55 protein-coding genes and 4 tRNA genes (1 of these 59 running past the window's edge) are annotated in these 57671 nt (G+C 42.5%); 26 read left to right on the top strand and 33 right to left on the bottom strand.

The window, feature by feature from the left end:
* The 8 genes from ACE3PQ_RS08665 to ACE3PQ_RS08700 form a co-directional block, all read right to left on the bottom strand.
* Positions 1-121: site-2 protease family protein (locus tag ACE3PQ_RS08665; protein WP_374297058.1), on the bottom strand; the 121-nt coding region annotated here is incomplete at its 3' end.
* Complete coding sequence (ispC, locus tag ACE3PQ_RS08670) at positions 118-1326, bottom strand: 1-deoxy-D-xylulose-5-phosphate reductoisomerase (RefSeq protein WP_374296964.1); 1209 nt, start codon at positions 1324-1326, stop codon at positions 118-120. The genes ACE3PQ_RS08665 and ispC, both read right to left, overlap by 4 nt.
* A complete protein-coding gene (locus ACE3PQ_RS08675; RefSeq protein WP_374296966.1) occupies positions 1326-2159 on the bottom strand; it encodes a phosphatidate cytidylyltransferase in 834 nt (277 codons plus the stop codon). Before ACE3PQ_RS08675 ends, ispC begins: the two co-directional genes overlap by 1 nt.
* 3 nt (positions 2160-2162) lie before the next feature.
* A complete protein-coding gene (gene uppS / locus ACE3PQ_RS08680; protein ID WP_374297061.1) occupies positions 2163-2912 on the bottom strand; it encodes a polyprenyl diphosphate synthase in 750 nt (249 codons plus the stop codon).
* A 24-nt stretch (positions 2913-2936) separates the two neighbouring features.
* Complete coding sequence (gene frr / locus ACE3PQ_RS08685; RefSeq protein WP_374296968.1) at positions 2937-3491, bottom strand: ribosome recycling factor; 555 nt, start codon at positions 3489-3491, stop codon at positions 2937-2939.
* Between the two features lie 118 nt (positions 3492-3609).
* Positions 3610-4350 (bottom strand): UMP kinase, encoded by a 741-nt coding sequence (gene pyrH / locus ACE3PQ_RS08690; RefSeq protein WP_374296970.1) that lies wholly within the window; start codon positions 4348-4350, stop codon positions 3610-3612.
* 88 nt (positions 4351-4438) lie between these two features.
* Entirely contained in the window at positions 4439-5779 is a 1341-nt protein-coding gene (rimO, locus tag ACE3PQ_RS08695; protein WP_374296972.1) for a 30S ribosomal protein S12 methylthiotransferase RimO, read from the bottom strand.
* A gap of 248 nt (positions 5780-6027) precedes the next feature.
* On the bottom strand, positions 6028-6192 hold the full coding sequence (locus tag ACE3PQ_RS08700) for a hypothetical protein (protein ID WP_374296974.1): 165 nt from the start codon (positions 6190-6192) through the stop codon (positions 6028-6030).
* A 41-nt stretch (positions 6193-6233) separates the two neighbouring features.
* Here ACE3PQ_RS08700 and glnL point away from each other — a divergent pair, with 41 nt between their 5' ends.
* The 3 genes from glnL (at position 6234) to ACE3PQ_RS08715 (ending at position 9668) form a co-directional block, all read left to right on the top strand.
* Positions 6234-7334 carry a nitrogen regulation protein NR(II) gene (gene glnL, locus ACE3PQ_RS08705; protein WP_374296976.1) on the top strand — a complete coding sequence of 367 codons (1101 nt, stop codon included), beginning with the start codon at positions 6234-6236 and terminating at the stop codon, positions 7332-7334.
* 38 nt (positions 7335-7372) lie between these two features.
* Positions 7373-8839, top strand: coding sequence for a nitrogen regulation protein NR(I) (glnG, locus tag ACE3PQ_RS08710; protein ID WP_374297063.1), 1467 nt, complete (start codon positions 7373-7375; stop codon positions 8837-8839).
* 196 nt (positions 8840-9035) lie between these two features.
* A complete protein-coding gene (locus tag ACE3PQ_RS08715) occupies positions 9036-9668 on the top strand; it encodes an aminotransferase (protein WP_374296978.1) in 633 nt (210 codons plus the stop codon).
* A gap of 86 nt (positions 9669-9754) precedes the next feature.
* Here ACE3PQ_RS08715 and adeC read toward each other — a convergent pair whose 3' ends face one another.
* The 7 genes from adeC to ACE3PQ_RS08750 form a co-directional block, all read right to left on the bottom strand.
* Positions 9755-11218 (bottom strand): AdeC/AdeK/OprM family multidrug efflux complex outer membrane factor, encoded by a 1464-nt coding sequence (gene adeC / locus ACE3PQ_RS08720; protein ID WP_374296979.1) that lies wholly within the window; start codon positions 11216-11218, stop codon positions 9755-9757.
* Positions 11219-11222: 4 nt separating this feature from the next.
* Positions 11223-14399: an efflux RND transporter permease subunit gene (locus tag ACE3PQ_RS08725; RefSeq protein WP_374296981.1), complete on the bottom strand. Its 3177-nt coding sequence runs from the start codon at positions 14397-14399 to the stop codon at positions 11223-11225.
* A gap of 13 nt (positions 14400-14412) precedes the next feature.
* Positions 14413-15756 (bottom strand): efflux RND transporter periplasmic adaptor subunit, encoded by a 1344-nt coding sequence (locus ACE3PQ_RS08730; protein WP_374296983.1) that lies wholly within the window; start codon positions 15754-15756, stop codon positions 14413-14415.
* Positions 15757-15813: 57 nt separating this feature from the next.
* Entirely contained in the window at positions 15814-16371 is a 558-nt protein-coding gene (locus ACE3PQ_RS08735) for a phosphatase PAP2 family protein (protein ID WP_374297065.1), read from the bottom strand.
* Positions 16372-16702: 331 nt separating this feature from the next.
* Positions 16703-17689, bottom strand: a complete 987-nt coding sequence (locus ACE3PQ_RS08740) for a malate dehydrogenase (protein WP_374296985.1) — start codon at positions 17687-17689, stop codon at positions 16703-16705.
* A 347-nt stretch (positions 17690-18036) separates the two neighbouring features.
* On the bottom strand, positions 18037-18753 hold the full coding sequence (locus tag ACE3PQ_RS08745; RefSeq protein WP_374296987.1) for a ribonuclease I: 717 nt from the start codon (positions 18751-18753) through the stop codon (positions 18037-18039).
* A 9-nt stretch (positions 18754-18762) separates the two neighbouring features.
* Positions 18763-20763, bottom strand: a complete 2001-nt coding sequence (locus ACE3PQ_RS08750; protein WP_374296989.1) for a transglycosylase SLT domain-containing protein — start codon at positions 20761-20763, stop codon at positions 18763-18765.
* Positions 20764-21159: 396 nt separating this feature from the next.
* Here ACE3PQ_RS08750 and miaB point away from each other — a divergent pair, with 396 nt between their 5' ends.
* Genes miaB through ybeY form a run of 3 tightly spaced genes read left to right on the top strand, consistent with a single transcriptional unit; the run spans position 21160 to position 24287 of the window.
* Positions 21160-22647, top strand: coding sequence for a tRNA (N6-isopentenyl adenosine(37)-C2)-methylthiotransferase MiaB (gene miaB, locus ACE3PQ_RS08755; protein WP_374296991.1), 1488 nt, complete (start codon positions 21160-21162; stop codon positions 22645-22647).
* A 40-nt stretch (positions 22648-22687) separates the two neighbouring features.
* Positions 22688-23821, top strand: a complete 1134-nt coding sequence (locus ACE3PQ_RS08760) for a PhoH family protein (protein ID WP_374296993.1) — start codon at positions 22688-22690, stop codon at positions 23819-23821.
* Positions 23811-24287, top strand: coding sequence for an rRNA maturation RNase YbeY (ybeY, locus tag ACE3PQ_RS08765; RefSeq protein ID WP_374296995.1), 477 nt, complete (start codon positions 23811-23813; stop codon positions 24285-24287). Before ACE3PQ_RS08760 ends, ybeY begins: the two co-directional genes overlap by 11 nt.
* A gap of 78 nt (positions 24288-24365) precedes the next feature.
* Here the strand turns inward: ybeY and ACE3PQ_RS08770 are convergent, their stop codons facing one another.
* Positions 24366-26705 carry a Tex family protein gene (locus ACE3PQ_RS08770; RefSeq protein WP_374296996.1) on the bottom strand — a complete coding sequence of 780 codons (2340 nt, stop codon included), beginning with the start codon at positions 26703-26705 and terminating at the stop codon, positions 24366-24368.
* 537 nt (positions 26706-27242) lie between these two features.
* Here ACE3PQ_RS08770 and ompR point away from each other — a divergent pair.
* From ompR to ACE3PQ_RS08795, 5 genes are all read left to right on the top strand, one after another.
* Complete coding sequence (gene ompR, locus ACE3PQ_RS08775; RefSeq protein WP_241572066.1) at positions 27243-28004, top strand: two-component system response regulator OmpR; 762 nt, start codon at positions 27243-27245, stop codon at positions 28002-28004.
* 37 nt (positions 28005-28041) lie between these two features.
* Positions 28042-29448, top strand: coding sequence for an ATP-binding protein (locus tag ACE3PQ_RS08780; RefSeq protein WP_374296999.1), 1407 nt, complete (start codon positions 28042-28044; stop codon positions 29446-29448).
* A gap of 234 nt (positions 29449-29682) precedes the next feature.
* Entirely contained in the window at positions 29683-30183 is a 501-nt protein-coding gene (locus ACE3PQ_RS08785; RefSeq protein WP_374297001.1) for a YfiR family protein, read from the top strand.
* On the top strand, positions 30180-31436 hold the full coding sequence (locus tag ACE3PQ_RS08790; protein ID WP_374297002.1) for a diguanylate cyclase domain-containing protein: 1257 nt from the start codon (positions 30180-30182) through the stop codon (positions 31434-31436). Before ACE3PQ_RS08785 ends, ACE3PQ_RS08790 begins: the two co-directional genes overlap by 4 nt.
* Positions 31437-31526: 90 nt before the next feature.
* Positions 31527-31910, top strand: a complete 384-nt coding sequence (locus tag ACE3PQ_RS08795) for an OmpA family protein (protein ID WP_374297004.1) — start codon at positions 31527-31529, stop codon at positions 31908-31910.
* A gap of 131 nt (positions 31911-32041) precedes the next feature.
* Here the strand turns inward: ACE3PQ_RS08795 and ACE3PQ_RS08800 are convergent.
* The 9 genes from ACE3PQ_RS08800 to secA form a co-directional block, all read right to left on the bottom strand.
* Positions 32042-32118 (bottom strand) — tRNA-Pro (locus tag ACE3PQ_RS08800).
* 71 nt (positions 32119-32189) lie between these two features.
* Positions 32190-32265: transfer RNA gene (locus ACE3PQ_RS08805), tRNA-His, on the bottom strand.
* A 48-nt stretch (positions 32266-32313) separates the two neighbouring features.
* Positions 32314-32390, bottom strand: a tRNA-Arg gene (locus ACE3PQ_RS08810).
* Between the two features lie 56 nt (positions 32391-32446).
* Positions 32447-32523 (bottom strand) — tRNA-Pro (locus ACE3PQ_RS08815).
* A 128-nt stretch (positions 32524-32651) separates the two neighbouring features.
* A complete protein-coding gene (nadA, locus tag ACE3PQ_RS08820) occupies positions 32652-33713 on the bottom strand; it encodes a quinolinate synthase NadA (protein ID WP_374297006.1) in 1062 nt (353 codons plus the stop codon).
* 294 nt (positions 33714-34007) lie between these two features.
* Positions 34008-35228, bottom strand: a complete 1221-nt coding sequence (gene argJ / locus ACE3PQ_RS08825) for a bifunctional glutamate N-acetyltransferase/amino-acid acetyltransferase ArgJ (RefSeq protein WP_374297008.1) — start codon at positions 35226-35228, stop codon at positions 34008-34010.
* Between the two features lie 54 nt (positions 35229-35282).
* Positions 35283-35660 (bottom strand): hypothetical protein, encoded by a 378-nt coding sequence (locus ACE3PQ_RS08830; RefSeq protein ID WP_374297010.1) that lies wholly within the window; start codon positions 35658-35660, stop codon positions 35283-35285.
* Positions 35661-35678: 18 nt separating this feature from the next.
* Positions 35679-36236 (bottom strand): hypothetical protein, encoded by a 558-nt coding sequence (locus ACE3PQ_RS08835; RefSeq protein ID WP_374297012.1) that lies wholly within the window; start codon positions 36234-36236, stop codon positions 35679-35681.
* 264 nt (positions 36237-36500) lie between these two features.
* The gene (secA, locus tag ACE3PQ_RS08840) at positions 36501-39257 is read right to left on the bottom strand and encodes a preprotein translocase subunit SecA (RefSeq protein ID WP_374297014.1); all 2757 of its coding nucleotides are present in this window, start codon (positions 39255-39257) and stop codon (positions 36501-36503) included.
* Between the two features lie 460 nt (positions 39258-39717).
* Between secA and ACE3PQ_RS08845 the strand changes: the two genes are divergently transcribed.
* The gene (locus tag ACE3PQ_RS08845; RefSeq protein ID WP_374297016.1) at positions 39718-40359 is read left to right on the top strand and encodes a peroxiredoxin; all 642 of its coding nucleotides are present in this window, start codon (positions 39718-39720) and stop codon (positions 40357-40359) included.
* 83 nt (positions 40360-40442) lie between these two features.
* Here the strand turns inward: ACE3PQ_RS08845 and ACE3PQ_RS08850 are convergent, their stop codons facing one another.
* Positions 40443-40754, bottom strand: coding sequence for a rhodanese-like domain-containing protein (locus tag ACE3PQ_RS08850; RefSeq protein ID WP_374297017.1), 312 nt, complete (start codon positions 40752-40754; stop codon positions 40443-40445).
* An 89-nt stretch (positions 40755-40843) separates the two neighbouring features.
* Between ACE3PQ_RS08850 and ACE3PQ_RS08855 the strand changes: the two genes are divergently transcribed.
* Entirely contained in the window at positions 40844-41332 is a 489-nt protein-coding gene (locus ACE3PQ_RS08855; protein WP_241572039.1) for a YajQ family cyclic di-GMP-binding protein, read from the top strand.
* A gap of 62 nt (positions 41333-41394) precedes the next feature.
* The gene (locus ACE3PQ_RS08860; protein WP_374297020.1) at positions 41395-41895 is read left to right on the top strand and encodes a DUF4442 domain-containing protein; all 501 of its coding nucleotides are present in this window, start codon (positions 41395-41397) and stop codon (positions 41893-41895) included.
* Positions 41896-42263: 368 nt separating this feature from the next.
* On the opposite strand, the gene ACE3PQ_RS08865 is transcribed toward ACE3PQ_RS08860, so the two are convergent.
* Together ACE3PQ_RS08865 and trxC are read right to left on the bottom strand one after the other, a co-directional pair.
* Entirely contained in the window at positions 42264-42689 is a 426-nt protein-coding gene (locus tag ACE3PQ_RS08865; protein WP_374297022.1) for an acyl-CoA thioesterase, read from the bottom strand.
* A 97-nt stretch (positions 42690-42786) separates the two neighbouring features.
* Positions 42787-43215 (bottom strand): thioredoxin TrxC, encoded by a 429-nt coding sequence (gene trxC, locus ACE3PQ_RS08870; RefSeq protein WP_374297024.1) that lies wholly within the window; start codon positions 43213-43215, stop codon positions 42787-42789.
* Positions 43216-43337: 122 nt separating this feature from the next.
* Here trxC and phrB point away from each other — a divergent pair, with 122 nt between their 5' ends.
* Positions 43338-44750 (top strand): deoxyribodipyrimidine photo-lyase, encoded by a 1413-nt coding sequence (gene phrB, locus ACE3PQ_RS08875; RefSeq protein ID WP_374297026.1) that lies wholly within the window; start codon positions 43338-43340, stop codon positions 44748-44750.
* A 34-nt stretch (positions 44751-44784) separates the two neighbouring features.
* Here phrB and bioD read toward each other — a convergent pair whose 3' ends face one another.
* The 3 genes from bioD to bioA are packed head-to-tail and all read right to left on the bottom strand — an operon-like array spanning position 44785 to position 47943.
* Positions 44785-45450 (bottom strand): dethiobiotin synthase, encoded by a 666-nt coding sequence (gene bioD, locus ACE3PQ_RS08880; RefSeq protein ID WP_374297028.1) that lies wholly within the window; start codon positions 45448-45450, stop codon positions 44785-44787.
* 3 nt (positions 45451-45453) lie between these two features.
* Positions 45454-46620, bottom strand: a complete 1167-nt coding sequence (locus tag ACE3PQ_RS08885; RefSeq protein WP_374297030.1) for an 8-amino-7-oxononanoate synthase — start codon at positions 46618-46620, stop codon at positions 45454-45456.
* Positions 46621-46653: 33 nt separating this feature from the next.
* On the bottom strand, positions 46654-47943 hold the full coding sequence (gene bioA, locus ACE3PQ_RS08890; RefSeq protein WP_374297032.1) for an adenosylmethionine--8-amino-7-oxononanoate transaminase: 1290 nt from the start codon (positions 47941-47943) through the stop codon (positions 46654-46656).
* 193 nt (positions 47944-48136) lie between these two features.
* Between bioA and ybgC the strand changes: the two genes are divergently transcribed.
* From ybgC to pal, 6 genes are all read left to right on the top strand, one after another.
* Positions 48137-48601, top strand: a complete 465-nt coding sequence (gene ybgC / locus ACE3PQ_RS08895) for a tol-pal system-associated acyl-CoA thioesterase (RefSeq protein WP_374297034.1) — start codon at positions 48137-48139, stop codon at positions 48599-48601.
* A gap of 41 nt (positions 48602-48642) precedes the next feature.
* A complete protein-coding gene (gene tolQ, locus ACE3PQ_RS08900) occupies positions 48643-49356 on the top strand; it encodes a protein TolQ (protein WP_374297036.1) in 714 nt (237 codons plus the stop codon).
* 21 nt (positions 49357-49377) lie between these two features.
* A complete protein-coding gene (gene tolR, locus ACE3PQ_RS08905) occupies positions 49378-49824 on the top strand; it encodes a protein TolR (protein ID WP_374297067.1) in 447 nt (148 codons plus the stop codon).
* A gap of 56 nt (positions 49825-49880) precedes the next feature.
* The gene (gene tolA, locus ACE3PQ_RS08910) at positions 49881-51086 is read left to right on the top strand and encodes a cell envelope integrity protein TolA (RefSeq protein ID WP_374297038.1); all 1206 of its coding nucleotides are present in this window, start codon (positions 49881-49883) and stop codon (positions 51084-51086) included.
* A 263-nt stretch (positions 51087-51349) separates the two neighbouring features.
* Entirely contained in the window at positions 51350-52663 is a 1314-nt protein-coding gene (gene tolB / locus ACE3PQ_RS08915; RefSeq protein WP_374297040.1) for a Tol-Pal system beta propeller repeat protein TolB, read from the top strand.
* Between the two features lie 71 nt (positions 52664-52734).
* On the top strand, positions 52735-53307 hold the full coding sequence (gene pal, locus ACE3PQ_RS08920) for a peptidoglycan-associated lipoprotein Pal (RefSeq protein ID WP_374297042.1): 573 nt from the start codon (positions 52735-52737) through the stop codon (positions 53305-53307).
* A gap of 143 nt (positions 53308-53450) precedes the next feature.
* Here the strand turns inward: pal and ACE3PQ_RS08925 are convergent, their stop codons facing one another.
* Positions 53451-53627, bottom strand: a complete 177-nt coding sequence (locus ACE3PQ_RS08925; RefSeq protein WP_374297044.1) for an NF038105 family protein — start codon at positions 53625-53627, stop codon at positions 53451-53453.
* Positions 53628-53828: 201 nt separating this feature from the next.
* Between ACE3PQ_RS08925 and ACE3PQ_RS08930 the strand changes: the two genes are divergently transcribed.
* From ACE3PQ_RS08930 to ACE3PQ_RS08950, 5 genes are all read left to right on the top strand, one after another.
* On the top strand, positions 53829-54806 hold the full coding sequence (locus ACE3PQ_RS08930; protein WP_374297046.1) for a class 1 fructose-bisphosphatase: 978 nt from the start codon (positions 53829-53831) through the stop codon (positions 54804-54806).
* 98 nt (positions 54807-54904) lie between these two features.
* Positions 54905-55696 carry a TrmH family RNA methyltransferase gene (locus ACE3PQ_RS08935; protein WP_374297048.1) on the top strand — a complete coding sequence of 264 codons (792 nt, stop codon included), beginning with the start codon at positions 54905-54907 and terminating at the stop codon, positions 55694-55696.
* 195 nt (positions 55697-55891) lie between these two features.
* A complete protein-coding gene (locus tag ACE3PQ_RS08940; RefSeq protein ID WP_374297050.1) occupies positions 55892-56512 on the top strand; it encodes an RNA polymerase sigma factor in 621 nt (206 codons plus the stop codon).
* Between the two features lie 10 nt (positions 56513-56522).
* Positions 56523-56843 carry a hypothetical protein gene (locus tag ACE3PQ_RS08945; RefSeq protein WP_374297052.1) on the top strand — a complete coding sequence of 107 codons (321 nt, stop codon included), beginning with the start codon at positions 56523-56525 and terminating at the stop codon, positions 56841-56843.
* On the top strand, positions 56833-57231 hold the full coding sequence (locus ACE3PQ_RS08950; protein ID WP_374297054.1) for a restriction endonuclease: 399 nt from the start codon (positions 56833-56835) through the stop codon (positions 57229-57231). The genes ACE3PQ_RS08945 and ACE3PQ_RS08950 overlap by 11 nt, the downstream gene beginning before the upstream one ends.
* 122 nt (positions 57232-57353) lie before the next feature.
* Here the strand turns inward: ACE3PQ_RS08950 and gltS are convergent, their stop codons facing one another.
* Positions 57354-57671 carry the 3' end of a sodium/glutamate symporter gene (gene gltS / locus ACE3PQ_RS08955; RefSeq protein ID WP_374297056.1) on the bottom strand. It continues 918 nt past the right edge of the window, so the window shows 318 of its 1236 coding nt (coding positions 919-1236); its start codon lies off the right edge, out of view; the stop codon is at positions 57354-57356.

A 57671-nucleotide genomic window follows, 5' to 3' on the forward strand; every position in this document is an offset into this window, starting at 1 on the left:
TCGAGTACACCAAGACTTTGACACCAAGACGTCGAGCCACCCAGTAGTGACCAAACTCATGAATCGCAATCAAAGGTCCAAGTAGCATCAAGGCAGCAAAGATAATAAATAGAATACTCATAAAGGTACTCCATACTGTGCAACCCACTGCATTGAGCGTTCACGGACTTGGTGATCGACCTGTAAAATACTTTCAATATTATTGGCGGCTTGGGCTGATATTTGGTTGAGCAACTCTGCGACAAGTTTGGTAATTTGAGTAAATTGGATGCGTCCTTCTAAAAAGGCTTGTACTGCAACTTCATTGGCAGCATTCAGAATTGTCGGCGCTGTACCACCAACACGCATCGCTTCACGTGCCAAATTTAAGGCCTGGAATTTTTGGTGGTCTGGTGGATAAAAATCCAATTTTTGTACATCAAACAAATTTAAAGCCTGCACTGAAGACGAGATACGCTTTGGCCAAGCCAAAGCATGCGCAATCGGCGTACACATATCAGGATTGCCCATCTGCGCAAGGGTCGAACCATCAATATACTGTACCATTGAGTGAATAATACTTTGTGGATGAATTACCACTGTAACAAAATGTTCTGAAATTGAAAATAAATGACACGCTTCGATCAGCTCCAAACCTTTATTCATTAAGGTTGCTGAATCGACTGAAATCTTCTGCCCCATTGACCAATTTGGGTGTTTACACGCCTGAGCAGGTGTAACGTTTTCTAATTGTGATTGATCGAAATGTAAAAATGGTCCGCCAGATGCGGTAAGTAAAATTTGCGATACGCCAAGTTGTGGCTGTTTATTTTCATTTCGATGCGAAAAATACGACTCAGGCAAACATTGAAAAATCGCATTATGCTCAGAATCTACTGGAAGTAATAATGCCCCTGACTTTTTTGCCTCACTGAGCATTAAGTCACCAGACATCACCAAGGCTTCTTTATTGGCAAGTAAAACACGCTTGCCTGATTTGACCGCAGACAAAGTCGGCAACAAACCCGCCGCACCGACGATCGCAGCCATGACAATATCTACCTCAGAATTTGAGGCAATCTCAACTAAACCTTGTTCATCAAAAACCAATTCGGGGAATGGTTGTAGTTTTTTCTCAAGTGCAATTTTTTTAAATTGATCCAATTGCACAGATGGGATACCGACCACTTTGGGTTGATATTGTAGGCAAATATCAACGAGTTCAGCGATGCGGTGCTGTCCTGTCACCGCATACACCTGATAATCATCGCTATGTTCGGTTAAGATTTTTAAGGTACTTTGTCCAATCGAGCCAGTCGCCCCGAGTATCGCAACCGACTGCTTCATCAAACATCAATTCCCATAAATTTGAGCAAATACAAACCAGCTGCAAAGATCGGCGTTGCCGAGAGCAGAGAATCAATGCGATCAAGCACACCACCATGACCAGGGAAAATACGTCCTGAATCTTTCACCCCTGCACGACGTTTGATCATCGACTCGACCAAATCGCCCTGTACTGATGCCGCCACTGTGACCATTGATAAAAGCAGGAAAATAGTAAAAGCTGTGATGCTAAGCTCTAAATATACCGCTGATAAAGCAATCATGATCAACGCCGAAGTCGCCAATCCACCGAGCAACCCTTCTACTGACTTATTTGGACTCACATTCGGTGCGAGTTTGCGCATACCAAACTTACGTCCGACAAAATATGCGCCTGAATCAGCTCCCCAGACCAAGAGGAACACATACATCAACCACCACGGCGAAAACTGCCACAAAAAGAATATCGCCGTCACTGCAGCAAGTACAAATACAGCACCTACAATTAATAATGAAGAATTAAACCATGCATCATAGTTCGGATAACGACGCACCCAAACTATACTCACCGCCCAAATCAAAACAGATGCCAACCAAAATAAGATCCAAACATCTTCGAGATAGATCATGCTCAGCAGTGACACCACAGCAAGTACAATACCGTAGTACCATGCAGACACGGTCTTATGATTTTGTGTATCAACTTGGAGTGGCACGAGTTTCAACCACTCGTAGCCTGCGCCCAAAGCGGCTAAAGTCATAAGTCCAATCATTGGATATGCTGACGTACTTGCAAACATACACACCAGTACGACAACCAACAAAACCAATGCGGTGATGATCCGCTCTAACATATTTTAATTCTCAGTATGATATTGGATGGCTTGCACTTGCTCAGAGGTTTTACCAAAACGACGTTCACGCTGTGCAAAGTCTTTTAAAATTCGATCAAACTCTTCCACTGAAAAGTCAGGCCATAAAGTTTCTGTAAAAAATAGCTCTGCATAGGCAGTCTGCCATAATAAAAAATTAGATAACCGAAAGTCCCCGCCTGTACGGATCAACACATCTACAGGCGCAAGATCATTTAAGCAGGTTTGTTGATGGAAAGTGTGCTCATCAATCTCGTCAAGAGTGAGCTGATTCTGTTGCACTTGTTGCGCTAAGCTTTTTGCTGCCTGCACCATATCCCACATGCCACCATAGCTAATGGCGATGGTCAAGGTCATCGCAGTATATTGTGCTGTTTCTCGCTCTGCATCAAGCATTAGCTGTTGTAAGCGTGCGGAAAGCTTCGAACGATCACCAATAAAACGTAAGGCAATCTGATACTTTTCCATGCGAGGCTTTTGCTCAAGAATAGTATCTTCAAGCAACTGCATCAATAGCGCCACTTCTTGTGGTGGTCGATTCCAATTTTCGCTGGAAAATGCAAATACGGTTAAAGCCTGTACACCGATCTCACGACAATGCTCGACCAATGGATCGAGTTGATCTTTGCCAACACGATGACCATCACCTGTAGCGAGTTGATTGCGTTTCCCATAGCGATTATTGCCATCCATAATAATGGCAACATGCTTTGGCAGAGTGGACGCAGAAACCATCGGTTGTATCGTGACAGTCAAAACTTATACCTGCATCAATTCCGCTTCTTTATCGGCTAAGCGCTTATCCACCTCAGCAACGTATTTATCAGTGAGTTTCTGAATATCATCACTTGCACGGCGCTCGTCATCTTCAGAAATTTCTTTTTCTTTCAATAAATCTTTCACATCACCCAATACATCACGGCGAATATTACGAATCGCCACTTTGGCATTTTCTGCTTCAGAACGTGCAAGCTTTTGCATATCGCGGCGAGTTTCTTCAGTGAGTGCTGGTAGTGGTACACGAATCACATCGGCAGAGATCGGGTTTAAACCCAAATCACTTTCACGAATCGCCTTATCCACCGCAGACACCATATTTTTCTCAAACGGCTGTACAAGTAACGTTCGAGAGTCATCCAAACCGACACTCGCTACCTGATTCAACGGCACGTCAGAACCATAATACGGCACCATAACGCCATTGAGCATAGATGGATGGGCACGCCCCGTACGCACTTTGGCAAAGCCTTGCTCTAAGGATTCAAGGCTTTTTTGCATACGTGTTTCGCCATCTTTTTTAAGGTCATTAATCATATTGTATTCCGTATTAATCTTTCAAAATCGCATCATTATAAATGAATTTTTGCCGAAAAGTGTAGCCACACCATTCGGCAATCTCTTCAAACACACAAAGATCGCGTGATCTGTTCAACTATTTAAGCTGTGCTGAGTTGCTGACTCGTGTACCTTCGTTTTCACCCATGACCACAGAAAGCAATGCACCTGATTTATTCATATCAAAGACATGCAGTGGCACATCATGGTCACGACATAAGCAGATCGCCGTCAAGTCCATCACACCGAGTTTTTCATCAAGCACTTGATCAAACGTCAAACTATCGTATTTCACCGCATCATCATACTTGCTTGGATCTTTGTTATACACACCATCAACTTTGGTGGCTTTTAAAATCAGTTTTGATTCAATCTCAATCCCACGCAAGCACGCCGCGGTATCTGTAGTAAAGAATGGATTGCCTGTCCCTGCGACAAAAACACAGACTTCACCACTATTCAGATGACGAATTGCATCACGACTTGAATACGGTTCAACCACTGTTCCAATCTCAAGCGCAGACATCAGACGAGTTTTGATATTACGACGCACCAAAGCATCACGCATTGCCAAGCCATTCATAACGGTCGCAAGCATACCCATTTGATCACCTGTGACACGACCAACCAAGCCATCTTTTTGCAATTGGCTACCACGGTAGAGATTACCACCACCGACCACGATACCAACCTGCACACCAAGTCCAACCAAATGCGCAATGGATAATGACATTTGATCAAGTACGGTGGCATCAATACCCATCTCTTTGTTTCCTGACAAAGCCTCACCTGAAAGCTTTAGCAAAATACGGGTATAGCGTGGACTTTTTTCACTCATGATCGGGCTCCAAAATTTATGTGTATACTTTTCTAAAAATCAATTCAAACTTTAATTCATGTGCGATTCGATCAACGAGTGACGTCAATCAACTCACGATTTCAATCAGCTCGGCAAACAAGTCATATTCATCAGCATCAGTAATTTTCACTCGAATTAAATTGCCTGCCTTAATCGCATCACGATCAATATCTTCGACAAAAACATTACCATCAATCTCAGGCGCATCAGCATACGAGCGAGCCACTGCCACCGGATACTCAGCCTCCAGTTCATCGACTAAGACCGTCATGGTTTGACCAATACGTTGTTGTAATTTCTGTGATGAAATCTCTTGTTGAAATTGCATAAAGCGTTCAAAACGCGCTTGCTGAATATCTTCTGGCACATGATTTGGCAAATCGTTCGCTTTTGCACCCTCTACAGGTGAATATTTAAAACAGCCAACACGATCAAGTTGTGCTTCTTTCAGCCAATCGAGCAAATATTGAAAATCTTCTTCAGTTTCTCCAGGAAAACCCACCACAAAAGTCGAGCGAATCACCAGTTCAGGGCATTTTTCACGCCATGCTTTGATACGATCCAAAGTATTTTCACTATGTGCAGGGCGTTTCATCGCCTTTAATACACTCGGACTCGCATGTTGAAATGGAATATCTAAATACGGCAAGATTTTGCCTTGTGCCATTAGATCAATCGCTGCATCGACGTGTGGATACGGATAGACATAATGCAAACGCACCCAAATCCCAAGCTGACCGAGTGCTTCACACAGATCATAAAATTTGGTTTTGAGTGGCTGACCATCCCAAAAATCGAGCTTGTATTTGGTATCAACACCATAAGCAGAAGTATCTTGAGAAATGACCAACAACTCTTTGACGCCTGCACGCTTCAAGGCTTGCGCTTCTTGCATCACACTACTAATCGGACGTGATACCAAATCACCTCGCATACTTGGAATAATACAAAAGGTACAACGGTGATTACAGCCTTCGGATATTTTTAAATAGGCATAATGTTTCGGTGTCAGACGAATACCCTGCTCAGGGACAAGATCGACAAAAGGATTGTGTTTCGGCTGTTGGGGGACATATTGATGGACTGCATCCATCACATCTTGATACGCTGCCGCACCTGTGACTTTGAGTACACTTGGGTGCATCTCACGGATTTTTGCTTCGTCTTTACCCAAACAACCTGTGACGATCACTTTGCCATTTTCATTAATCGCCTCACCAATCGCATCTAAAGACTCTTGAACTGCCGACTCGATAAATCCACACGTATTCACAACTACGAGGTCTGCGCCATCATAATTCTGTGCCACTTCATAGCCTTCGGTCTTCAGCTGGGTCAAAATACGCTCAGAATCAACCAGTGCCTTAGGACAACCTAAAGATACAAAGCCTACTTTTGGGGATTTCATGACTAGACACTCCGAAACAATCGCTATATTGTAAGGTGTTTTGCCCAAGAAAAATAGTCAACACAATAACAATCAAACACAATCCAAAGTCTGCTTTTAACCCATTACACTCAACTCAGATGAAAGCACTATATATTTTCTTACACTAAAAATGATTTATTTTGGTGCAAAAATATAAATTTTAATGTTTCGCCCCACAATTGTGCATATAATCCATTTCACCCAGTCTTTTAATTCATTGAAATTGATCAGCAAATACCTTTTTCATGATCCAACATAAAGACTTGGGTGCCTTTAGCATCGCAACCGAAAGCTTTTAGTGCATGTTTTTGCAATTGTCCCACTGGATCAAAAAGCTTGGCTTGAAACTTGCTTAATACCCAATAACTTAGAAATTTAGCTTGATTTGGCAAGCCAGATTTTGCGCCATTTTAAAGCTTAGGCATATAAATATATGGACTTGCGCACCAATATAGACTACCGATCCATTGTCGATCATATGACCACTGCCGTATTGTTGCTCAATGCAGATTTGACAGTGCATTACATGAACTCAGCATGTGAAAGCTTGTTTGAGATGAGCTTTTTACGTGCATACGGCATGCGAGCAAAGCATTTAGTTGAACTGAGCGAAGACAGTCAATTTAGCCTTGAGGAAGTTCTGCAAAAGACTTTGGATACCGCTCAGCCTTATACTCACCGTGAAGCATTACTCAATATTTCTCTCAAAGATCGCTTTGTTGATTACACCGTATCTTTATTACCAAACAACAAAACTGGAACTTTATTGGTTGAGTTTCAACAGATTGATCGTTTACTACGTATTTCTAAAGAAGAACTCCATATTCAACAACATCAAATCGCACGACAGTTGATCCGTGGTGTGGCACATGAGATTAAAAATCCATTGGGTGGCATTCGAGGTGCAACACAGCTTCTTGCTCGTAATGTCAAAGATGCGCAGATCAAAGAATATACCGACATCATCATTGATGAAGTTGATCGACTTCGTAATCTCGCCGACACCATGCTTGGTTCAAGGCAAATGCCGAGTTACGAGCCTGTCAATATTCATGAGCCATTAGAACGTGTGCGCTCTCTCGTACTTAGTCAAACCAAAAATAAAATCAAAGTGCAACGTGACTACGACTTATCTTTGCCCGATGTGATCGCCGATCGAGATCAGCTTATTCAGGTAATTTTAAATATAAGTGTCAATGCCGTACAAGCCATGACTGAGAATGCCGAGTTTTTCCATGAAAATGATACTCCTCGGCTCACTTTCCGCACTCGAATTCAACGCCTCGTCACCATTCAAGGCGTGCACCATCGCAGTGCAGTTAGAGTCGATATTGAAGACAATGGTCCGGGCATTCCTGCCGATATTTTAGAATCGGTTTTTTATCCAATGGTTTCAGGTCGTGCCAACGGGACAGGACTTGGGCTCAGCATTGCGCAAAACATTATGCGACAACATCAAGGCATGATCGAATGCCACTCGGAAGCAGGGCAAACCATATTTAGCTTATATCTACCTTGGGAGAATAGAACATGACACAGCACAAGATTTGGGTGATCGATGACGACCGTGCCATGCGCTGGGTATTGGAAAAGACCTTCAAGGAAGAAGGCTTTGACGTCACAAGTTATGAAGAAGCACAATCTGCACTTGATCATTTAACTGATACACAACCTGATGTGATTCTCACAGATATCCGTATGCCAGGCATGGATGGATTAAACTTTCTATCTAAAGTTAAAAACTCATTCCCAGAGCTGCCTGTGATCATCATGACAGCACACTCTGACCTAGAGTCTGCTGTATCAAGCTATCAAACAGGTGCATTTGAATACTTACCAAAACCTTTTGATATTGATGAAGCATTGGCATTAGTCAATCGTGCAATTTTGCACATCACCAAGCTACAACAACAAGAAAGTGCCAAAGCACCAGTTGCCCCGCCATCGACTGAAATCATCGGTGAATCTCCTGCGATGCAAGAGGTGTTTCGTGCCATTGGTCGCCTATCGCAGTCTCACATTACCGTATTGATTAATGGTGAATCTGGCACAGGTAAAGAACTGGTTGCCCATGCACTGCATCGCCACTCCCCTCGCAGTAGCAAACCATTCATTGCCTTGAATATGGCAGCGATTCCCAAAGATTTGATCGAAACCGAATTATTTGGGCATGAAAAAGGTGCGTTTACAGGAGCGAATACTCAGCGTCAAGGTCGCTTTGAACAAGCCAATGGCGGTACGCTATTTTTAGATGAAATTGGCGATATGCCTTTTGACACACAAACACGTTTACTCCGTGTACTTGCCGATGGTGAGTTTTATCGGGTTGGCGGTCATATCCCTGTTAAGGTCAATGTACGTATCGTGGCGGCAACGCACCAAGACTTAGAGCGCTTGGTGCAAGCGGGAAAATTCCGTGAGGATTTATATCATCGCTTAAATGTGATTCGTATTCACATTCCAAAATTGGCACATCGTAGCGAAGACATTCCAAAACTTGCAGAACACTTCCTTGCACGTGCTGCCAAAGAACTTGCCGTTAGCCCTAAACTGCTCAAACCTGAAACCAAAGACTATCTCAAACAACTGCCATGGCCGGGTAACGTCCGCCAACTTGAAAATACCTGTCGCTGGCTCACCGTAATGATTACAGGTCGTGAAATTTACCCTGAAGATCTACCGACTGAGCTACGTCAGATTCCATTACGACCGTCTCACGGCGAAGCGGATCAATCCTCAGTTAACGAATCACCAAGTCATACAGCGCAAGCCACACAAGCAATCTTTAGCACAAACGCTATGCAAAACTTTGCTTGGGATGAATTGCTTGGGCAGTGGGCATTGGAAAAATTGCAAAATGGAGAGATGAAAATCCTCGAAGTGGCTGCACCAATGTTCGAAAAGACACTGATCTTAGCTGCGCTCAATCAAACTCGTGGTCGCAAACGCCATGCCGCAGAGCTACTCGGTTGGGGGCGCAATACCTTGACACGCAAAATGAAAGAGCTTGGCATGGATAGTAGTGATGATGAAGACTAATTCTACATCTTGGAGTAAAAGGCTCCTCCCCTTTTTAGGGGGAGGTTGGGTGGGGGTTAAATTTCACAACTCATTTAAAAAAGCTACTACACAACAAATTTATAAATTATCTAAAGTTGTCCTTTCATCACGAAATGATTAAGCTAAAACCACCTGATGCTTCTTTTTACAGTAAGTTCAAATCATGGTGGTTTTTATGCGACATTATATTTTTAAAATTTGTTTAGGGTTGAGCTTTGTACTTCTCACAGTGCCAGTGAGTTACGCTACGGTTGGCGGTAAATCATATATTGAACTTCTGGGCTATGAAGCCAAAGATCAAAAACTCTACCTACTCAAACATGATGAAGATGCCAGTGGCAGACTTCCTCAACTGTATTATTTTGATTTTAAGTCTGCTCAGCCTGAACAATTGATCGAAGTAAAATCCATCTATCCACGAACGAAGACTGGGGAAATTGATTATTTCTCAGATGGCACTGATGTACCTTTTGAACGTGAACTCAAAAAAATTACACGTCGATTAAAAAAGCTCTATCCAATCAATCCGAATATTTTCAAAATCAATGTAGAAAAACAAGAAACCGTACACGTTCCTGCTTGGGCTGAACCTGATAAAACCATGCCTGAATATCGCTATGACTACACTGTGGAAGATAGCCCATACAAAAGCACCTCGCAGCAGGCTGTAAGCTATGCGCCGAAATTGACGGTTAAGCAAGCTTTTCGGATTCCAAAGCAAGATCGTATTGTGGTCACTGTCGAGTATCTCGGCTTTCCTGATGAAACAATGTATACCGATGAAGATGCAATTATTTTGAGTAAATAAGTTCGTCATATGAAATAGAGCAATAAAAAAAGCGACTCTTAGGTCGCTTTTTTTAAATATATCAATAAGATATAAATTAAGCAGTATTAATTCACAGTGGTTTGCGTCGCATCTGCACTTGGCGCATCGACTTGAGTTGACGGTTGTGTTGTGGTCTCAGTCAAACCACCACCCAATGTTTTGTACAACTCGATTTGGCTATTGATATTTAATTGACGGAGTGCCAACAAACCTTGTTCTGCTGCATAAGCATTACGCTGCGCATCCAATACAGTTAAATAATTATCCAAACCTGCACGATAGCGAGCTTGTGACAATTGATAAGTCTTATTGGTTGCTTCAACTAAACGACGCTGTGCTGCAATACGATCTTCAATATTTGCACGTGTTGCCAACACATCATTCACTTCACGGAACGCAGTCTGTACAGTAGATTCATAGTCAGACAGTGCAATCTTTTGATCGACTTCAGAGATTTTGATATTGGCACGTCGAGTACCATAGTCAAAGATTGGCAAGTCAATACTTGGACCAACACTCCAAACAAATGAACCTGATTTAAACAAATCGCTTAAATCTGTAGAGGCGTATCCTGCAGATCCAGTCAAGCTAATCGTTGGGAATAATCTTGCCTTTGCCGCACCAATATTGGCACCAGCTGCACGCAGTTGATATTCCGCAGACTTAATGTCAGGACGATTTACCAATAGATCACTTGGCAAACCAGCACTGAGCACCTGATTATCTGTAATTCGCACTACAGCGCTTTCAGGTAATAGACCGTCTGGTACAGTTTGCCCCACAAGCAGGTTTAAAGCATTTTTCTGCTGCGCAACTTCTGTCTTATAACCCGCCACATCGCCACGAGCCGTTTCTACAGAAATTTGCGATTGACGCAGTGGAATCTCACTGTCTAAACCCACATCAAAACGACGCTTATTTAGTTTATAAGACTCTTGTTGTGCCTTTAAAGTTTGTTCTGCAAGCTTTAAGTTTTGCTCTGCAAATGAAATCGCTGCCCATGCTTGTGCAACTTGACCCACTAATGCAACTTGCGTTGCATCACGTGCAGTTTGTGTTGCAAAGTAGCTTTCCAGCGCAGCGTCTTTCAGACTTGCAACACGTCCCCAAAAGTCAAGCTCGTATGCTGTCACACCAAGCCCTGCACTGTAAGTTGTGTATGGGTCTGGCGCCGTTGCCGTTTCTTGACGGGTCACGCTACCACTCGCACCCACTTTTGGCAGTTGGTTGTTGCGAGTGATTTGATATTGATATTGTGTCTTTTCAATATTCAGTGCAGCTGTGCGTAAGTCACGGTTGTTTTCTAAAGCAAGTGCGATCACTTGCTCAAGACGTTCATCCGCAAAATATTCACGATAACCTTGTGATGCAATCGACTGTGATCCATCTTGAGCGAGTGCCGTATATTCCGCAGGAATATTTGGCTCTGCTGCAGGAACAGCAGGCTTCATGCTTTGACATGCAGTCAGTGATACCGCCAACACAGTCAATGCAAAACCACGTCCTACCATTTTATTCATCGTTGTCATGACATTATTCCTGTGTTGTTGTCGTTGCAGGTTTTGCTTTGCTCTTAAATAGACTACGCACGATCACATAGAATACTGGAATAAAGAATACGCCTAAGAAAGTCGAAGTCAATACACCACCGAGTACACCAAAACCAACTGAATGCTGACTGTTTGCACCTGCACCGCTAGAGAGTGCCAATGGCAATACACCAAAACCAAATGACAAGGTTGTCATGATGATTGGACGCAAACGCATTTTCGCCGCATGTAGAGTAGCTTCAATTAACTCTTCGCCTTGCTCTTGAAGTTCCTTCGCAAATTCAACAATCAAAATGGCATTCTTCGCAGACAAGCCAATCACCGCAATCATCGCCACTTGGAAGTAGATGTTGTTAGATAAGTTTGGATCGCCTTTGATCATCATACCAAGTAGGGTCAAACCAACTGTACCCAAAATACCGAGTGGTACAACCAAGAGTACAGAGAATGGTACAGACCAGCTTTCATACAACGCTGCCAAACAGAAGAAGACGATCAATAATGATAATGCGTATAGCAATGGACCTTGACTACCCGCCTCTTGCTCTTCTAACGACAGACCAGTCCACTCCAAAGCATAGCCATCCATACCCATTTCAGGGAGTTTATCGACCATTTCTTGCATTGCTTGCATTGCCACACCAGAGCTTACACCAGGCGCCGCACTACCTTGAATATTTACAGATGATACGCCGTTATAACGCTCAAGACGTGGCGAACCATAAGCCCACTCACCCGTTGCAAACGCAGAGAATGCAATCATATCGCCTTGATCATTACGGACATACCATTGGTTTAAATCTTCAGGCATCATACGAGATGCGGACTCACCTTGCACGTAGACACGCTTGACACGACCACGATCGATAAAGTCATTGATATATGAGCCACTCCACGCAATACCCATCGTACTATTGATGTCAGCAAAGCTCACTCCCAATGCACCTGCTTGCGCTTGATCAATATTGATCTTGTATTGTGGCGTATCTTCCTGACCATTCGGACGCACACCAGTCAAGCGCTTATCTTGCGCAGCCATACCCAGCAATGCATTTCGTGCATTCATTAACTCTTCATGACTTTGACCATTCAGTGCAGTCAATTGCATGTTAAATCCTGAGGCAATACCAAGCTCAGGCATTGATGGCAACTGAATCGGCATGACATAAGATGCTTCAGGAATGGTCATATTCAGTGCCATTGCACGACCAATAATCGCACCAATTTTAGATTCTTCAGAGGTACGATCTTCCCAATCTTTCAATCGGATAAAGCCAATACCTGCATTTTGTGCTACCCCTGTAAAAGAGAAGCCTGCAACAGTAAAGATTGACTGCACATGATCTTTTTCTTGACCAAGATAGTAGTCTTCCATTTTAGTGTTGACTTCGATAGTACGATCAAGTGAGGCATTTGGTGGCAACTGCACCAAGCTAATAATCACGCCTTGATCTTCATCAGGCAAGAAGCCTGTTGGTAAGTTTTTATAACTCACAAACAATAAGGCACATACCACAACAAAACCAATGATTGGCACAATCAAACGCTTGGTCAAGAAAGCAACTGCTTTTTGATAACGCAATGACAAACGATCAAACCAATTATTAAAACCACGGAAGAAACGTGCAAAAACGTTATTACTTGGTTTTTTATTCGGATCATGCTGTTTGAGCATGGTTGCACAAAGTGCAGGTGTGAACGTCAATGCAACGATCAACGACAATGCCATCGCAGTCACCAAGGTCAATGCAAACTGACGGTAAATCACACCCGTAGAACCTGCAAAGAATGACATTGGAATAAATACCGCTGCCAGCACAGTGGTAGTACCAATCAATGCGCCAGTAATCTGCCCCATCGACTTTTCAGTCGCAGCCACAGGATCACTATGATCTTCGGTCATGACACGCTCGACGTTTTCCACCACGATGATCGCATCATCGACCAACAGACCAATTGCCAGTACCATGGCGAACATGGTCAAAGTATTGATACTAAAGCCAAAGAGATTAATCACGGCAAAAGTACCTAGAACCACGACAGGTACAGCAAGCGTTGGAATGATGGTTGCACGCCAGTTCTGCAAGAACAAGAACATCACGATAAATACCAAGACCACCGCTTCGATCAAAGTATGTACCACACTCTCAATCGACAATTTCACAAACGGCGTGGTATCAAACGCAATATCATCCTTAAGACCACTTGGATAGTTCACACGAAGCTCTGTCAGCTTTTCCTCAACAGCTTCAGCCGTATCGAGCGCATTTGCACCTGTCGCCAAGGTGATCGCAATACCGCCTGCAGGCTTACCATTGTAGCGAGAGTCAAACATATAACTGTCTGAACCTAGCTCAACACGTGCCACATCTTTGATACGCACTTGCGCACCATTGCTGGCATTTTTCAAAAAGATATTTTCAAATTCTTCAGGGGTTTGAAGTAGACTTTGCGCCGTGACCGTTGCATTAATTGCTTGTCCATCAACCGCAGGCGCACCGCCCAATTGACCGACCGCAACTTGTGCATTCTGTGCTTTGATCGCAGCCGCAACATCAGATGGATTAAGCTGAAAACTTGCTAGTTTGGCTGGATCAAGCCAAATCCGCATCGCATACGAGCCACCAAATACTTGAATACTACCTACACCTTGCACACGGCTAAGCGGATCAGACAAGTTAGAATTCACATAATCTTCAATATCTGAATCCGTCATTGAGCCATCAGGTGAATAGAATGCAATCACCTGCAAGAAGCTACCACCACCTTTACTGACCGTTACACCCTGACGCTGTACATCTGCAGGAAGTAAAGCTGTTGCAGATTGCAATTTGTTCTGTACTTGAACTTGTGCAATATCAGGATCTACACCCTGTTCAAAATTCACCTCAATAGTCGCTTGACCATTGTTGGCACTATTTGATGACATATAGCGCAAACCATCCAAACCATTCATTTGCTTTTCAATAATTTGCGTCACTGTATTTTCAACTGTAGATGCTGACGCACCTGGATAAGTTGCTGTAATTGTCACAGTAGGCGCTGCGATCGTTGGATACTGTGCAATCGGCATGCCTGTTAAGGTCATGATACCTGCCAGCATAATGATCAGCGCAATCACCCATGCAAAGATGGGGCGATGAATAAAAAACTTAGCCATTTATGACCACCCCTTATGTATTTGAAGTAGCTGGTTGTTCAGTTTGTGCATTTTGCTTGGCTGGTGTCGCTGCTTCACCTTGTGGCTGAGATTTAGGCTGTGTCTGTGAATTAGGCTGTGCATCAGGCTTTTGAGCTGCACCTGTTGCTGCACCAGACGCCTGACCTGCGCCTGCTTGCGCTGGATTCGCATTATCTGCTTTTGGCTGATACGGCGATGGTTTTACATCTTGCCCTTCTTTGACCTTCGCCACACCTTCAACAATGATTTTGTCACCCGTTGTTAAACCTTTGGTCACAACCCATTGCTGATCTTTCATACCAACGGTTTCAATGGTGCGTGTTTCAACCTTATTTTTAGCATTCACAACCATGACTTGTGCAGACCCAGTTGGTGTGCGTGATACCGCAACCTGAGGGACAAGATACGCATTCGGTACAATACCCTGCACCACTTGCGCGGTCGCAAACATACCTGGTAAAAGCAGCTGATTTGGATTCGAGAAGACTGCACGAAGTGTTACAGAGCCTGTCTTAGGGTCAACACTCGCATCTGAAAATGCCAAGTTACCTTCGATCGGATACATGCTTCCATCTTCAAGCTTGAGTTTCACTTTGGTGTTATTGCTTTGATCAAGGACACCATTTTTCATGCCTTGACGCAAACGCAATAGCTCAGCACTTGATTGACTGATATCGACATAGATCGGATCAAGCTGTTGGATCGTCACTAGTGGATCAGCTTGGCTTGCGGAAACCAACGCACCTGCTGTCACAGAAGAACGACCCGTTTGACCAGAGATCGGCGCACGTACTGTTGAATAGCCCAAGTTGATTTGTGCATTTTTCAATGTCGCACGAGCGGCTTCCAAATCTGCTTCTGCTAATCGCACTTGCGCAACGATGTCATCATATTCTTGCTTAGATACCGCATTGCTTCCAACAAGTTGACGATAACGCCCTTCCGTTGTACGAAGCGCATTTAAGTTTGCCTGTGCACGACGCTCAGCCGCTTTAAAATTATCGACGCTCGCACGATTGGTACGATCATCAATCTCATAGAGCGCCTGACCACGACGAACATAGCTACCCTCTGTAAACAAACGCTTCAAGATCACACCACTGGCTTGTGGGCGAACTTCAGAGATTTGATATGCCGAAGTACGACCTGTCATTTCCACCACATTTTCAACACTCTGTGGTTGTGCGACAATCACACCGACTTGTGTTGGAGGCATTTGCTGAGCACCAGCACCTTGTGCGGCTTGTTCAGAATCTTTACTACAACCAACCAAGGCCAGTGTTACGGCTAAGGTACATGCACTGAGCACAGGCGCCCAATTTTTTGCCGTTCTCATTTATTCACCTCTAAACTAATAAAACCAATAATAAACAAATCAATTTATACGCTTCATTCATACAAATTGTTGTTTCATACAAAATTTGTTGATCAACCACGCAGAGCAAAACATCATCAAAACTGCAATGATCCACCCTGCCAATACATCTGTTGGATAATGTGCATTAATATAGACCCTAGACCATCCCATCAACACTGCCCAAAGCACAGCGATCCCCAACATCCAATATTTCATATTTCGATTCGAACCCAGCACAACGACTAACATCACCGCAATCATCGCTGCATAGGCACTATGCGCACTCGGAAAAGCACTACCATAGGTTTCCACCAAAGCCTCATCAACGACAAAAGGTCTTGGTCGTGCAAATAGCCATTTCATCAACCATGTGACGGACACCGTAGAGGCAAAGCCGAATACTAAAATAAAAGCCTGCTTCGTCTTGTGTTGCACCAAAGAATAGATCAATAACAAAAATGCAATCACTGCAGTCCCATATAGACTACCAACATACGCAAGTAGAACAGCACCACGCTCCAGAATACTTACATCATACTGCTGAACACATGCGATAAGATATTGATCAAAAGCATTATGCGGATCAAAAAACACCAACAATATTAGTGCAAATAAAAACAAAATAAGAGATATAAAAATCAATAACATATACAATCTACTTGTATTTTATTGCACAAATTTTACAGACAGATGTCCCATGTCCATATCGACCTTACGCAAAGTGTACTGATCAGTACACTTTTTTTCAAGTATTCCCTTTCCAATATAACAAATAAATCTGACTAATTTTGTATATTTTATATTTTTTGCGAAATATTTTTTCTGTGTTGTAGACAAAAAAATAGAGCGCTTTTTCAGCACTCTATCTTTATCTGATGTTGAACCGACCATTTTCAGTGCAACATCACTCATCCATTCATACGGATTATTTCACCATGTCAGCAACTGCTGCACGCTCTTCTTCAAGCTCATTCAATGTGAAGTTGATACGCTCACGGCTGAATTCGTCGATTTCTAGACCTTGAACGATTTTGTATTCGCCATTTTCAGTGGTCACAGGGAAACCGAACATCACGCCTTCAGGGATACCATATGATCCGTCAGAAGGAATACCCATGGTTACCCATTTACCGTTGGTGCCAAGCGCCCAATCACGCATGTGATCGATTGCAGCATTCGCAGCAGACGCAGCAGAAGACAAACCGCGTGCTTCAATGATCGCCGCACCACGCTTACCAACTGTAGGCAAGAATACGTCTTTGTTCCAAACCGCATCGTTGATTTTGTCTTTCAAGCTTTCGCCATTCACATGTGCAAAACGGTAGTCTGCATACATGGTTGGAGAGTGGTTACCCCAAACCGTCATGTTTTCGATGTCAGCAACCGCAACACCTGCTTTTTGCGCAACTTGCGTCAAAGCACGGTTGTGGTCAAGACGAAGCATTGCAGTGAAGTTCTTCGCTGGAAGATCTGGTGCAGATTTCATTGCGATATACGCATTTGTATTTGCAGGGTTACCTACAACCAATACTTTCACGTCACGGCTAGCAACTTCATTCAAAGCTTGGCCTTGACCGATGAAGATTTCACCGTTGACTTTAAGAAGATCAGCACGTTCCATACCAGGACCACGTGGACGAGAACCAACTAACAACGCATAGTCTGCATCTTTGAATGCAACTTTAGGATCGTCAGTACCAACCATGCCCGCCAACAATGGGAATGCACAGTCATCAAGCTCCATCATCACGCCTTTAAGCGCTTGTTGAGCTTTCTCAACTGGGATTTCAAGCAATTGTAAAATAACAGGTTGATCTTTACCTAGCATCTCACCGCTTGCGATACGGAATAATAAGCTATAACCAATTTGACCAGCTGCGCCTGTAACGGCAACACGAACTGCTTGCTTCATGTAATTATCTCCAATTGAGAGGTTCGTTCACACGGATTAAGAATTGACCGTATTGAGTATGGTCGTTTCTTGTTAATCTGAAATTTTATAAACGGGCGAGATTGTACTCTATCCACAGTGCTCTTGCATCTAAAAGACAATGATTTTCAACAAAAGTTGTAATAAAAAATCATAACGCCTAATTATTTTTATCGAAAAGTATTTAGCAAACTCATTGAGTCAATGTTTGTCACGTCAATGATCAGCAATCCGTATTGCACGTATCCCCGATAAATCACACTTAAATTAATTACACTTAAAGCCACCACAGGATTAAATTTCTAACGAGTAATCAGGACTTTGAACAATTAATAAGAACCTTTGATAAGCACCTGTGAAGGGCAAGTCGAGCTTTGTTGGATATGACATGCCTGATACTGACCATTCGAGCGATAGCACACTTTGACATCGGTCAATAGAGTTGCTTGACTGGCATCGCCTCTACAATCTAGCTTCAAGTTTGATGCATTCAAACCCGAATTCATTTGATAAAACTGATTTTCAACCTTTGAACGACTCACTCGAATCGTAGTTGGCGAGGTCACTTCAGAAGGAATTTTTAACTGTTCAGCAAATGCGACCACTTTTCGGAAATACTGGCTCGAATTCATGGATACACAACCACCGACAGATCGCCACAAACGTGCCTGTGATGCTTCATCGGGTATCAAGCGCATAAGCACACGCTTTTGAATCGGTGACAAATTCACAGCACTTGATGTTTGGCAACGACTGACATCCACTCCCTCTGGGAACAAGCCCAAGACGGTCAACGCATATCCTTCTAAACATTGTCGAGTCCGCTTTTGTAGAGGGTCAATCTTGCAAACTGCTGGAGAAAGTTCGATATGCAACACATAGTTTTTAGGCGCTGCATGTGCATTCGATGTAATCAACGCTATGGCAATAAATAAACATGCCTCACTCAGCCTCAACCATACACGCCACTGCAGACTGAAAGCATTCAGCAGTTGCTTATTTTGACTGTTATGGCATTGCATAGCATTCATCACATACATAGACATTACACCACATTAATACTGCTGTGGTATTGGGTACATCAGCCGATTAATCGACTGATTACCCTGCCCTAAGACCACGCCATAGTGCATCGCATTTTCCATGACATGCTTGACGTAATCCCGTGTTTCTAAGATTGGTACAGACTCCGCATACTGATCTGCATCAAGATTTTGAATACTCGGCTGCCAACGACGTGCACGATTCGGCCCTGCATTGTAGCCTGCGGTCGCCAAGACTGGATGACCACTGAGCTGACCTTGAATCATACTGAGGTAATAAGTGCCATAACGGATATTGGTATTCATATTTGACAGCGCACCACTATTGTATGGTTCACCCATCTGTCTGGCGACTAGACGTGCCGTATCAGGCATGATTTGCATCAATCCACCTGCGCCAACATGCGAGCGAGCTCCAACATTGAAACGACTTTCTTGACGCATCAAACCATATGCCCATGCAGGGTTAATACTCACCGAATTACTATAATTCACCACAGTGGATTGATACGGTGTTGGATAGCGAAGTGCATAATTATGACGCTTCACTGTACGATCCGCTGCATAGATTGCACGATCATACCAACCCATATCGGTAGCACGCTTCGCTGCTGCCAAGATCAAACCATCATCATGTTTTAGATAAGCTTGGCGCACTGCCCAGTTCCATTCACGATTGATGTAGCTATCGGGTGCATCAATATTTCGCAGTGCAAAAGCACGTTGAAAATGAATATCTTTGGCGAGACGTGAAAAGTCACTTGGTGTCGGTTGATAGGCTTGCGGAAAACTAGAATAACTCTGTTTCAAACGAGCCTTGGCAAGCAGACCATGATAATCGTCTTTGGTGGCGATCTTTTGATAAACCTGTTGCGCATAAGTCTTACTTTGCGCATCACCACGTTGCTCACTGGCACGTGCAAGCCAATACTGCCAACGAGATTCTTGCTTTTGCTGATCGGTCATCGCATCAATCGCACGAATCACGCCTTCCCATTTACCAAAACGAATACTCTGACGTGCATAGATTTCCGCTTCTTCAGGGCTAAATGGAAAACCATAACTCTTATCAAAATAACTCGGCAATACTGCATTAAAATTATTCTTTAAAACTGTCGTTCCGCCGATATATGCCACGGTGCGATACAAATATTTTTGCACATCTTCTGGTACGCCTTGCGCCAAACGATCCACCATCGAGATTGCATTATTCAAATCACTATCCGCCAATCGACCTAAAGCAAAAATCAGATAAGCATGATCTTGCGCAGTCACTTTTGGTGCCGACAATAAATAACCCATCGGATTAGCTTGAATTTGGTTCATCTGTGTTAACGACAATGGTGTACCCATTTTATTTGCCATAGCAAAAGCATGCCCAGAGTTGCCCGCACGAAGCATGGTAAATAAGCGTTGCTTTCGATCTTGACTGGTCATCAACGGGCTATCGAGCATGATTCTCGCCAAGCCATTACATGACTCAGGTTGTGAGTCTGTGGTGAGCCACACTTTATTCTTAAACTCTGCTAAAACTAGCGAATCACCTGTTCGTGCACGTACTTGCGCTACAGCGCAAGCTTCTGCATCATCAGCATTCGTCACATAACTCAGTACAGGCGCTGCGGAGGCAAAATCACCTGCTCGTACTTTTTCTTCGACATAATCGGCGGATAATTTTTCCGCCATTGCCGATTGTGGATAGCGACGGGCAAAAGAAACGATCGTTGCTGAGGGTTGTAAAGCAAGGTTTTGATTGAGTTTCCAATATTCAGGATAGTACGACAGTACACTGTCCTGCATGGCATGCTGATATTGATCTAATAATGCAACATTACCACTACTACTGACACGAAACGCTTCCCTAAACATTTCATCTGATGCTTCACTTGGCGTATTACCACAACCCGCAATAGTCGCAATCACAAGACTTTGAATAGACAGCTTACAAGTTAAACCTAAAGCCAAACCACTTCGATTTTTACCTGAAAAAAAATCTAAGTCAGTATTACGCATCAATGGGGATTCCTAAAATCATTCACTTAATCAATCACTAAAATATAAAAAACTCACTTCTCATATTTAGTCATTTGTCTAGTTAGTTGCCTGTTTAGGCTTTTGTTTGGTTAAATATGGGCGATATGAGGTTGAATTCAATCTCAAAAAGATGATCGCTGAATCAATCAACTCGTTATCCCAATTCAGTGCCATTCTAAAACAGCGACAGATCAAATTGTTTTAGTGTTATGTAAATTCTTATCCTTTAAATGCGCCGTTTATTACAAAAAATTTAATCCCGCACAGCCGAAATCCGAATAAACTGATAGAATATGCGCCTTTCATTTTTTAATGTGGAAGTTACTTAACATTTTGTTGAGATGTTTTCATATTTGATAGAGGATTCAAACCTTCATGACGGTTCAAACCTTCATTCCTACTGCACGTGCTGCCGCAGAAAAAACTGTATCCCAGCCATCGCATCCTGCTGATCTCGTTCAAGCTAGTTTTGATCAAGCTGATTTCCAAGATACATTAGTGAAAAAGCTCTATATCGAAACACAAGGGTGTCAGATGAATGAGTATGACAGTCATCGTATGGCAGATCTTCTTGGTGATTCGCACGGTTATGTGCTCACCACCAATCCAAACGAAGCAGATATTCTACTGATGAATACCTGCTCAATCCGTGAAAAAGCGCAAGAGAAAGTCTTTAGCGAACTTGGACGTTGGCGCAAACTCAAAGAAAAAAATCCTGACTTGATCATTGGTGTCGGTGGTTGTGTGGCTTCGCAAGAAGGCGACACCATTCAGAAACGTGCGCCGTATGTCGATATGGTATTTGGACCGCAGACCTTACATCGTCTACCGCAAATGCTTGATCAACATCATGAACAGATCGAAAAACCAAAATCTGAAAAGATTAAACTGGTCGATATTTCATTTCCAGATATTGAAAAGTTTGACTTTTTACCTGAGCCTCGTGTCGAGGGCTTTAAAGCCTTTGTGTCAATCATGGAAGGCTGTTCAAAATATTGTTCATTCTGCGTCGTCCCTTATACACGCGGTGAAGAAGTTTCTCGTCCACTAGATGATGTTTTGGCAGAGATTGCCACTCTCGCTGAAAAAGGTGTGCGTGAAGTCAATCTGCTTGGTCAAAATGTCAATGGATATCGTGGTGAAACTTTTGAAGGTGAGATTTGCACTTTTGCGGAGTTAATTCGCTTAGTCGCAGCCATTCCAGGGATCGGGCGCATTCGCTATACTACCTCGCATCCACTTGAATTTTCAGAAGAACTCATTGAATGCTATCGTGATCTACCACAGATGGTGTCGCATTTGCACTTACCAGTACAAAGTGGTTCGAATGATGTGCTCAAAGCCATGAAGCGCAATCACAGCATTGATGTCTATATTGATAAAATTTCTAAACTACGTGCTATTCGTCCTGATATGCATCTCTCCAGTGACTTTATCATTGGCTTCCCTGGTGAAACCGATCAAAATTATCAAGAAACTTTGCAATTCATCAAAGATTTAGATTTTGATCATTCTTATAGTTTTATCTATTCAAAACGCCCAGGTACACCTGCGTCTGAATTGCCTGATAGCACGCCTGAATTGGTGAAGAAAGCCCGTCTTGCTGAAATCCAAAAAGTGATTAAGCAATCCAGTATTGATAAAACCGATGCCATGCTGGGTCGTACCGAACGTGTTTTGATCGAAAAAGTTTCTGATAATCACCCACACATGCTGGTTGGCACTGCGGACAACACACGTTTGGTCAGTTTTGAAGGTTCAGCGGATTGGATTGGTCAATTTGCCGAAGTGGAAATCACTGAAATCAAAACTTTAAATTTTGTTTATGGAAAACTCTTGAATCTTGAGTCGGTCGTGGCGTAATGTATAGGCATACGCCATCCACCTCAAAAAGGATTCTCATTTGACTGCCACCATTCGTCGTACAGTACAATTCGCAGGCATTCCATTAGAACAATTAAAAAGCATGTTGGGCGCATATAACGCCCACTTGCGACAGATCGAACAAAGACTCCAAACCAATATCTCGCATCGTGGCGACAGTTTTTTCATCGAAGGTGAATTGCCTCAGGTAGAACGTGCTGAAGCCATTTTGCAACGCCTTTTTGAAGAATCTGAAAGTACACAAAACATCAGCGCAGATCAGCTTCACCTGATCATTCAAGGCAGTCAAACCGAACGTGACTTTGAATTGGTCGGTGAAGAATTAGAAGAAGCACCGATGGATGTATATCTGCAAACCCGCAAAGGTCGCATCAATCCACGTGGCGCTAATCAAAGTCGCTATGTACAACGCATTTTGCAAAGTGATATTTCTTTCGGTGTAGGCCCTGCAGGTACAGGGAAAACCTATCTTGCCGTCGCTGCTGCTGTCGACATGCTTGAACGCAATGAAATTCAACGAATCTTACTAGTACGCCCTGCGGTAGAAGCAGGCGAAAAGCTCGGTTTCCTACCAGGTGATCTTACCCAAAAAATTGACCCATATTTACGCCCACTCTACGATGCCTTGTATGAAATGCTTGGTTTTGAAAAAGTCGCCAAACTAATTGAAAAACAAGTCATTGAAGTTGCACCACTTGCCTACATGCGTGGTCGCACGCTGAATCATTCCTTCGTGATTTTAGACGAAGCGCAAAATACCACACCTGAACAGATGAAAATGTTCCTGACCCGTCTTGGTTTTGGCTCACGTGCCGTGATTACAGGTGACATTACCCAAGTCGATTTGCCACGTGGACAACAGTCTGGTTTGGCACAAGCACTGCGAATTTTGGAAAAAATTGAAGAAATTCATATTACACATTTCCATTCTCGGGATGTGGTACGCCATCAGTTAGTCCAAAAAATCGTCGAAGCCTACGATGTTTTCGATGATCAGCAACAGCGCATTAGTGCAGAAAAACGTGCCGAACGCAAAGCCTTGCAAATGGCATTGATTGAAGCCAACGACTCTGCTGCCGATGCACAGCATCGATTAAAAAGCGAAAGTGCAGAAGAAGCCGAACTACCCGAACGAGAACCCCGTGACAGTTAATCTCGCACTACAACAGGATTTTCAAAGCCCTGAGCTTATTTTAAATGAAGATGCACTTGCACAGATCATTGATACTGCACTTGCACATTTAGATATGGATGAGCTGACGGAAATCGGCATTGCTTGCGTTGATCTTGCAGAAAGTCACGAGCTGAATATGCAATATCGAGGCAAAGACAAACCCACCAATGTGCTGTCTTTTCCAAGCGATATTCCTGAAGAGATTTTGGAAATGTTAGACGCTCGACCACTGGGTGATTTGGTGATTTGTATTCCTGTGGTGTTACAGGAAGCACAGGAACAACAGAAGTCACCGATCAATCATTTTACCCATCTCTTAATACATGGTGTACTGCACTTGCTTGGATATGATCATGAGCTTGGCGAGGTTGAAGCAGAAGAAATGGAAAGTTTGGAAATTGAAATTTTAGCCAAACTCGGTATTACCAATCCCTATATCGCTTAACCCACCATTAAACATGAGCATAAAAAAATCCCCAACACTTGATTGGGGATTTTTTTATACGTGAAAACGCATTCCCATTTATTTAGATTTTTTTACACCCGCTTGTAGCAAGAGTTCACCTAAACCACCAATTTTTGGGCCTTGTGGTTTATTCTGCGGTTTTGCCTGCTTGTTTTGTGGACGTGCTTTTTGCTCAGGACGATCATTGCGTGGTGAACGCTTTTGCTCACCTCTATACTCCTGATTGGTACGTGCAGCTTTCGGATTGCTACTCGCCCCTTCTGCTTTCATACTCAAGTTGACACGATTACGTTCAACATCGACCTGTAAAACACGCACTTGTACAATTTGACCTGGTTTCACCACTTTGTGTGGATCACTGACAAAGCTATTTGAAAGCTCTGAAATATGCACCAAACCATCTTGATGCACACCGACATCAACGAATGCACCGAAGTTGGTGACATTGGTGACTACACCTTCGAGTTTCATGCCTTCAGCGAGTTGCGCCACTTCGGTAATGTCTTCACGAAACTTCGCAGTGCGGAATTCTGGACGTGGATCACGACCTGGTTTTTCAAGCTCAGAAAGTACGTCTTGCACCGTTGGCAAACCATATTGATCATTCACGAAATTCGATGCATCAATGGTACTGATAATTTCGCTATTGGCGATAATATCTTTTACCGTGGTGCTTTTACTTTCTGCAATATTGGCAACCAAAGCATAGCTTTCAGGATGAACTGCAGACGCATCAAGCGGTTGATCGCCATCGAGAATACGCAAGAAACCTGCGGCCTGTTCAAAAGTACGCTCGCCAAGACGTGGTACTTTTTTCAACCATTCACGGTTTTCAAAACGACCATTAGCTTTACGATATTCGACGATTTGCTGTGCGATCGATTTGTTCAAGCCAGCGATATAACCCAAAATTGCAGGCGAAGCGGTATTCACATCCACGCCGACCGCATTCACACAGTCTTCAACTACAGCATCAAGCGTTTTCGCCAAACCAGTTTGATTGACATCATGTTGATACTGACCTACACCAATGGATTTTGGATCAATTTTGACTAATTCTGCGAGTGGATCTTGCAAACGGCGCGCAATCGACACTGCACCACGAATCGACACATCCAATTCAGGTAGTTCCTGCGCAGCCAATTCACTTGCAGAATAGACCGACGCCCCTGCTTCACTCACACTGACACGGGTCAGTTTTAAATCTTCATTTTGCGCCATCATTTCCGCAATGACTGCTTCGGTTTCACGGCTTGCTGTGCCATTCCCGACTGCGACCAAATCCACTTCGAACTCACGACAAAGACGAGCCAGTTCTGCAATTGAACCTGCTTTATCTTCTTTTGGCGCAAAAGGATAAATTGTGCTATGCGCCAACACATCACCGGACGCATTGACCACCGCTAATTTCACCCCTGTACGAATGCCTGGATCGACACCCAAAGTCGTACGTGAGCCCGCAGGTGCTGACAATAATAAATGGCGTAAATTTTCTGCAAAGACCTCCATCGCTTCCGCTTCGGCAGCTAGACGCTTTTCTGTCAGTAATGAATGTTCAATACTCGGACGGACTTTGGCAAGCCAAAAGAGTTTTGCCGTTTGTTTCAAAAAGTCTTGACGTGCAGATGGTGCAACAGTTGCTAAATCATATTCTGCTTCGATACGTGCCAACGCAGGCTCATCTTCACCATCTACTTTTAAGCTCAATACATTTTCTTGGCGACCACGAAGCATGGCAAGCAAACGATGTGATGGCACTTTGTTGAAATTTTCTGAAAATTCAAAATAATCACGGAATTTTTTGCCGACTTCTTTTTTCTCATCAGAAGCGACTGCGCTTTTTAGAACTGCAGTTTTAGCAAAAAGTTGTTTGAGCTCTGCGGTCAGTGCAATATTTTGTGCCCATTCATCAATGATAATGTGTTGCACTGCATCGAGTTGACTATCAATATCAGCATAGTCTTCATGGCTAAAGCCAGCCAGTGCATCTTTAGGCTCAACTTCTGTATTTAAGATTTTCTCTGCAAACTCGCCCAAACCTGCTTCTTTTGCTTTAAAAGATTTACTGGTACGTTTTGGACGATAGGGTGCGTAGATTTCTTCTAATGCGTTTTTAGTTTCTGCGCCATTGACTCGCGCCAACAAATCATCGGTCAGCTTCTCTTGCTCCTTAAGCGATTCAATGACTTTGTTACGGCGCTCATATAGATCACGCAAATAGTGCAATCGAGTATCCAACTGACGTAGCTGTGTATCGTTTAAGCCTTGCGTTGCTTCCTTACGATAACGTGCTACGAAAGGAACAGTAAGTCCCTCATCAAGCAAGCGAATAGTTGCTTCTACTTGTTCTGGACGAACAGTTAATTCCTTAGCGATTTGCTGCACTATTTCAGTCATTCAGCGAAATTCCAACATTTAATTTAATCAGTCCACGATTATACGTAGCCCAAGATGAAAATAAAGCCTTTCCTGATGCTTTTTCCACATAGTTGCAACATTCTACGCAAACAACTTCACAGTTTTGCGATCGGATTGAATAACTCTACAAGCTACTCATGGAAGTATTGAGAAATTTAAGCTTTTGTGACAACTGTCATCTTCTTGACTTAAATAAATGAAATGATTAGCAATCTATTTTCCGAGCATCCATTTCAAGATTTTGAATCCAAAAATAGTAATCTTGCGCAAGATCCCTCGAATTTAGCCTGATTTTTTTGAAACAATTGCGTTAGGGTTTTGAATTTGCGTTGTTTATTTTTGGTATCTGAGCTCGACTTTTATTTGTAATTTTTGGAAGATTCGAGCATAGTGTAGAAAATGAGTTTCGCCATATACTCAACGCATTCAGTCTACTCAGTTTTTTATTTTTAGTAGACTGGTGGATAATTAGTGCTTAAAGACTGAAATGATAAGCAATAACAAAAGGAGTACATCATGAGCTTAGTTGTACCAGCCGAAACCGAAGTGCCTCGCCCAGACTCAGATCGAGTGGATCGGATTTTGGTGGTTGATGATGACGTCCGTTTACGAACGCTATTACAACGATTTTTAGAAGATAAAGGTTTTGTCGTTAAGACCGCACACGATGCCACGCAGATGGATCGTCTTTTACAACGTGAATTATTTTCATTGATCGTTTTGGATTTTATGTTGCCTGTAGAAGATGGTTTAAGTATTTGCCGTCGTCTACGTACATCTAATATAGATATCCCGATCATTATGTTGACTGCTCGTGGTAGCGACTCAGATCGTATCGCAGGATTAGAAGCAGGTGCGGACGATTATTTACCAAAACCATTTAATCCAAATGAATTACTTGCTCGTATTCGCGCAGTGCTTCGTCGCCAAGTCCGTGAAGTTCCGGGTGCACCAAGTCAAAATCTAGAAGTAGTTAGTTTTGGACCGTGGGCGCTAGACTTATCAACACGTACTTTGACACGTGAAGGACAAGTCGTCACTCTGACTACAGGTGAATTTGCCGTATTAAAAGCATTAGTACAACACCCTCGTGAACCACTCACTCGTGATAAGCTCATGAACCTTGCACGTGGTCGTGAATGGGGTGCAATGGAGCGTTCGATTGATGTACAAGTATCACGTCTACGTCGTTTGATCGAAGAAAATCCTGCACGTGCTCGATATATTCAAACGGTTTGGGGCGTGGGTTATGTCTTTGTACCAGATGGTGCAGAATAACCACTTCAATTTTTCACGGACTGATTGACTGACAGCTATGCGATCTGAAGATTTAAATCCCATCTCGCCCGAATCTGTGCTTGATCAAGAGCAACCATATAGGGATCGCAAACGGACGAATTGGGAACGCTTTTTAGATCGCTTTAAACCACGTTCAGCAGCGATGCGCACCACAGTACTAGTATCTATTGTGGTGTTTTTTAGTCTTTGGATGTCGCTTTGGTTTTTTTGGCGCACGCTGTATTATCCTGAAATCAAACAACATGCTCGCTATCTTGGCGTAGAGATCGAACTGCTCAGCTATCAAGATGTCAAAATCAGCTACCGTGAAAATTCTGTTCAGCTTAACAATTGGCTTAATGAACGTCTAGGCATCGAAATCATCAGCAATCCCAAACAATTCCCGAATGTACGCGAAAAATTTGTCGCCGAACTATTCACCGATCGTATTGAAAAAGCACTCGCCGATGAGTTAAATCTACCAAGCGATGCTGTGACCGTCTATTTCCAATTTAAGCCCACGCCAAGCCTATGGGTACAAACCCCACAGCTCGGCGATCGATGGTTAAAAGAGCCCCTACCGACTTATGCCAATTATAGTCCTGAGCTATTAATCGGTTGGTTCTTTGGTATCCCATTATTCACGATAGTGATCGTTTTAACCCTAGTCCGTCAGCTGAATAGACCATTAAAACGCCTACAACTTGCTGCCAATAGCTATAGCAAATATGGCAAAGCACCTTATCTCGAAATTAATCATGGTCCTTTAGAAATCCGTCAAGTGAATCAGTCATTCAACCATATGATTAGTACTTTACAACAGATTGAGCAAGATCGAAAAATCATGATGGCAGGGATTTCTCATGATCTTCGTACACCGTTAACTCGCATTCGTTTGAGCGCAGAGATGATGTCTGATGATGAGTTCCTCAAGGAAGGTCTAATCTACGATGTCGATGATATGGACGCAATTTTAGACCAGTTCATCTCTTATATGCGTGATGGTTCAGATGAGCCGCTACACGAAACTGATATTAATGCCATTTTGCAAGAAGTTGTTGTGCAATTTAAACCGCTTGATGTTCGTTTTGAAGCACAAGCCCTACCTATCATTCAAGCACGCACCATGTCTTTAAAAAGAGTGATTGGCAACTTGGTCAATAATGCCAAACGTTACGGTGCAGAGCCAATTGATCTTTCTGCACATATCGAGGAACAACATCTTGTCATTCGAGTAGCGGATCACGGCGAAGGGATCCCAGAATCTCAGGTACAAGCGCTCATGCAACCTTTTGTCCGAGGTGAAGCAGCACGTACTATTCAAGGTAGCGGACTAGGACTTGCTATCGTCAAGCGTATTGTAGATATTCATGAAGGTCATATAGATATCAGCAACCATCAAGATGGCGGGTTAGAAGTTAAAATTTATCTACCCATTCAATAACGCACCACCTAATTGAACAGAACGCTCGGCTGAATATGCTTACTATTATTTACTAAACTTTGAATATCGAAGCTCTCAAAACTTTAGCATGATTTACAATTTCCTAGCTGGGAACAAATATGCGATCTATACGCTCAAGCATATTTTTGGTAAGATTTATCTCTTTTCTATGTTTTTGTGATGGGTAGCATAATGTTCTATACGATGAGAAAGTGTTTTTACGCTTTCACGTTTATGCTATTTTTATTTTGTCTTCCCATATTTTCACATGCCGAAGATAATGCAGACTCGCTTGTTAACGGTATTCTCAGCTACGTTCGTTGGAACCGAAATTATACACAGCTTAATTTTTGCTTGATTGATGGTCAGGCAAAATTTATCAGTGAAAATATTTTTAATCCACCATCAAATTTAATCCACCCTGCAAGCATCAATATCAAACATTATCAAAGTAGCGAACTTCTGAGCAATGAAACAATTGCCAATCGTTGTCAGATACTCTATTTTGTAAATACCACAGATGAAACACAACAGCGTCTAATCAATTTAGCGATGCATCACATCTTGACCATTTCTGAAAAAAATGAACAATGTGCAATTGGAAGCGCAGTGTGTCTTTATCGTTCAAATCAACAATATCGTTTTAAAATCAACATGGATAGTTTAAAACAATCTGAAGTCCACATGGATTCAAAAGTTTTATTATTGTCGAAAAAATATCAAGGAGCAGAATGATGACATGGTTCAAATCATCTTCTTCATCCCTGAAAACATATTTCATCCGATCACAACTCATTCTCTCTTTTATTATTTTATTTACCTGCATTATTAGTTTTACCGCTGTCGCAAGCTATACATTCAAACGCTACTCAGAATCCAACGTCAGCATCATTTCTGCGTCTTTAGCAGAGCAATTGCAAGCTCCAGTTGTATTTGATGACAAAGTCAGCACTGCGCAAATTATTGACGAATATATTAATCAATATCCAATTCAAAGAATTGAAGTCATTTCACCAAACAAAGACATGATTTATGAAATCACCAAACCAAGTGAAATTAATGACTCCAAACTACTTGACCATATACATGACTTTTTAATTTCTGAAAATTTAGGTTTAGTTGAAATTAAACACAATGCTCAAGTCATTGCCTATGTTAAAGTCACGATCAGCCTACGTCCATTAACAAACTTCATTAATTTACTACTTATGGTTTTCATGGCATGTATTCTCATTGCATTTGTCATTATTCTTATCAGTAGCCGAATAAACTATCTACGAATTAATCATGCACTAAAGCTTCTTGCTGAAACGACTGACTTAATTTCTGATCAACGCGCTTTCCATCTGCGAGTGCCAAAAGGCAAAGTTTCTGAGTTTAACAAGGTTTCTCAACGCTTCAACGAATTACTAGATGAAATACAAAAATGGGATCATCAACTGCAAGTTGAGAATACAACCCTTGAACATCAAGCATTTCATGACTCTTTAACCCATTTACCAAATCGAGCATTCTTCTATCAAAAACTAGATCAGCTTTACCAACAAGAAGATATACGGAAGAAATCTGCATTATTATTTATTGATAATAATGAATTTAAACAAATTAACGACCAATACGGTCATCAAGCTGGCGACCACGTTCTTCAAGAAATGGCTCGCCGTTTGAAATACAGTTTACGAGAAGAAGATTTTATCGCACGTATTGGTGGCGATGAGTTTGCTGTCATCTTAAAAAATATTGAACACTCATCTCAAGCCATCGTTGTCGCACAAAATTTAATCCAAACTTCTGACCATGTCATCAAATTTTCAAACGATGCTATTCGCTATAGCTTTAGCATTGGCATTGCTTTAAGCAAAGATATCGACACACCAAGCGAGTTAGTTCATCTCGCTGACCAAGCCATGTATCGAGCCAAAGATAGCCTAACACATTGGGCAATTATCGAGCACAAACCTGAAGCCATGGAAGCCCATAATGAATAAGCGTTTAAAATTTTTAAGTATTCTATTCTTAGCTAGCACCATACTAAGTGCATGTACTGGGCTTGAAGGGTTAAAAAATCTCAAATAAAAGTGTTAAAAACAGAAGGATTTATTTATACCAATGATGAAGGTTGGATACTTGACCTACCATCACGTTTACTTTTCGAAACATCAGAACACGAACTTCTTCCAGAACAAAAACAATCAGTCGCCGAGTTGAGCAATAAACTAAAAAATATAAAAATAGAAAAGCTCTCAGTTCAGGGACATAGCGATAACATGGGTTCAGAAGAATTTAACCACCAACTCTCTGAACAACGAGCTCAGAGTGTAGCCAACATCGCATTAAAGCATGGCTTTTCAAAAGATAACATACAAGCTATAGGTTATGGTTCAAGCAAACCAATTAAGTCTAACGACACTGAAGAAGGACGCAGTGAAAACCGTCGTGTTTCTATTATCATCGTGCCATGATTTAGTATTATTCACTTCAAATCATTCAAAAAGAAGCGAAACCTAGTGTTTCGCTTTTTTATGTCCATAAAATTTAAGCACAAAAAACCGCATTTAAGCGGATCATGTTATTTTGAATTACTATATTTAAATGGTCGGAGCAGTAGGATTCGAACCTACGACCCCCTGGTCCCAAACCAGGTGCACTACCAGGCTGTGCTATGCTCCGAAACTGGTACGCTTTTAAAAAGCATTTTTCAAATTTAAAAAACTTAATCTTAAAACGTAGTCTTAAAAACTTGGGGTGAATGACGGGATTCGAACCCGCGACAACCGGAATCACAATCCGGGGCTCTACCAACTGAGCTACATCCACCATCACACTTAAATCTACAAGCCTTAAATGTACAAGCCACCAAAAAAATGGCGCGCCTGACAGGATTCGAACCTGTGACCATCCGCTTAGAAGGCGGATGCTCTATCCAACTGAGCTACAGGCGCAACACCGATGACACTTAGATCATGCGATAAGTTCGCCGACTTTATTCCATAATAAATGGTCGGAGCAGTAGGATTCGAACCTACGACCCCCTGGTCCCAAACCAGGTGCACTACCAGGCTGTGCTATGCTCCGATCTCAGCTTTTCTATATCGCACGATGTGCGGTACGGTGTGCATTCTAGGCTTCGTACCGCATCTCGTCAATAGCAAAGTTCAAAAAAGCATTGTATTTACAATCGAATGTTTATTAAAAATACAAAACTATCGCTTCATATTCGCTGTAAAATCAAGCATTCGATCGAGTGGTAATTTTGCGCGAACACGCAATGCCTCATCAACAAAAATCTGTTGATCTTTATGCTTCAAGACATGCAAAATCGCATCGAGCTCGTTCATCGCCATCCATGGACAATGCGCACAAGAACGACACGTTGCACCCTCTCCTGCTGTTGGTGCTTCGATTAACTCTTTATCAGGTGCAGCTTGTTGCATCTTATAGAAAATGCCCCGATCTGTCGCAACGATCATCTGCTTATGTGGAAGCGTTTGTGCAGCTTTGATCAACTGACTGGTACTACCAACCGCATCTGCGATATCAATCACCGATTCAGGCGACTCAGGATGCACTAAAACCGCCGCATCAGGGTACAGTGCTTTCATTTGCGCAATACCACGTGCTCGGAACTCTTCATGAACAATACATGAACCGTCCCAAAGTAGCATCTCTGCACCTGTTTTCTTTTGTATATAACGCCCAAGATGTTGATCAGGTGCCCAAATTATTTTCTCACCCTGACTATCTAAATGCTCAATAATCTCTACTGCACAGCTTGAAGTCACCACCCAATCTGCTCGGGCTTTTACCGCTGCAGAAGTATTGGCATAGACCACGACCGTATGATCAGGATGCGCATCGCAAAACCTGGAGAACTCATCAATCGGACAACCAAGATCCAAAGAGCACGTTGCCTCTAATGTTGGCATTAACACTGTTTTATTCGGTGAAAGAATTTTTGAGGTTTCCCCCATAAATTTTACGCCTGCGACCACCAAGGTCGTTGCAGGATGATCCCGTCCAAAACGTGCCATTTCTAATGAATCAGAAACACAACCGCCTGTCAGCTCTGCTAGCTCTTGAATCTCAGGGTCACAATAATAATGCGCTACAAGCACAGCATCTTGCTGTTTGAGCTCTTCTGCGATCAAGGCAAATTTATGCTGTTTTTCTTCTGACGAGAGAATATGTTCTTTGGGTTGTCCCAGTTGATCCAAATGTTGCTCTACGATTTTTTTCGCATCATTGGCAATCAGACTTTCGGTCATCGAGGTATCAATCCTATAAAATGGCGAGTGATCACTAAACTGATACTCATACAATATGCGTGAATATCAATGCGCACTTGGCTTAGGCTTTTCAGGGTTATTCCAAACAAAATCATATGAAGCAGTCAAAATTAAACCACGACAAAATGAAAATGAAGCATAGCATAAATCAGTAAAACAGGGCTGACTTATAGCAATGCTTCACACCCACTTCTCAAGATATGATGTGTATTTACGCAATTTCAAGTTAAACCGCTGAACTACAACTTAAATGATATGCAACGATAATGTTGATTAAGAACGGTAATCCGCATTGATCTTGACATAGTCGTAGGAGAAGTCACAGGTATACACCGTATCTTGTGCTGTACCACGACCCAAATCAACACGTATGGTAATCTCTTGTTGTTGCATCACCGCCGCACCCATTTCTTCTCGATAGTCAGGATTTGCACCGCCATCTAAGCAGATTTGTACCTCATCAAGCCACACTTGAACTTTTGAACTATCCAGATTTGGCACGCCAGCTTTACCAATTGCCATCACGATACGCCCCCAGTTTGGATCGGCAGCGAATAGTGCTGTTTTAATCAGTGGCGACTCTGCAATACTATACGCAACATCACAGCATTCTTGAGTTTCTGCCCCACCCTCAACTTTGACAGTGATAAATTTGGTCGCACCTTCACCATCACGAATGATCAACTGCGCCAAACGAAGCATAATCCGTGAAAGCACATCGAGAACGACTTGATAACGTGGGTCAGTTTCAGATTGAATCTGTGCACCACCCGCTTGACCTGTCGCAATGAAAATACACGAGTCATTGGTCGAGGTATCACCGTCTACAGTGATACGGTTAAACGACTGCTCGACTGTCGTGGATAAAAGCTTCTGCACAAGCACTTGGCTAATCGGTGCATCGGTTGCTACAAAGCTCAGCATGGTCGCCATATTCGGACGAATCATCCCTGCACCCTTGCTGATACCTGTCATGAAATAAGTCACACCATCCAACTCAAACTGCTCAGATGCGCCTTTTGGTGTCGTATCTGTGGTCATGATGCCATAGGCTGCATCTTCCCAACTGTCCGCATTCAAACTATTTAATGCAGGCTGTACCCCTTGGAGCATGCGCTCAATCGGCAACTGTTCACCGATCACACCTGTAGAGAAAGGCAAAATCTGATTTGGCTGAACACCTGATAATTCCGCAAGTTTTTCACAAGTTTTTTGCGCATTTTCTAAACCAACCTGCCCCGTTGCAGCATTGGCATTGCCTGTATTAATAATAAGGTAACGGATGGAATTTTCCAACAAATGCTTTTTACATAAAATCACAGGCGCAGCAGCAAAAGCACTTTGGGTAAATACACCTGCTACGCTTGAGCCTTCCACAATCTCAAAGACAACCATATCTCGACGATTGGCATAGCGTACATAAGCCTCACTACTTCCGATCGTTAAACCTGCAATAGAATGCATTTTTGTAAAAGACACGTCACCAACTGCCATGAGATTGACCTTAAAAATATGATATTTGAGAAATTGGATATACAGCGAAAAGTGTTAAATGCTTTGCTGACATTGATAGATTACAGGGTAATCTTCAATTTTGATAGTATGATCGAGCATCAAGCTTTTGAGCGTGGCAGTTTGCTCACTTTCAATCCAAAGTAAGCCGTGCTCAGGCTGTAAGCCTTGTTCACTACTATAATATTTTTGGCTTTTATCAGGTGCATCAAAGCGTGTTAACTCAAATAGCTGATCAGACACTTCAATGCGAATCGTTTGCTCATCGAGCTGTTGCTTTTTGATTTGCACTTGCTCATCACATTGATATTGCAAACTATCTACTTGTGGTTGTGCATTTTCAAGCACAGTGTTCTGCTGACATGCGCTAAGTATCGCACCAACACATATCAACAAAACTTTCAGCTGACTCACACGATCACCAATGACAGGTTATTGTGCATCTGTCGGAGCAGATGGTGTCGCTGCCGTTTGTGTTTCAGGAGCAACTGGACTGGTTGGTGCTTGCACTGGCGTTGGCTGTATGCCTGCCAAATCCAATAGTTTTTGTTTTGCTTGTTGCTGACTTTCTGCTGAAATCATCGGATTTGTCGCTTGAATGCGATCTACATTTTGAGCGGTGACTGGTTTAAGCCCTTCCGTTTGGAAAATGATTTTGCGGTTTGAAGGATTACTTACAGAATAACGCATTCCAGTTCGAGGGCTGATGAACACTGTATTTTCACGGTCTTGTGTCGCATGTACATTTGGCAAGCTTGTCGCTGATTGTACTGTTGCAGCCTTTACTGTCATTGAAGGCGCTGTTGGCGCTTCTTCAGCTGAAGGCGTAGCATCTGAAGCAGCCTGCCCATCGAACTGAGCTGTCGGCACAGTCTTAGGCACGGACATGGCTTGATGCGCTGTATGATCAGTCACTGACTCATTGGCAAAGCTCGTCATACTGACAGGGAAAACAACAACCAAACTGGTCAATAGGGTATTCAATTTCATACTTTTAAGTTTCATGCTTATTAATTTCATGGATAAACCTTTTAATTCATCATGCAAAGTCTTTAACTTGTATTGCAAAGTCATCGCTCTTCACTTGAGCATCTTTCGTTTTCTCTTTTAATCTCTGTGTATACGCATGCTTTTCGTTCAAAACGCTTTTTAAATCTTTGAATCAAACGAAGTGTCGTATATCTGACTAAAATTCTACACTCTTATTAAACACGAAAAAGGCAGCTACGTGAGCTACCTTTTTGTTAAAAAAGATTAAATCTTTCCGTGACACTGTTTATATTTTAACCCCGAACCACAAGGACAAGGTGCATTACGACTTGAAGGTGGTTTGATCTCAAGTTGCCCAGATGAACCTCGTGACAAGGTTACACCACCTTGTGTATCTGCATCTTCTGTGACTTCACCTGTAATACCATCGACTTCATTATGTTCGAAGCTCAGTGCCATTTCTCTCGCTTGTTGCTGTTGTTGCGCTTCAAGCTCAGCAACTTCTTCAGGACTTGGAATATGGACACGTGATAGGTCAGTGACAACATCTGCTTTGATTACACCGAGCATATTCACAAAAAGATTAAAGGCTTCTTTTTTATACTCTTGCTCGGGATTCTTTTGTGCATAACCACGCAGATGAATCCCTTGACGTAGATAGTCCATCGCCGCCAAATGATCTTTCCAGTGTTTATCTAAGGATTGCAACATAAAATGACGTTCAAGCATTGCCGCTGAATCTGCTTCCATCAAGCTACGACGATGTTGATAACGTGCAAGCACCTCATCAGTGATCCGCTCGATCAAGCCTTCTTCATCAAGACGGCGATTAACCTTAAGCCAATGACTGATTGGTAAAGTAATCCCTAGATCTTTGCGTAGCGCATCTTCAAGCCCATCAATATTCCATTGGTCATGAATCGACTCAGGTGGAATAAAATTGGCAATCATGCCTTTGACCACATCTCGGTGCATATCTTCGATACCGTCTTGTAGACTTGGCTCAGACAACACTTCATCACGTTGTGAATAAATAATCTTACGTTGCTCGTTATTGACATCATCATATTTGAGCAAGTTTTTACGGATATCGAAGTTACGTGATTCGACTTTGCGCTGTGCATTTTCGATTGAGCGCGACACCATTTTGTGTTCAATCGCTTCATCTTCTTTTAAGCCCATACCTCGCATCATCGCAACCACACGATCACCCGCAAAGATACGCATCAAATCATCTTCAAGCGACAAGTAAAAACGTGATACACCTGGATCGCCTTGACGACCCGCACGACCACGAAGCTGATTGTCAATACGACGTGATTCATGGCGCTCAGAACCGATGATGTGTAGACCACCTGACTCAAGTACTGCCTTGTTGTTTTCACGCCATTCTGCAAACAAACGCTGTTCATCATCTTCAGTGTGATTTTCGATATGCGCAAGCTTGGCACGCCAGTTACCACCGAGCAAAATATCCGTCCCACGACCTGCCATGTTGGTGGCAATCGTGACTGAGTTCGGACTACCTGCTTGGGCGATAATATCTGCTTCACGCTCATGTTGTTTTGCATTCAATACTTCATGGCGAATGCCTGCAGCATTCAGCTTATCGGATAGGATTTCACTGGCTTCGATGGTCGCTGTACCAATCAAAATCGGCGCAACACCCGCTTCACGCACACTAGTGATCTCTTGAATAATGGCGTTATATTTACCATCTTTGGTCAGATAAATCAGATCGTTTTGGTCATTACGAATCATTGGACGGTGCGTCGGAATGATCACCACATCTAGACCATAAATCTCTTTCATCTCCGCCGCTTCGGTATCGGCTGTACCTGTCATACCAGAGAGTTTGCGATAAAGACGGAAATAGTTTTGGAAAGTCGTGGTCGCCATGGTTTGGTTTTCAGGTTGCACTTCCAAACCTTCTTTGGCTTCTACTGCTTGATGCAAACCTTCTGACCAACGACGACCTGGCATAGTACGACCAGTATTTTCATCGACGATAATCACTTCTTGCTTTTGTGACGTTGGATTCAGACCGATGATATAATGTACATTCTTTTGATATAAATAATGCGCACGAATCGCTGCCGTTGCATGATGCAACAAATTCAGATTACTGGCTGAATACAGACTGTCACCTGCTTCAAGCAAACCCATTTTAATCAATTCATCTTCAATGGTTTCAAAACCAACTTCGGTAATTTCGATTTGACGTTGTTTTTCATCCACCCAGAAGTGTCCGCCATCGGGTACTTTTTCTTCTTTTTGCACACGAAGCTTTGGTGGGATGTTATTGATCATCATATAGAGCTGTGATGAATCTTCACTCTGACCAGAAATAATGAGCGGTGTACGCGCCTCATCAATCAAGATCGAATCGACCTCATCAATAATGGCATAGTGCAAACCACGTTGCTTCTTCTCTTCTAGCGAAAACACCATGTTGTCACGAAGATAATCAAAGCCAAATTCGTTATTCGTCCCATAAGTAATATCAGACTGATACGCTTGGAACTTTTCGCTTGGCGCTTGCATCGAGTAAATCGTACCGACTGTAAGCCCTAAGAACTCAAACAATGGACGGTTCAATTCCGCATCACGTTGTGCCAAGTAATCATTCACGGTAATAACATGCACACCGTTGCCACTTAAAGCATTGAGATAACACGCCAACGTTGCCATTAAGGTTTTACCTTCACCTGTACGCATCTCGGCAATCTTACCTTCATGCAAAGTGACGCCACCGATCAACTGCACATCATAGTGACGCATACCCATGACACGCTTCGAAGCTTCACGACACACCGCAAACGCTTCAGGCATGAGTTTGTTTAAACTCTCGCCCTTTTGAAAACGCTCTTTAAATTCTTGGGTTTTTGCAGTTAAGCCTGCATCGCTAAGACTGGATATCGACGGCTCTAGTGCGTTAATTTGTTCTACGATTTTACGCATTCTTTTGAGCTCACGCTCATTTTTTGTACCGAAGATACCTCCGACTAGACTTGCCAACATGTATATAACTCTCTGTATCTGTTCAAGTTGCCTTTGAAATTAGGTTAACCAGTTCCTTGTTAAATCAAGACGATTTTCACCGAATTAAACCCAAACAACCTGTCTAGAAAATCAATGTATTTTTAAGAAAAACCTATGCACGGAATATTATGAGGACAGAAATTTCAAGTACAAGGGTTTTTCGCATTTTTTTCATATTCTTTTATGAGTTCATCTGAATGGTACACTTACAAAATACTACATCCACACTGAAGTTAATTAATGCTCAACAAGCCTAGAGCGATCAATAGCTTAAAAAACATTATGAAATTTTCTGATAAAGTAATACAAAAACATCGCTTTGCAATGATTTAGATTCGGTGCATATTATGTTTCATACAGGCGATTTTCCATCCTGTTGGGTTGTATATCCAAAACTTATATCCGAAATAGATAAAGCAAAGCATAGAGGACAGAAAAAATGAGTTTACGTCTTGGCGACACCGCACCTGATTTCCAACAAGATTCGAGCGAAGGGCAAATCAGTTTTTATGATTATCTTGGCGATGGTTGGGGAGTTTTGTTCTCACATCCTGCGGACTACACGCCTGTATGTACCACTGAGCTTGGCTACACTGCAAAGCTTAAAGATGAATTTGCTAAGCGTGGTGTCAAAGCGATTGCGCTTTCTGTCGATGATGTGGAATCGCACAAAGGTTGGATTAATGACATTAATGAAACCCAAAATACTACGGTGAACTTCCCAATCTTGGCAGATGCAGATCGTAAAGTATCTGAGCTATATGATTTCATCCACCCGAATGCGAGTGAAACAGCGACTGTACGCTCATTGGTGATCATTGATCCAAATAAAAAAGTACGTTTGATCATTACCTATCCTGCCTCAACAGGTCGTAACTTTAACGAAGTGCTACGTGTCATTGACTCGTTACAACTTACTGATAACTACAAAGTCGCTACTCCTGCCAACTGGCAAGATGGTGAGGATGTGGTGATCGTGCCATCAATCAAAGATGAAGCAGAAATCAAAGAACGTTTCCCGAAAGGCTATAAAGCGATTACGCCGTATTTGCGCCTCACGCCACAGCCGAATAAAGACTAAACTTATTGTTTTTCAAAAATTTTAAATACAAAAATGGCGCAATCATTGCGCCATTTTTGTATTTACAATTTTTTCGTCAGCAATTAACCCTGCTCTAAGGTCACGCCCGCTGCTTTTGCTGCACGTGTACCACCCATCAGCACCACATATTCACGGGAATCATCAAAGCTTTCGAGCATTTCTGCGGCACGAGGTGCTTTACTCCCACCACCACACAAGATATAGACTGGTGTACCCGTTGGCACGTTTTGAAGTTGCTGGGCATCAATGTTGTCGATGGGTTGATTAACCGCCCCAGGCAAATGACCTTCGGCAAAAGATTTTGAATCACGTACATCCCAAATAATCGCACCTTCTGGATATTCAAAGGTGGTAATTTCTTGCTTGCGAATCATTCTGCGCTCCTTTGGATCAAAACACTTGGCAAAAACAGAAAACACCCTTAGCATCTCAGTATTATTTCATGTTGTAAAGGTCTATTGTTATGCCATCTTTTGATATTGTTTCCGAGTTGGAAATTTTTGAAGTGAACCACGCTGTACAGAATACCCAAAAAGAAATTGCCACCCGTTTTGACTTCCGAGGACAAGATGTTTCGATTGAATTGAATGAGAAATCTAAAGAGATCAAAATCTCCACAGAAAGCGACTTTCAGTGTGAGCAAGTGTATTCGATGCTTGAAAATCACTTCTTCAAACGTAAAGTCGATATCCAAGCACTCGACCCGCAAAAAGCGGCCGCTTCAGGGAAAAACTTTGTACAAGTGATCAAACTCAAAGATGGCCTTGACTCGGATACCGCAAAAAAAATTAACAAAGCCATTAAAGAAAGTGGCATCAAAGTGCAATCTTCGATTCAAGGTGACAAGATTCGAGTGACGGATAAGAAACGTGACACCTTGCAAAGCTTGATGGCTTTCTTGCGTGAAGAGCAATTTGGCGTACCTTTGCAATTCAATAACTTCAAGGACTAATCGACTACGTTTTTCGTTTAATCTGAAAAGCTTTTAACTCTTCCATTATTTACAGGTGTAATATGGCTAAAAACAATCGCCTTTATCAAGTCGTCCAAGCGACCAGTAAACTTCCGAAGGCACTTCGCACGACGATTTGGAGCAAAACTTTCGGTCGTATCGTACCGATGGTCGGGACGGCAAATATTCGCTACCTCGAAGTGAGTAAAGAAAAAGTCGTGGTGCGCATCGAAAATAATCGCAATATGCAAAACCACATCAAGGGCGTGCATGCTGCGGCGATGGCGCTTTTGGCAGAAACCGCAACAGGTTTTGTCACAGGTTTGAATGTGCCTGACGATCGAATTTTGTTGATCAAAACTTTGCAGGTGGATTATCTCAAAGTTGCTTCAGGTGGTTTAACAGCAACGGCAACTTTAAGCGCTGAGCAACAGCAATTCATCTTGGATAATGACAAAGCATCGCTAGAAATCCCAATCTCTGTGGTTGATGATTCTGGTCAATCGCCGATCGAATGCAAAATGGTTTGGGCGTGGTTGCCAAAGAAGAAAAAGTCAGTATAGTTTTTTGATATATCTCTTCGAAGGAAGCCTTATCAACTTAATTTTAAAATGTGAGATTGCATTAGGTGTTTTAAACATAGTTCTTCCAAAACACCTAATCCAAAACAGTAAAGTGGAAATCAAACTACAGTGGTATGGATTTATCACTGATGACTCACCTTAAAGAGCTTGAAGCTGAAAATGCTTATGTTGAACGTTTTAATCGAACAGTACAAGAGGATGTTCAGAACTGTAAAACCGCATGGCCGTACTTTTATAATCACGAACGACCTCATACGTCAGTTGATGGTAGACCACTTAATTTTAAACAATAATAAGGGTTTAGAGATTTCTACTTATTGAATCGATTAATAATCGGGGTATTACCACTACGCCTGCTGTGCTAAATGCGCTTGTTTGACCGCTTCAGGAATCTTACGTTTTTGCCCATCACATTCCAAAGCGACAAAGGTAAACATTCCTTCTGTGACTTTGACAGGTGTCGTATGTTGCGTACTCATACTCCACACTTCGATATGCACCTGCATTGAAGTATTACCGATCTTCACCAGATCGGTATAACAACTGATCACATCACCTACTTGTACAGGTACAAGGAAAGTCATCTCATGGATGGAGATCGTGGCACAACGTCCTTGACTGAATCGTTCACAATGAATCGCCCCTGCCAAATCCATCTGTGACACCAACCATCCACCAAAGACATTACCACTCCAGTTGGTGTCTGCTGGCATCGCAATCGTTTGAAGAGAAAGATGACCTTGAGGAATCGCTGGCTGAAATTCAGTGTGCATGATTAGACCACATCAATAAATAGAAAGCATGATTATACAACGGATGAGCGTAATTAAACTGAACGCTCAGTTGCGAGAATTTAGTGCTTTGACACACTTATAATGATTTCAAATGTGAGGTTAACCACGACTGCATTTGCCCTACATTCATTGCACCAGCTGAGCGTGCAACTTGTGTGGTTTGTTTAAATAGAATCAAACTCGGAATACTGCGAATCTGAAAAAACTGACTAAGTCGTGGTGACGCTTCGGTATCGACCTTGGCAAATTGCACCGTTTTAAATTCCCCTGCCAATCGCTGAAAAGTCGGCGCCATTGTCTTACAAGGCCCACACCACTCCGCCCAAAAATCCACCAATACAGGTAGCTCAGTATTCGGCACATACAGCATAAAATTATCATCATTTAGGGTGATCGGCTGATTCGACCACAGATCATGATCACATTGTCCACACTTCGCTTCATGCACAGCAATGTCATCAGGCAAATTATTCTTTTTAAAACAACTTGGACAGACCACGATCATATGAATACTCCATAAATTTTTACGTTTTTTTAAACGATAAAATTGAAAAATGATTTTTATACAATCGCTTGGAATGTACATGCTATAGTGAAAATCAACTCACTCATCGCAATCATCCTACCATGAACTTAATGTGGTTTCGCACCGATCTTCGGCTACATGACAACACTGCCTTGCATTTCGCACAAAAAGATAGCGACTGCATTGCGCTATTTATCATCAGTCCCAAACAGTGGAAATTTCACGACGATGCAGATTGCAAAGTCGATTTTTGGTTACGTCAATTACAACAGCTTTCTCAGGAATTGGCTAATCTCAATATTCCGTTACTCATTCGCACATGTGAATTGTGGGAGGATTGCACCGATACGATTTTTGAGCTTTGTGAACAGCACAATATTCAAAAAGTCCATTGCAATCAGGAATATGGATTCAATGAAATGCAACGTGATCAGGCGGTTGCTAAAAAACTATCGACGCATGATATTGATTTTGAAGCACATCATGATCGGTTGTTATTTCCAGTCGGTTCAATCAAAAATCAATCCAATGAATATTACAAAGTTTTTGGCGCATTTAAAAAAGTCAGTTATGAGCGCTTAGACCATCTGCAAAACCAACTTGAACTTTACCCAAAACCGAAAAAGCAAAATAAGTTAAAAATTTCATCCGATACAGTCCCTCATAGCGTTGATGGCTTTGCGCCTATACCGCAATCACTACAGCATCAATGGCAAGTCGGTGAAACTGAAGCTTGGCGCCGCCTAGATACGTTCATAGATCAACATATCAATCAGTATCATGTCGAGCGAGATTTCCCTGCATTCGACTCAACCAGTCAACTATCGACCTATTTAAATGCAGGTTTATTGTCGATTCGACAATGTTTAAAAGCTGCGCAGATCAATACCGATGGCGACCTCCTTTCAGGCAATGAAGGTGTGCGCATTTGGCTCGATGAGTTGCTTTGGCGTGAGTTTTATAGCCATCTTTTATATGTCTTCCCTAAACTCAGCCAACATCAACCATTTAAAGAAGAAACCATTCATATCGCTTGGCGAGATAATGATTCAGATTTGCGTGCATGGCAAAATGGTGAAACAGGCTTTCCAATCATTGATGCAGCGATGCGACAACTGAAACATACAGGTTGGATGCACAATCGACTACGCATGATCGTGGCGATGTTTTTGACCAAGAATTTGCTGATTGATTGGCGGTTGGGCGAGCAATGGTTTATGCAACATCTGATCGATGGCGATCTCGCAGCAAACAATGGTGGTTGGCAATGGAGTGCATCGACGGGCACCGACAGCGTGCCTTATTTTCGAATTTTTAATCCGATTACTCAGTCGAAGAAATTTGATCCACATGGCGAATTTATTCGAGCTTGGCTTCCCGAGCTTGCGCATTTGGATGACAAAACCATTCATGAGCCATATAAACAAAATCATATTGTACTTGATTACCCAAAACCGATGGTCGATTTAAAGCAAAGCCGACAGCGTGCTTTGGATGCGTTTAAAAATCTTTAACTTGGACAACTTTTACTTAGAACTTTGATGCTAATTATTGAATTTTAAGCTTAACTTTTGGCAACTCAAGCCACTGCGCTTGAGGAAACATCGTAATCATTTTCTGCTGTAAATACTGTCGTGTATCCTGAGCAATCACCTGATCTTGCGCATCGTGAATGCCATTAAACACAATGCTGTGAAGCGCTACACCAAACTGCTTAAGCGCATAAAGACTCAGCAAAGTATGATTTATACTGCCTAAACGTCCAGACGTGACGAGGATGATTGGAAAATTATGCTGAGCAACATAGTCGATAGTGAGTAAATCTGTGGTCAGTGGCACCATTAGACCGCCTGCACCTTCGAGCAAAACTACATCATAACGCTCTGCAAGTACTTGCGTGGACGCTGAAATTTTATCTAAATCCAAATGTGTATTTTCAAGATATGTGGCGAGATGTGGCGATGCAGGATATTTGAATATTTGCGGTGCGGTCAGCCCTTCGCCATCCTCTATAAAATCATTTTTTTGCATCAAGTGACGATGTTTGGCAATGTCTTCGGAAAATCCATCACTGCCTGTTTGCACCAGTTTTTGCGTGATGATCGACTTGCCTTGATCAAGCAATTGTTTGGCAAGTAATCCCGTTGCCACAGTTTTACCAATATCGGTATCAATACCACTGATAAAATAGATGCCTTTTTGAACGCTCAACATGGCTTATAACTTTCCTAAAAGTGCTTCAAGTTGCAACCACTGCAAATCCGCATGCAAACAAATCCGCACCCTTGCCGTACCTTGTGGCACCGTTGGCGGACGGATCGGAAGCACATAAAATCCTGCATCTTGCATCTGCATCGCTTTACCCACGGCGGTTTGATTTTCACCATAGATCACAGGAATGATATGACTTTGAGTCGGACAGCTTAGCCCTCGACGCTGCACCTCTTTTTTGAGTTGTTCACTGATATTGAGTAGGTTTTTACGTTGTTCCGACATGCGCATCATGCGCTGAAAAATAAAATTCGTCCACGCCATATTGATCGGTACTTGCGCTGTGGAGAAGATCAGCGAGCGCATTTTATTAATCAAAAATTCACGGATCACCTGATCACAAATCAGATAACCACCGATCGAGGCTAGAGCTTTGCCAAAGGTCCCAACGAGAAAATCAATCTCAGTGATACAATCCTGCGCCTCTGCACAGCCCAAACCACGCTCACCATATACACCGATGGCATGTGCTTCATCGACATAGAGCATGACTTTGGCATATTTCTGTTTAAAGGCAACCAATTGCTTTAAATCTGTCACATCACCATCCATGCTAAAGACACTTTCAGTGACGATGATGATTTTATCAATCGCCTCATTATCCATCGCCATAATCAGTAACTGTTCAAGTTCAGTGAGGTTTTGATGGGCATAACGCTGTTTTTGCGCTTTGCTTAAGCGAATCCCATCAATGATACTGGCGTGAATGAGTTCATCGGAAATGATCAAGGTTTTGGCATCACAAAGCGCAGGCAAAATACCGATATTCATGTGATAGCCACTATTGAACAGCAAACTCGAGCGCCCAAAGGCTTGGCTGAGATTCTCCTCAAGCTGTTCATATTCTTTAAAATTCCCAGTAAGTAACCGTGAAGATGAACTGGTAAAGTGTTGTTTTTCTATCGGATAAGTATCGAGAAATTCCGTTTTTAAATCCGCATTTTCCGCCAAACCCAAATAGTCATTGGAGCTGAGATTGAGCATCCGCTTGCCATTCAGATGAATAAATTGTCCATTTCGCTCAATCTGTTTAAAGAAGCGATAATTGCCCTGCGCCTTGAGTTGATCAAGCGTATCGGCATAAGACTGATAAAGTGGATTCACGTAAATCATCCCTGAATATGAACAATTAAAATTAAAAGGAATTTATTCCGCACTTTCTCTGACGATCGTCTGCACCGCATCAAGCAAAGTCTGCAACTCTGCCTGAGAAATAATGTACGGCGGCATGATATACACCAACTTAGCAAAGGGACGAATCCACACGCCAAGCTCGATACAACGTTGCTGAATCTGCGCCATATCGACTGGATTTTTCATTTCCACTACACCGATTGCACCAAGCATGCGAACACCTGCGACTTGGCTAAGCGATTTTAACGGCATTAAAGCTAATGCAATTTGACTCTCGATCTGCGCAATCTTGCCTTGCCAATCCTGCGCTAACAACACTTGAATGGATTTTAATGCCACAGCGCACGCCAACGGATTCGCCATAAAGGTCGGACCATGCATAAAGGCACTCGGATTACCTTCACTAATGGTTTGCGCCACATGATCAGTCGTTAAAGTTGCCGAAAGCGTCATGTAGCCACCAGTTAATGCTTTGCCGATACACATGATGTCTGCTTGTACATCAGCATGTTCGCTTGCGAATAACTTTCCGGTACGTCCAAAGCCTGTGGCAATCTCATCGACGATTAATAGCACATCATATTGTTTACATAGCTTCGCCGCTTGACGTAGATATTCAGGATTATAGATGCGCATACCGCCTGCGCCCTGTACGATCGGCTCGATAATCATGGCGGCAATAGTTTCGTGATGCTTTGCCAATGTTTGCGCTAAAGGCTCAATATCCTCAATACACCATTCTCCTGAAAAACTGGATTGTGGCGCAGGGACAAACATGCGCTGTGGCAAACTATTGCCAAAAATATGATGCATTCCAGTGACTGGATCGCACACCGACATCGCATGCCACGTGTCGCCGTGATAGCCCGAACGTGTGGTGATAAAGTTTGTTTTGTTAGCTTGAGTGGTTTCAGTTTTGCCTTTTGCAGCCCAAAATTGAATTGCCATTTTTAAGGCAACTTCGACCGCCACCGAACCCGAATCTGCATAAAAAATCTTTTGAAATTGCTTCGGCGCAATCGCTAAAAGTTGTTTGCCCAAATCAATCGCTGGCTGATGCGTCAGACCGCCAAACATCACATGCGACATTTTTTTCAGTTGCGTTTCTATCGCTTGATTCAATTCAGGATGATTGTAGCCATGAATCACACACCACCACGATGACATACCATCAATCAGACGCTCACCACTTTCTAGCTCAATATACACGCCATCTGCCGAACGCACTTGATAGGTCGGTAGCGGATCAATCATTGAGGTATAGGGATGCCACAGATGTTGGCGATCAAATGGGTCAGTCATTGGAAACCACGTTGAAAAAATGAAGATTAAAATTTCCGAAACAGTGTGCCACACTTTTAAATGCACTCAATGGCAAAATGCACTCAATGACAAAATCTACGCAATATGAACAGCAGTGCCATTTGATAAATTGAACTGATCGGCTAAACTCAAAATTCATGATTTCTCTACATATGTATTTCGAGCAAAACCTATGAGTCAATCTGTAAATTCGGCACAATCATCTGTCAATTGTTTCCGTTTTCCCATCCGTGTCTATATCGAAGACACTGATGCAGGTGGTATCGTTTACCATGCCAATCACATTCGCTACATGGAGCGCTCTCGCACCGAATGGCTTCGTGCATCGAAGTTTGATCACTATTGGCATCAGCAAGATTACAACTTCGTCGTACACGACATTTCAGTGAAATACCATAGACCGATCTTGATGGATGATTTACTGACTGTTACAGCACGTGTAATTTCTTGCAAATCCGCATCATTTTCCTTGCAACAAGAAATTTACCGTGATGAAATACTGCTGGCTTCAGGACTTGTCACCATCGCTTGTCTATCAAAGGATATGCGACCTCGCAAACTGCCTGAGGCTTTGAAGGAAATGATTCTTGAACAGCTCGCTTTGGAACAGCAATCACTGCAAAAAGCTCAGCAATAGTCATCGAAAACTGAATTAAAACTTTTTTGGTCAAATAGATTATGCCAACCGAAACACTACCAACCACAGCGACCGCACATTCTTTAAATGTCATGGATTTGATTTTAGGCGCAGGAATCATCGTGCAATTGGTGATGCTCGGCTTGTTATTGGCATCCATCTACAGTTGGTATCTCATCGCCAAGCTCTATATCAGCTTTAAAAATGCCAACAAACAAGATCAACAGTTTGAAAAAGTCTTTTGGTCAGGCGCAGAACTTCCGACTTTATTTAAAAATGCACAAACCAAAGCCAATCGTGCAGGCTTGGAAAACGTCTTCCATGATGGTTATAGCGAATTTAATAAGCTGAATAAGCGTAAAGCCTCACTTGCCCAATCTTTAGAAGGCACAGAGCGTATTTTGCGTGTCAGTCTTTCTCGTGAGCAAGCAGGTTTGGAGCATGGTCTAGGCACCTTAGCCAGTATCGGTTCGGTTGCACCTTATGTCGGTTTATTCGGTACGGTATGGGGCATCATGACGGCATTTATCGGTTTATCGACTGCCGAGCAAGTCACACTTGCTACGGTTGCACCAGGTATTGCAGAAGCCTTGATTGCAACGGCGATTGGTCTATTTGCAGCGATTCCTGCGGTATTGGCGTTCAACCATTTCACCTCAAAAAGTGAAGGTTTGTATGAAGAACGTGCTTTATTTGCCGAAGAAATGACTGCACGCCTGCAACGTCAATCGCTTGCACCTGAGCTAGAAGATTAATCCGCTGAGTTGAGAAGTTAAATCATGTCACGTTCAACTAGCCGTTTTGCACGCATCAAGAAACCACTGAAAAGTGAAATGAACGTCGTTCCGTATATCGACGTGATGTTAGTCCTTTTGGTGATTTTTATGGTCACTGCGCCGATGATCACCAGTAAGGTCAATGTCGATCTGCCCAAAGTCAATGGACAAGATCAAAGCAGTAATAGCAATGATGCTACGCTCTACACCGTCAGTATTGATAAAACAGGTCAATTACAGCTTCAAGTACAAAGTGATGACCCAAAACCAATGAGTTTGTCTGAGATCGAAACTACGCTGACCTCTGCCCTTGCAGAAGATAAAAATATCAATGTCATGGTTGCAGGCGATCAATCCATTGCTTATGGTGAAGTGATGAAGCTGATGTCAGATTTGCAACAAGCAGGACTTGATCAAGTTGGACTGGTCACTCAACCACTAAAATAATCCTGAAATTTTCGTCAACCCTTAGCATTTAATGAAGTTTGTAAAAAGTAGAAGATATGCGTCGTCAACCTGAGTTTAAACAAAAGCCACTTGCTATTGCCTTTACTGTCGGTATTCATGCCATGGTATTGGTTGGCTTGGCTTTTTTTGCTGACGCACCACTCCCTGAGCCACCAAAACCTTTAAAAACTGTACTGATCACACCTGAACAGCTTAAACTATTACAACAAGACAAACCGCTTCAAGAACTTACCGAAGCACCGACTGAGAACATCTCAGAAATTACTGAAGCACCTGAAGTCGCTGAAACACCTGAAGAAGTCAATCCCATCCCAACACCAATTCAGCCGAAAGAAAAGCCTGTCGAAGACACTCGTCAGAAACAGCTAGAACAAAAACAACAAGAGCAAAAACAGCGAGAGAAAGAACAGCAAGCGCAAAAGCAACTTGAGCAAAAGCAACGTCAAGAAGCTGATCGTCAGGAAAAACAACGACAAGAAGCCGAAAGAAAAGAAACTGCAAAAAAAGAAGCGCAACGTGAAGAAGCGCAGAAGCAACAAGCCTTAGAAAAACAGCGCCAAGCGGATGCAAAGAAAAAATCCGACGCTGAGGCAAAACGTAAAGCTGATGCAGATGCCAAGAAAAAGGCTGATGCAGAGGCAAAGCGCAAAGCTGACGCAGACGCCAAGAAAAAGGCTGATGCAGAGGCTAAGAAAAAAGCCGATGCCGAAGCAAAACGCAAAGCTGATGCAGAGACTAAGAAAAAAGCGGATGCCGAAGCAAAACGTAAAGCTGATGCTGATGCCAAGAAAAAAGCCGATGCTGAGGCAAAAGCGAAGGCTGATGCCGAAGCCAAGAAAAAAACCGATGCTGAGGCAAAAGCGAAGGCTGATGCAGAAGCCAAGAAAAAAGCGGATGCTGAGGCAAAAGCCAAAGCAGAACGTGAAGCCAAAGAAGCGGCTGCCAATAAAAAAGCGGAATCTAAGAAAATTGCGTCCAATGCAAAACGTGATTTTACCAATAAAGTTAAGACGGCTTGGAATGTTCCAATGGGAAGTTCAGGTAAAAATGTTGGTGTTCGATTTAACCTTTCAGACTCTGGGAAAGTACTTTCAATTGTCATTACTAAACCGAGTGGTGATGCCAATCTTGATGCAAGTATTAAAGCAGCAATCAATGATGCACAACCATTTCCTATGCCTGAAGATCCCGATGCTCGAAATCAGGCTAAAATTGTAACTTCAACATTTACAGCACAATAATTACCTTAAAAAGTCTTTATAAAAACCCCTGATCGTGGTGACAACGCTTTAATATCAATATACATTGTTTGAATATAAAAGCTTTGTCATCATAACTTTACATAGTCAGTATAGAATTCATGCCACGGCTTTGTTACAACATCAATAATTTATTCAACATTTCCAAAACCTCACACAATTTGGAAATATATATCACACCCCCATTGCCATACAGCCCAGTGCCATGTACAGGCTTTTATTGAAAAGGTTTGAAATACGTCGAGATGATTGCTTTAAATAACGATTCAAAATCTACACTGAACTATAAACACCTCGCTCTTGCCCTACTGGTCGCTTGTACGCCACTGACCGTACAACAAAGCTTTGCACAACTCCATTTGGAAATTGCCAAAGCGCCTGATCAAGCACCGCAGATTGCTGTTGTGCCATTTGGCAATGACCAAACCGTTTCACCGATTGTTGCCAGTGATTTAAACCGTTCAGGTCGTTTTACCAGTACATCAAATAACCTTCCTGCCAACCCAACTTCACCAAGTCAAATGAACGTCGGTGTATGGAAAGGTGCAGGCATTCCTTACGTGGTGATGGGTCAAGTACAACAAGTCGATGGCTCGACCTACAAAATTCAATACCAACTGTTTGATACCGATAAACAGCAATGGTTGTTGAATGAAGTACTCACCGTACCAAGCAATCAAATGCGTAAAGCGGCGCACTTGATTAGTGATACGATCTATAAAGCATTGACTGGCGTACCAGGTGACTTTAGTGGTCGTATTGCATATGTCCTGCGCAACCCTGCGACACCTGACCAACGCTATACATTACAAATCGCTGATACAGATGGTGCAGAGCCACGTACGATTTTGTCTTCGCCTGAACCGATTCTTTCACCATCATGGACACCTGATGCCAAGAAATTGGCGTATGTATCGTTTGAAAGCAAACGTCCTGCGATTTATTTGCAAGATTTATCGACTGGTCAGCGTCAGCTTCTCACCAGTTTTAGAGGCCTAAACGGTGCGCCAAGCTTCTCACCTGATGGTCAGAACATGCTGTTTACTGCGTCAATGGACGGTAATCCTGAAATCTACCGCATGAATCTTTCAAACAAGCAACTCACTCGCTTGACACGTGATTCGGCGATCGACACCGAAGCTCGTTATACACCTGATGGCAAGTCATTCATCTTTACTTCAGATCGCGGCGGTTCACCGCAGATTTATCGTTATACCTTTGCCGATGGTTCAACCAAACGCATGACCTTTAAAGGTGCATTTAATGCACGTGCAACCCTGAATGCTGACGGTAGCAAAATTGCATTAGTTCATCGTCCAAGTGGTAGTAATTATAAAGTTGCGCTGATGGATTTAAACTCAGGAATTTTCAATATCCTGACACCGACTTCATTGGATGAATCTCCAAGCTTCTCACCGAACGGTCAAATGGTAGTCTACGCAACACATGAAGGTAATCGTGGTCTGCTGTCGATCATGTCTACCGATGGTCGATTCCGTATGAATCTACCAAGTGAACAAGGTGAAGTGCGTGAACCTGCCTGGGCGCCAAGCCATTAACAACCCTATTCATTAAAACTGTTGTAAATGCTGTTTTAAAAATTTAACTACTCATCTCGAAGGAGAGCAACATGAATTATAAATTATTGATTCTTCCAATCTTAGCTGGATCATTAATCGCAACAGGTTGTGCAAACCGCAAGCCTGCGACAAATACCACCGTGACCAATGGCACTGGCTCTGTATCAGGTGCAACGACTTCAGGTCTTGGTACGGACTCTAGTATTAGTGCTCAAGGTGGCTCTACGCTTGGTGTGACCGATGCCAATCGTCCATTCCTTGCAAAGCGTGTGGTACATTTTGACTTTGACAGTAGCGATGTATCGAATGAAGACTATCAAACACTGCAAGCGCATGCACAGTATCTCTCTGCCAATGCCAACTCGAAAGTTGCACTGGTTGGACATACCGATGAGCGTGGTACTCGTGAGTACAACATGGCACTTGGTGAGCGTCGTGCTAAGGCAGTTGAGTCATTCCTGACGTCTTATGGTGTGCGTGCAGATCAGCTTGAAGCTGTGAGCTATGGCAAAGAGCAACCTGTCAATGCAGGTCATAATGAAGCAGCGTGGAGTGAAAACCGTCGTGTAGAGATCAACTATGAAGCAGTTCCACCGATCTTAACTGTGCCAAACAGACGTTAATTCTATGCAAAATAAAATCTGCATCTAAAATATTAGACTGATCTAAAGTAGCTTCTCGAAGCTACTTTTTACTTCTAATCTAAGTTGTCTTTAAAACCATTTTCACAAAAAAATTTATGGCGCAATTGTTTTTCTGTCTCTACTTACCCGTCTGATTCGTGAACCGTCATGGATTCAATCATGTCATGCTTATTAAATTCTTTATATTCAGGCTTGGCTTCAAACGCTTTCCAAGCTTGCTTGACGTTTTCATCTTTGATCTCGTGCATGTCCATCTCTTCGACAGCAGTTGGCATTTCATCAAACTTAACGGTGGTCATGGTGGCTCTCCTTAATTACTCTTATTTTGTATTTACTGAGTTTTAAGTTATAGCATGTTCTATGCCATCTAAAATGATTAATCACCGACAAATTGTTTCTGGTTGCACGTAAGCGAAGAGAGTGCCATAGATTTTTATCTTGAATATGCAATAATAGCCACTTTCACTATTTGCCTATAAAGCTATTTGGAGTTTGACGCAATGTCCCATGTTTTACTCAAAGATTTTCTCACCCAACAACAAAACCACAATCTGACAGAAAATCTTGCGCAAGTGATCCTGACTATTGCATCAACCTGTCAAGATATCGATGCTGCGCTACAAAAAGGTGCACTTGCCGGGATTCTTGGCAGTGCTGAAAATGAAAATGTACAGGGTGAAACACAGAAGAAACTCGATGTGATTTCAAATGACATGCTCATTGATTCTTTACAGCAACACCCTGCGGTGGTTGCGCTTGCATCAGAAGAATTAGAAGACATGACGCCTGCGCAAGCGAGTGGTGAATATTTGGTATTGTTTGACCCATTGGATGGTTCAAGTAACATCGACATTAATATGTGCGTCGGTACGATTTTCTCTATTTTAAAAAATACTGGCGACCTAAAAACTGAAAACTTCTTCCAAAAAGGTCGTGATCAAGTCGCTGCGGGCTATGTGCTGTATGGTCCATCGACCATGTTAGTACTCACTACTGGTCAAGGGGTGCAAATGTTTACCTTTGATCCTGAGTCTAAACAATTTGTATTGACCAACGATCAAGTACAAATCCCAGCGGAAACGCAAGAGTTTGCTATTAATTCATCAAATCAACGTCATTGGGAAGCACCTGTACAACGCTATATCGGCGAACTCCAAGCAGGCAAAACTGGTGAACGTGGCAAAGATTTTAATATGCGCTGGGTGGCGTGTATGGTTGGTGATGTGCATCGCATTTTAACACGTGGCGGTATTTTCCTTTATCCGTATGATCTCAAAGACCCGAAAAAAGCAGGTCGTCTACGCCTCATGTACGAAGCTAACCCAATGAGTTTCTTGGTCGAGCAAGCAGGTGGCGCATCGTCTACGGGTCGTATGGACATTATGGATGTTGAGCCAAACGATCTACATCAACGTATCCCTGTGATTTTAGGCTCAAAAACTGAAGTCGAGCGTGTTACGAGCTATCATCAAGTTTAGGTTGATCGCTTGAAAGCAACTTTTTTAAAAAAAGAGGATTCATCGTAAGTGAGTCATCCTAAGTTCTAAAATTAAAATTTTCTATATCGAAGTGTCATATGTTTGAATTCATCCAGTCCAAAGATAATCCAAAAATAAAATTGGTTCGTGGTTTATTGGAACAAGCATCCCTACGTAAGAAAAATGCGCAGACCGTACTTGAGGGTGCGCACCTGATTGAAAGTTTTATTCATCATTTCAGCAATAAAAATACTGATTGCAAAATCCAATTCCTGCTTTGTACTGAAAGTGCTTTAGATCACCCTGAAAATCAAAACGTTTTAGACGAAAATACAGCACCTGTTTATCTCGTTGATAGCTCGCTATACCATAAAATTAGCCAACTCGGCGAATCCACACCACTCATGGCTGTGATTGATTTGCCCAAAGCCCAAGACGCATGGCAAATTGACTGCGACACATTAATTCTCGATCGTGTTCAAGATCCGGGCAATGTCGGCACGCTACTCCGCTCTGCTGCAGCTGTGGGTATCCAGCAAGTGATTACGACGATCGGCACAGCAAGCCTGTGGTCACCTCGCGTCTTGCGTGCAGCGATGGGCGCACATTTCTCATTAGCGTTGTTCGAAGCAGTGCAGATTGAAAAATTGATTGATCAATTTCAGATTCCTGTCTATGCCACCAGTTCACATCGACCACAAAGTATTTATCAGCTCGATTTAAAAACGCCGTGTGTTTGGATTCTTGGAAATGAAGGACAAGGTGTAGATGAAGATTTACTTGAAAAAGCAACTGCAGTCACCATTCCACAACCAGGCGGGCAAGAGTCTTTGAATGTCGCAATCGCAGGCTCGGTCTGCCTTTTTGAGATGATGCGACAACGTCTTTAGGATTTTAAGCATTGTTCTGAAACTTGATTAATCATTAACAACGTAACGATAGCTAACAATTTGCAGTTTTATGTTGAAACTGTGCCATTTTTTCACCAAATCCCCTAAACTACATCAGAAAATATTTTACAACCTTGTCAACCAATTCAGTCAATACGACGTTTATAGTCACATGAAAACTGTTTAGGTTGTCGAATGACAGGACTTTCCATCCCGATGGATTCAGCACCCAAGCAAAAACAGTTGACGCAGGATACCACTGCGCCAATGTCGCTTGAAAAGCGCCTCCAGCTCTTTATGCAAGAGATTACTGGACGTGCTTTAGTGATGATGGAAAATGCATGTCAGGGGCAACATGATGTTGCAATGGATTTAGTGCAAGAGGCATTTATCTCATTGCATCAACATTATCCAGACAAACCAACAGATGAATGGTATCCCCTGTTCTACACCATTTTGAACAATAAGTTGCTCGATTGGCGTAGAAAAGAGGCACGTCGTACTCAGCGATTCGGGTGGTTGCGTATCAACCCAATTGCAGATGAGGATGAAGAGCAATATGATCTTCCCGATCAGAGTATTGTTGATGCAAGTGACTTGATTGACCAAGAACATACCACAGAGGAAATATTCCAAGCCGTTCAAACTTTACCTGTTCGCCAACAGCAAGCCTTTATGCTTCGTGCATGGGAGGGCTTTGACACTGCAACAACAGCAAAAATTATGAACTGTAGTGAAGGCAGTGTAAAAACACATTATCACCGTGCCACGCAAAGTTTAAAGACGATTTTGGCACATTTGAATTCTAATGATTGAGGGTCATCCAATGAAAAAAGATGATTTTGAACAAAAAATTGTGAATGCTTTGAATGTCAAAGCCGATCAACAAATGCAATTTAAGCATGCTGTCATAGACAATGTCTTTGATCGCATCGAACAACACCGTCATGAGCGATTTAATCGTTGGGGCTTGGCAGGTTTTGCTTTGGCTGCTGCGATTACAGGTGTCGCTGTTGTACCAAGTACTATTTTTGATAATACGACTGATCAGCAAACGACGATTACCTCCACCAAACTTTCTCCACAGCTCGCAGATGATTTGGAAATGCTCTTAGTGCTTGGTGAGGATGCAACACATGGTAGCTAAGAAGCTTCCTGTGCTTTGTGCAGTATCCATTAGCCTTGCATCACCGATTGGTTTTGCAGGTATGGAGCGGTTTTGGGCTAATAAAGAAGATCAAAAAACTGTAGCGCAGATGGATGAGTGCGATGCGCTAACAGTTGAACAACGCCATCAATTGGTCAAAGCGTATCAAGCCACGCGTGATGCCGAACAAAAACTTGATCTCAAAAAACGTATGGAATGGTTTTGCAAACTTAGCGATCAAGAACAAGATCGCATGCGTGTCGCTTGGCAGAATATGAATACCAGCGAACGCAATAAACTAAAACAAAAACTACAAGCAGCCACTGACCTTGCTGAACGTACCGAGATTCGTCGTGAATTTATTGAACGCTTTGAAGGACAGTTTTAAAATTTATTTAGAATTTTAGTGATCTAACTATCAACTTTAAATTATGATTTGAAGAATCAAAATATTATGAGCGCTATTATATAAATAGACGCTCTTTTTTATGATTAAAACCTAATTGCAAACTATGCAAAGAATTTTAATAAGGTCTGGATCACCACCACGTTCACCAAGTCAATAAAGAACGCACCTGCTAGCGGTACAATCAAAAATGCTTTGTGTGAAGGACCATACATATTGGTAATGGCCTGCATATTCGCAATCGCTGTTGGTGTTGCACCCATACCAAAACCACAATGACCCGCTGCAAGCACCGCTGCATCATAGTTACTACCCATGACTTTAAAGGTAATAAATGCAGCAAACAGTGCCATCACCAAAGTTTGCAGTGACAAGATAATGACCAAAGGCCCAGCCAAATCCACCAATTGCCACAGCTTTAA

The sequence above is a fragment of the Acinetobacter sp. genome (assembly GCF_041911495.1).
Lineage (GTDB): Bacteria > Pseudomonadota > Gammaproteobacteria > Pseudomonadales > Moraxellaceae > Acinetobacter.

Coding starts and splice junctions, on each gene's coding strand:
- ispC (WP_374296964.1), bottom strand. CDS start 1,326: ATGAAGCAGTCGGTTGCGATACTCGGGGCGACTGGCTCGATTGGACAA.
- ACE3PQ_RS08675 (WP_374296966.1), bottom strand. CDS start 2,159: ATGTTAGAGCGGATCATCACCGCATTGGTTTTGTTGGTTGTCGTACTG.
- uppS (WP_374297061.1), bottom strand. CDS start 2,912: ATGGTTTCTGCGTCCACTCTGCCAAAGCATGTTGCCATTATTATGGAT.
- frr (WP_374296968.1), bottom strand. CDS start 3,491: ATGATTAATGACCTTAAAAAAGATGGCGAAACACGTATGCAAAAAAGC.
- pyrH (WP_374296970.1), bottom strand. CDS start 4,350: ATGAGTGAAAAAAGTCCACGCTATACCCGTATTTTGCTAAAGCTTTCA.
- rimO (WP_374296972.1), bottom strand. CDS start 5,779: ATGAAATCCCCAAAAGTAGGCTTTGTATCTTTAGGTTGTCCTAAGGCA.
- glnL (WP_374296976.1), top strand. CDS start 6,234: ATGGACTTGCGCACCAATATAGACTACCGATCCATTGTCGATCATATG.
- glnG (WP_374297063.1), top strand. CDS start 7,373: ATGCGCTGGGTATTGGAAAAGACCTTCAAGGAAGAAGGCTTTGACGTC.
- ACE3PQ_RS08715 (WP_374296978.1), top strand. CDS start 9,036: ATGCGACATTATATTTTTAAAATTTGTTTAGGGTTGAGCTTTGTACTT.
- adeC (WP_374296979.1), bottom strand. CDS start 11,218: ATGACAACGATGAATAAAATGGTAGGACGTGGTTTTGCATTGACTGTG.
- ACE3PQ_RS08725 (WP_374296981.1), bottom strand. CDS start 14,399: ATGGCTAAGTTTTTTATTCATCGCCCCATCTTTGCATGGGTGATTGCG.
- ACE3PQ_RS08730 (WP_374296983.1), bottom strand. CDS start 15,756: ATGAGAACGGCAAAAAATTGGGCGCCTGTGCTCAGTGCATGTACCTTA.
- ACE3PQ_RS08740 (WP_374296985.1), bottom strand. CDS start 17,689: ATGAAGCAAGCAGTTCGTGTTGCCGTTACAGGCGCAGCTGGTCAAATT.
- ACE3PQ_RS08745 (WP_374296987.1), bottom strand. CDS start 18,753: ATGTCTATGTATGTGATGAATGCTATGCAATGCCATAACAGTCAAAAT.
- ACE3PQ_RS08750 (WP_374296989.1), bottom strand. CDS start 20,763: ATGCGTAATACTGACTTAGATTTTTTTTCAGGTAAAAATCGAAGTGGT.
- miaB (WP_374296991.1), top strand. CDS start 21,160: ATGACGGTTCAAACCTTCATTCCTACTGCACGTGCTGCCGCAGAAAAA.
- ACE3PQ_RS08770 (WP_374296996.1), bottom strand. CDS start 26,705: ATGACTGAAATAGTGCAGCAAATCGCTAAGGAATTAACTGTTCGTCCA.
- ompR (WP_241572066.1), top strand. CDS start 27,243: ATGAGCTTAGTTGTACCAGCCGAAACCGAAGTGCCTCGCCCAGACTCA.
- ACE3PQ_RS08780 (WP_374296999.1), top strand. CDS start 28,042: ATGCGATCTGAAGATTTAAATCCCATCTCGCCCGAATCTGTGCTTGAT.
- ACE3PQ_RS08785 (WP_374297001.1), top strand. CDS start 29,683: ATGCTATTTTTATTTTGTCTTCCCATATTTTCACATGCCGAAGATAAT.
- ACE3PQ_RS08790 (WP_374297002.1), top strand. CDS start 30,180: ATGATGACATGGTTCAAATCATCTTCTTCATCCCTGAAAACATATTTC.
- nadA (WP_374297006.1), bottom strand. CDS start 33,713: ATGACCGAAAGTCTGATTGCCAATGATGCGAAAAAAATCGTAGAGCAA.
- argJ (WP_374297008.1), bottom strand. CDS start 35,228: ATGGCAGTTGGTGACGTGTCTTTTACAAAAATGCATTCTATTGCAGGT.
- ACE3PQ_RS08835 (WP_374297012.1), bottom strand. CDS start 36,236: ATGAAATTGAATACCCTATTGACCAGTTTGGTTGTTGTTTTCCCTGTC.
- secA (WP_374297014.1), bottom strand. CDS start 39,257: ATGTTGGCAAGTCTAGTCGGAGGTATCTTCGGTACAAAAAATGAGCGT.
- ACE3PQ_RS08845 (WP_374297016.1), top strand. CDS start 39,718: ATGAGTTTACGTCTTGGCGACACCGCACCTGATTTCCAACAAGATTCG.
- ACE3PQ_RS08850 (WP_374297017.1), bottom strand. CDS start 40,754: ATGATTCGCAAGCAAGAAATTACCACCTTTGAATATCCAGAAGGTGCG.
- ACE3PQ_RS08855 (WP_241572039.1), top strand. CDS start 40,844: ATGCCATCTTTTGATATTGTTTCCGAGTTGGAAATTTTTGAAGTGAAC.
- ACE3PQ_RS08860 (WP_374297020.1), top strand. CDS start 41,395: ATGGCTAAAAACAATCGCCTTTATCAAGTCGTCCAAGCGACCAGTAAA.
- ACE3PQ_RS08865 (WP_374297022.1), bottom strand. CDS start 42,689: ATGCACACTGAATTTCAGCCAGCGATTCCTCAAGGTCATCTTTCTCTT.
- trxC (WP_374297024.1), bottom strand. CDS start 43,215: ATGATCGTGGTCTGTCCAAGTTGTTTTAAAAAGAATAATTTGCCTGAT.
- phrB (WP_374297026.1), top strand. CDS start 43,338: ATGAACTTAATGTGGTTTCGCACCGATCTTCGGCTACATGACAACACT.
- bioD (WP_374297028.1), bottom strand. CDS start 45,450: ATGTTGAGCGTTCAAAAAGGCATCTATTTTATCAGTGGTATTGATACC.
- ACE3PQ_RS08885 (WP_374297030.1), bottom strand. CDS start 46,620: ATGATTTACGTGAATCCACTTTATCAGTCTTATGCCGATACGCTTGAT.
- bioA (WP_374297032.1), bottom strand. CDS start 47,943: ATGACTGACCCATTTGATCGCCAACATCTGTGGCATCCCTATACCTCA.
- ybgC (WP_374297034.1), top strand. CDS start 48,137: ATGAGTCAATCTGTAAATTCGGCACAATCATCTGTCAATTGTTTCCGT.
- tolQ (WP_374297036.1), top strand. CDS start 48,643: ATGCCAACCGAAACACTACCAACCACAGCGACCGCACATTCTTTAAAT.
- tolA (WP_374297038.1), top strand. CDS start 49,881: ATGCGTCGTCAACCTGAGTTTAAACAAAAGCCACTTGCTATTGCCTTT.
- tolB (WP_374297040.1), top strand. CDS start 51,350: ATGATTGCTTTAAATAACGATTCAAAATCTACACTGAACTATAAACAC.
- pal (WP_374297042.1), top strand. CDS start 52,735: ATGAATTATAAATTATTGATTCTTCCAATCTTAGCTGGATCATTAATC.
- ACE3PQ_RS08925 (WP_374297044.1), bottom strand. CDS start 53,627: ATGACCACCGTTAAGTTTGATGAAATGCCAACTGCTGTCGAAGAGATG.
- ACE3PQ_RS08930 (WP_374297046.1), top strand. CDS start 53,829: ATGTCCCATGTTTTACTCAAAGATTTTCTCACCCAACAACAAAACCAC.
- ACE3PQ_RS08935 (WP_374297048.1), top strand. CDS start 54,905: ATGTTTGAATTCATCCAGTCCAAAGATAATCCAAAAATAAAATTGGTT.
- ACE3PQ_RS08940 (WP_374297050.1), top strand. CDS start 55,892: ATGACAGGACTTTCCATCCCGATGGATTCAGCACCCAAGCAAAAACAG.
- ACE3PQ_RS08945 (WP_374297052.1), top strand. CDS start 56,523: ATGAAAAAAGATGATTTTGAACAAAAAATTGTGAATGCTTTGAATGTC.
- ACE3PQ_RS08950 (WP_374297054.1), top strand. CDS start 56,833: ATGGTAGCTAAGAAGCTTCCTGTGCTTTGTGCAGTATCCATTAGCCTT.